The organism is Actinoallomurus sp. NPDC050550, from assembly GCF_040655075.1.
GTDB lineage: Bacteria > Actinomycetota > Actinomycetes > Streptosporangiales > Streptosporangiaceae > Actinoallomurus.
Genome location: NZ_JBFAJC010000061.1, coordinates 1 through 55,639, shown reverse-complemented (window position 1 = coordinate 55,639; position 55,639 = coordinate 1). Strand labels below are relative to the sequence as shown.

56 protein-coding genes and 1 pseudogene (1 of these 57 cut by a window edge) are annotated in these 55,639 nt (G+C 71.0%); 35 read left to right on the top strand and 22 right to left on the bottom strand.

Translation table 11 applies throughout. The features are described from left to right. On the top strand, positions 1-320 hold the end of the coding sequence (locus AB0I04_RS46285; protein ID WP_360900083.1) for an NUDIX hydrolase. The gene continues 541 nt to the left of window position 1, outside the view; 320 of the gene's 861 nt are visible here — the last part of the coding sequence; its start codon lies beyond the left edge, outside the window; its stop codon occupies positions 318-320. A gap of 73 nt (positions 321-393) precedes the next feature. Next, positions 394-1,173: an MBL fold metallo-hydrolase gene (locus AB0I04_RS46280; RefSeq protein ID WP_360900080.1), complete on the top strand. Its 780-nt coding sequence runs from the start codon at positions 394-396 to the stop codon at positions 1,171-1,173. 20 nt (positions 1,174-1,193) lie between these two features. Here the strand turns inward: AB0I04_RS46280 and AB0I04_RS46275 are convergent, their stop codons facing one another. After that, positions 1,194-1,880, bottom strand: coding sequence for a Crp/Fnr family transcriptional regulator (locus AB0I04_RS46275; protein WP_360900077.1), 687 nt, complete (start codon positions 1,878-1,880; stop codon positions 1,194-1,196). Positions 1,881-1,964: 84 nt separating this feature from the next. On the opposite strand from AB0I04_RS46275, the gene nth reads away from it, so the two are divergent. From nth to AB0I04_RS46260, 3 genes are all read left to right on the top strand, one after another. Next, positions 1,965-2,672, top strand: a complete 708-nt coding sequence (gene nth / locus AB0I04_RS46270; protein ID WP_360900074.1) for an endonuclease III — start codon at positions 1,965-1,967, stop codon at positions 2,670-2,672. A gap of 41 nt (positions 2,673-2,713) precedes the next feature. Beyond that, the gene (locus AB0I04_RS46265; protein ID WP_360900071.1) at positions 2,714-3,382 is read left to right on the top strand and encodes a CoA pyrophosphatase; all 669 of its coding nucleotides are present in this window, start codon (positions 2,714-2,716) and stop codon (positions 3,380-3,382) included. Between the two features lie 84 nt (positions 3,383-3,466). After that, on the top strand, positions 3,467-4,660 hold the full coding sequence (locus AB0I04_RS46260) for a MarP family serine protease (protein WP_360900111.1): 1,194 nt from the start codon (positions 3,467-3,469) through the stop codon (positions 4,658-4,660). A 155-nt stretch (positions 4,661-4,815) separates the two neighbouring features. Here AB0I04_RS46260 and AB0I04_RS46255 read toward each other — a convergent pair whose 3' ends face one another. The 4 genes from AB0I04_RS46255 to acs form a co-directional block, all read right to left on the bottom strand. Then, complete coding sequence (locus AB0I04_RS46255) at positions 4,816-5,295, bottom strand: DUF309 domain-containing protein (RefSeq protein WP_360900068.1); 480 nt, start codon at positions 5,293-5,295, stop codon at positions 4,816-4,818. A 110-nt stretch (positions 5,296-5,405) separates the two neighbouring features. After that, positions 5,406-6,353, bottom strand: a complete 948-nt coding sequence (locus AB0I04_RS46250; protein ID WP_360900065.1) for an alpha/beta hydrolase — start codon at positions 6,351-6,353, stop codon at positions 5,406-5,408. Between the two features lie 54 nt (positions 6,354-6,407). Further along, positions 6,408-6,857: a phage holin family protein gene (locus AB0I04_RS46245; protein WP_360900062.1), complete on the bottom strand. Its 450-nt coding sequence runs from the start codon at positions 6,855-6,857 to the stop codon at positions 6,408-6,410. 266 nt (positions 6,858-7,123) lie between these two features. Continuing rightward, positions 7,124-9,094 (bottom strand): acetate--CoA ligase, encoded by a 1,971-nt coding sequence (gene acs, locus AB0I04_RS46240; RefSeq protein ID WP_360900059.1) that lies wholly within the window; start codon positions 9,092-9,094, stop codon positions 7,124-7,126. Between the two features lie 241 nt (positions 9,095-9,335). Here acs and AB0I04_RS46235 point away from each other — a divergent pair, with 241 nt between their 5' ends. The 5 genes from AB0I04_RS46235 to AB0I04_RS46215 all read left to right on the top strand — a co-directional run bounded on the left by AB0I04_RS46235 (position 9,336) and on the right by AB0I04_RS46215 (position 15,981). Continuing rightward, complete coding sequence (locus AB0I04_RS46235; protein WP_360900056.1) at positions 9,336-10,121, top strand: oxidoreductase; 786 nt, start codon at positions 9,336-9,338, stop codon at positions 10,119-10,121. Between the two features lie 1,530 nt (positions 10,122-11,651). Further along, a complete protein-coding gene (gene ssd, locus AB0I04_RS46230; protein ID WP_360900053.1) occupies positions 11,652-12,722 on the top strand; it encodes a septum site-determining protein Ssd in 1,071 nt (356 codons plus the stop codon). Positions 12,723-13,065: 343 nt separating this feature from the next. Then, positions 13,066-14,220, top strand: a complete 1,155-nt coding sequence (locus AB0I04_RS46225; protein ID WP_360900050.1) for a TadA family conjugal transfer-associated ATPase — start codon at positions 13,066-13,068, stop codon at positions 14,218-14,220. Beyond that, complete coding sequence (locus tag AB0I04_RS46220; RefSeq protein WP_360900047.1) at positions 14,217-14,948, top strand: type II secretion system F family protein; 732 nt, start codon at positions 14,217-14,219, stop codon at positions 14,946-14,948. Before AB0I04_RS46225 ends, AB0I04_RS46220 begins: the two co-directional genes overlap by 4 nt. Before the next feature lie 445 nt (positions 14,949-15,393). Next, positions 15,394-15,981: a type II secretion system F family protein gene (locus AB0I04_RS46215; RefSeq protein WP_360900044.1), complete on the top strand. Its 588-nt coding sequence runs from the start codon at positions 15,394-15,396 to the stop codon at positions 15,979-15,981. Here AB0I04_RS46215 and AB0I04_RS46210 read toward each other — a convergent pair. The 4 genes and pseudogenes from AB0I04_RS46210 to AB0I04_RS46195 form a co-directional block, all read right to left on the bottom strand. After that, positions 15,980-16,129 (bottom strand): annotated as a pseudogene (locus AB0I04_RS46210) (pilus assembly protein CpaF); the annotation flags it as partial. The gene AB0I04_RS46215 and the pseudogene AB0I04_RS46210 overlap by 2 nt on opposite strands. Positions 16,130-16,203: 74 nt before the next feature. Beyond that, entirely contained in the window at positions 16,204-16,641 is a 438-nt protein-coding gene (locus tag AB0I04_RS46205) for an SDR family oxidoreductase (protein WP_360900108.1), read from the bottom strand. Positions 16,642-16,644: 3 nt separating this feature from the next. Beyond that, complete coding sequence (locus AB0I04_RS46200) at positions 16,645-17,109, bottom strand: cupin domain-containing protein (protein WP_360900041.1); 465 nt, start codon at positions 17,107-17,109, stop codon at positions 16,645-16,647. Next, on the bottom strand, positions 17,106-18,044 hold the full coding sequence (locus AB0I04_RS46195; RefSeq protein WP_360900038.1) for an NADP-dependent oxidoreductase: 939 nt from the start codon (positions 18,042-18,044) through the stop codon (positions 17,106-17,108). The genes AB0I04_RS46200 and AB0I04_RS46195 overlap by 4 nt, the downstream gene beginning before the upstream one ends. Before the next feature lie 457 nt (positions 18,045-18,501). Between AB0I04_RS46195 and AB0I04_RS46190 the strand changes: the two genes are divergently transcribed. The 4 genes from AB0I04_RS46190 (at position 18,502) to AB0I04_RS46175 (ending at position 21,549) form a co-directional block, all read left to right on the top strand. After that, a complete protein-coding gene (locus tag AB0I04_RS46190; RefSeq protein WP_360900035.1) occupies positions 18,502-18,696 on the top strand; it encodes a DUF4244 domain-containing protein in 195 nt (64 codons plus the stop codon). A gap of 350 nt (positions 18,697-19,046) precedes the next feature. Further along, positions 19,047-19,400, top strand: a complete 354-nt coding sequence (locus AB0I04_RS46185) for a TadE family type IV pilus minor pilin (RefSeq protein WP_360900032.1) — start codon at positions 19,047-19,049, stop codon at positions 19,398-19,400. Positions 19,401-19,522: 122 nt separating this feature from the next. Further along, complete coding sequence (locus tag AB0I04_RS46180) at positions 19,523-20,185, top strand: Rv3654c family TadE-like protein (RefSeq protein WP_360900029.1); 663 nt, start codon at positions 19,523-19,525, stop codon at positions 20,183-20,185. A gap of 248 nt (positions 20,186-20,433) precedes the next feature. Then, positions 20,434-21,549 carry a hypothetical protein gene (locus tag AB0I04_RS46175; RefSeq protein ID WP_360900026.1) on the top strand — a complete coding sequence of 372 codons (1,116 nt, stop codon included), beginning with the start codon at positions 20,434-20,436 and terminating at the stop codon, positions 21,547-21,549. Positions 21,550-21,810: 261 nt separating this feature from the next. On the opposite strand, the gene AB0I04_RS46170 is transcribed toward AB0I04_RS46175, so the two are convergent. From AB0I04_RS46170 to AB0I04_RS46160, 3 genes are all read right to left on the bottom strand, one after another. Continuing rightward, on the bottom strand, positions 21,811-23,004 hold the full coding sequence (locus AB0I04_RS46170; RefSeq protein WP_360900023.1) for an FAD-dependent monooxygenase: 1,194 nt from the start codon (positions 23,002-23,004) through the stop codon (positions 21,811-21,813). Positions 23,005-23,231: 227 nt separating this feature from the next. Continuing rightward, positions 23,232-23,654: a hypothetical protein gene (locus AB0I04_RS46165; RefSeq protein ID WP_360900020.1), complete on the bottom strand. Its 423-nt coding sequence runs from the start codon at positions 23,652-23,654 to the stop codon at positions 23,232-23,234. A gap of 214 nt (positions 23,655-23,868) precedes the next feature. Beyond that, positions 23,869-26,139 carry a DEAD/DEAH box helicase gene (locus AB0I04_RS46160; protein ID WP_360900017.1) on the bottom strand — a complete coding sequence of 757 codons (2,271 nt, stop codon included), beginning with the start codon at positions 26,137-26,139 and terminating at the stop codon, positions 23,869-23,871. Between the two features lie 310 nt (positions 26,140-26,449). Here AB0I04_RS46160 and AB0I04_RS46155 point away from each other — a divergent pair, with 310 nt between their 5' ends. The 6 genes from AB0I04_RS46155 to AB0I04_RS46130 all read left to right on the top strand — a co-directional run bounded on the left by AB0I04_RS46155 (position 26,450) and on the right by AB0I04_RS46130 (position 34,754). Beyond that, positions 26,450-26,803, top strand: a complete 354-nt coding sequence (locus AB0I04_RS46155) for an STAS domain-containing protein (protein WP_252843406.1) — start codon at positions 26,450-26,452, stop codon at positions 26,801-26,803. A gap of 7 nt (positions 26,804-26,810) precedes the next feature. Further along, positions 26,811-27,245: an ATP-binding protein gene (locus tag AB0I04_RS46150; protein ID WP_360900013.1), complete on the top strand. Its 435-nt coding sequence runs from the start codon at positions 26,811-26,813 to the stop codon at positions 27,243-27,245. A gap of 401 nt (positions 27,246-27,646) precedes the next feature. After that, positions 27,647-30,043 (top strand): sodium-translocating pyrophosphatase, encoded by a 2,397-nt coding sequence (locus AB0I04_RS46145; RefSeq protein ID WP_360900010.1) that lies wholly within the window; start codon positions 27,647-27,649, stop codon positions 30,041-30,043. A gap of 309 nt (positions 30,044-30,352) precedes the next feature. Further along, positions 30,353-30,823, top strand: coding sequence for a histidine phosphatase family protein (locus AB0I04_RS46140; RefSeq protein ID WP_360900007.1), 471 nt, complete (start codon positions 30,353-30,355; stop codon positions 30,821-30,823). 479 nt (positions 30,824-31,302) lie between these two features. Further along, complete coding sequence (locus AB0I04_RS46135) at positions 31,303-32,442, top strand: S8 family peptidase (RefSeq protein ID WP_360900004.1); 1,140 nt, start codon at positions 31,303-31,305, stop codon at positions 32,440-32,442. Between the two features lie 146 nt (positions 32,443-32,588). Next, positions 32,589-34,754, top strand: a complete 2,166-nt coding sequence (locus tag AB0I04_RS46130; RefSeq protein WP_360900000.1) for an FUSC family protein — start codon at positions 32,589-32,591, stop codon at positions 34,752-34,754. A gap of 264 nt (positions 34,755-35,018) precedes the next feature. On the opposite strand, the gene serB is transcribed toward AB0I04_RS46130, so the two are convergent. The 5 genes from serB to AB0I04_RS46105 form a co-directional block, all read right to left on the bottom strand. Next, positions 35,019-36,221, bottom strand: coding sequence for a phosphoserine phosphatase SerB (serB, locus tag AB0I04_RS46125; protein WP_360899997.1), 1,203 nt, complete (start codon positions 36,219-36,221; stop codon positions 35,019-35,021). A gap of 261 nt (positions 36,222-36,482) precedes the next feature. After that, a complete protein-coding gene (locus tag AB0I04_RS46120; RefSeq protein WP_360899994.1) occupies positions 36,483-37,082 on the bottom strand; it encodes a hypothetical protein in 600 nt (199 codons plus the stop codon). 100 nt (positions 37,083-37,182) lie between these two features. Continuing rightward, positions 37,183-38,190 carry an S-adenosylmethionine:tRNA ribosyltransferase-isomerase gene (locus AB0I04_RS46115; RefSeq protein WP_360899991.1) on the bottom strand — a complete coding sequence of 336 codons (1,008 nt, stop codon included), beginning with the start codon at positions 38,188-38,190 and terminating at the stop codon, positions 37,183-37,185. Then, a complete protein-coding gene (locus AB0I04_RS46110) occupies positions 38,183-39,514 on the bottom strand; it encodes an MFS transporter (protein ID WP_360899988.1) in 1,332 nt (443 codons plus the stop codon). Before AB0I04_RS46110 ends, AB0I04_RS46115 begins: the two co-directional genes overlap by 8 nt. 121 nt (positions 39,515-39,635) lie before the next feature. Continuing rightward, positions 39,636-40,289, bottom strand: coding sequence for an SDR family NAD(P)-dependent oxidoreductase (locus tag AB0I04_RS46105; RefSeq protein WP_360899985.1), 654 nt, complete (start codon positions 40,287-40,289; stop codon positions 39,636-39,638). Positions 40,290-40,387: 98 nt separating this feature from the next. On the opposite strand from AB0I04_RS46105, the gene AB0I04_RS46100 reads away from it, so the two are divergent. The 7 genes from AB0I04_RS46100 to AB0I04_RS46070 all read left to right on the top strand — a co-directional run bounded on the left by AB0I04_RS46100 (position 40,388) and on the right by AB0I04_RS46070 (position 45,328). Then, a complete protein-coding gene (locus AB0I04_RS46100; RefSeq protein WP_360899982.1) occupies positions 40,388-40,780 on the top strand; it encodes a DUF2752 domain-containing protein in 393 nt (130 codons plus the stop codon). A gap of 11 nt (positions 40,781-40,791) precedes the next feature. Continuing rightward, positions 40,792-41,121, top strand: coding sequence for a DUF4190 domain-containing protein (locus tag AB0I04_RS46095; RefSeq protein WP_360899979.1), 330 nt, complete (start codon positions 40,792-40,794; stop codon positions 41,119-41,121). Between the two features lie 61 nt (positions 41,122-41,182). Beyond that, positions 41,183-42,289: a GAF domain-containing sensor histidine kinase gene (locus AB0I04_RS46090; RefSeq protein ID WP_360899976.1), complete on the top strand. Its 1,107-nt coding sequence runs from the start codon at positions 41,183-41,185 to the stop codon at positions 42,287-42,289. Between the two features lie 124 nt (positions 42,290-42,413). Beyond that, positions 42,414-43,040, top strand: a complete 627-nt coding sequence (locus AB0I04_RS46085; RefSeq protein WP_360899973.1) for a response regulator transcription factor — start codon at positions 42,414-42,416, stop codon at positions 43,038-43,040. A 115-nt stretch (positions 43,041-43,155) separates the two neighbouring features. Next, positions 43,156-43,905 carry a protein phosphatase 2C domain-containing protein gene (locus AB0I04_RS46080; RefSeq protein WP_360899970.1) on the top strand — a complete coding sequence of 250 codons (750 nt, stop codon included), beginning with the start codon at positions 43,156-43,158 and terminating at the stop codon, positions 43,903-43,905. A 190-nt stretch (positions 43,906-44,095) separates the two neighbouring features. After that, a complete protein-coding gene (locus AB0I04_RS46075) occupies positions 44,096-44,488 on the top strand; it encodes a DUF2752 domain-containing protein (RefSeq protein WP_360900105.1) in 393 nt (130 codons plus the stop codon). Between the two features lie 72 nt (positions 44,489-44,560). Further along, a complete protein-coding gene (locus tag AB0I04_RS46070) occupies positions 44,561-45,328 on the top strand; it encodes an RDD family protein (protein ID WP_360899967.1) in 768 nt (255 codons plus the stop codon). A 238-nt stretch (positions 45,329-45,566) separates the two neighbouring features. On the opposite strand, the gene AB0I04_RS46065 is transcribed toward AB0I04_RS46070, so the two are convergent. Next, complete coding sequence (locus tag AB0I04_RS46065) at positions 45,567-46,340, bottom strand: hypothetical protein (RefSeq protein WP_360899963.1); 774 nt, start codon at positions 46,338-46,340, stop codon at positions 45,567-45,569. Positions 46,341-46,444: 104 nt separating this feature from the next. Here AB0I04_RS46065 and AB0I04_RS46060 point away from each other — a divergent pair, with 104 nt between their 5' ends. Together AB0I04_RS46060 and AB0I04_RS46055 are read left to right on the top strand one after the other, a co-directional pair. Then, complete coding sequence (locus tag AB0I04_RS46060) at positions 46,445-47,242, top strand: ABC transporter ATP-binding protein (RefSeq protein ID WP_360899960.1); 798 nt, start codon at positions 46,445-46,447, stop codon at positions 47,240-47,242. 371 nt (positions 47,243-47,613) lie between these two features. Next, on the top strand, positions 47,614-47,865 hold the full coding sequence (locus AB0I04_RS46055; protein WP_360899957.1) for a hypothetical protein: 252 nt from the start codon (positions 47,614-47,616) through the stop codon (positions 47,863-47,865). Between the two features lie 9 nt (positions 47,866-47,874). Here the strand turns inward: AB0I04_RS46055 and AB0I04_RS46050 are convergent, their stop codons facing one another. Continuing rightward, positions 47,875-48,783, bottom strand: coding sequence for a Rieske 2Fe-2S domain-containing protein (locus AB0I04_RS46050; protein WP_360899955.1), 909 nt, complete (start codon positions 48,781-48,783; stop codon positions 47,875-47,877). Positions 48,784-48,988: 205 nt separating this feature from the next. Here AB0I04_RS46050 and AB0I04_RS46045 point away from each other — a divergent pair, with 205 nt between their 5' ends. The 3 genes from AB0I04_RS46045 to AB0I04_RS46035 are packed head-to-tail and all read left to right on the top strand — an operon-like array spanning position 48,989 to position 51,123. Then, entirely contained in the window at positions 48,989-49,441 is a 453-nt protein-coding gene (locus AB0I04_RS46045; RefSeq protein ID WP_360899952.1) for an NfeD family protein, read from the top strand. After that, positions 49,423-50,490 carry an SPFH domain-containing protein gene (locus AB0I04_RS46040; protein ID WP_360899949.1) on the top strand — a complete coding sequence of 356 codons (1,068 nt, stop codon included), beginning with the start codon at positions 49,423-49,425 and terminating at the stop codon, positions 50,488-50,490. Before AB0I04_RS46045 ends, AB0I04_RS46040 begins: the two co-directional genes overlap by 19 nt. Before the next feature lie 60 nt (positions 50,491-50,550). Then, positions 50,551-51,123 (top strand): NAD(P)H-dependent oxidoreductase, encoded by a 573-nt coding sequence (locus AB0I04_RS46035; RefSeq protein ID WP_360899946.1) that lies wholly within the window; start codon positions 50,551-50,553, stop codon positions 51,121-51,123. 6 nt (positions 51,124-51,129) lie between these two features. Here the strand turns inward: AB0I04_RS46035 and AB0I04_RS46030 are convergent, their stop codons facing one another. Beyond that, positions 51,130-51,642 carry an O-acetyl-ADP-ribose deacetylase gene (locus AB0I04_RS46030; protein WP_360899943.1) on the bottom strand — a complete coding sequence of 171 codons (513 nt, stop codon included), beginning with the start codon at positions 51,640-51,642 and terminating at the stop codon, positions 51,130-51,132. Between the two features lie 335 nt (positions 51,643-51,977). Further along, the gene (locus AB0I04_RS46025) at positions 51,978-52,256 is read right to left on the bottom strand and encodes a hypothetical protein (RefSeq protein WP_360899940.1); all 279 of its coding nucleotides are present in this window, start codon (positions 52,254-52,256) and stop codon (positions 51,978-51,980) included. Between the two features lie 79 nt (positions 52,257-52,335). Between AB0I04_RS46025 and AB0I04_RS46020 the strand changes: the two genes are divergently transcribed. Then, positions 52,336-52,518, top strand: coding sequence for a hypothetical protein (locus AB0I04_RS46020; protein WP_360899937.1), 183 nt, complete (start codon positions 52,336-52,338; stop codon positions 52,516-52,518). Between the two features lie 303 nt (positions 52,519-52,821). Further along, positions 52,822-53,514: a hypothetical protein gene (locus AB0I04_RS46015; protein ID WP_360899934.1), complete on the top strand. Its 693-nt coding sequence runs from the start codon at positions 52,822-52,824 to the stop codon at positions 53,512-53,514. Positions 53,515-53,601: 87 nt separating this feature from the next. On the opposite strand, the gene AB0I04_RS46010 is transcribed toward AB0I04_RS46015, so the two are convergent. Next, complete coding sequence (locus tag AB0I04_RS46010) at positions 53,602-54,855, bottom strand: hypothetical protein (protein ID WP_360899931.1); 1,254 nt, start codon at positions 54,853-54,855, stop codon at positions 53,602-53,604. Positions 54,856-54,923: 68 nt separating this feature from the next. Between AB0I04_RS46010 and uppS the strand changes: the two genes are divergently transcribed. Further along, positions 54,924-55,639, top strand: a 716-nt coding sequence (gene uppS / locus AB0I04_RS46005; RefSeq protein WP_360899928.1) for a polyprenyl diphosphate synthase, incomplete at its 3' end; no start/stop codon positions are given.

Below are 55,639 nucleotides of genomic sequence, written 5' to 3'. Positions count from 1 at the left end.
AACGCCGCTACGACACGCGGTTCTTCGCCGCGGCCCTGCCGGCCGGGCAGCGCACCCGCGACGTGAGCACCGAGTCCGACCAGGTGGCGTGGGTACGCCCGCGTGAGGGGGTGGAGGCCGCCCGGCGCGGCGAGATGGCGCTGCTGCCGCCGACCTTCGTCACGCTCACCGAGCTGGCGATGTACGACTCGGTCGCCGGGGTGCTGGCCGCCGAACGGGCCGTACGCCCACGGCTGCCCGAGACCCGCGTGACCGATGACGGCGCCTATCTGATCCTGCCGCCGGAGCTCGACGGGCACGTCCCGGGGGCGCGGCCGTGACGGACGGGAACGCGATGACCGACATCGACGGGATGGGCACCGAGCGGGCGCGGCCGTGACGGATGGGGGCGCGATGACGGACATCGACGGAATGGGCACCGAGCGGGCGCGGTGCGTGCTGGCCCCGAACCCCTCGCCCATGACGCTGGACGGCACCAACACCTGGGTGCTGCGCGAACCGGGCGCCGAGCGGTCCATTGTCGTCGACCCGGGGCCGGAGCACGAGGAGCACCTGCGCCGGGTCGCCGCCGAGGCGGGACGCGTGGCCCTCGTGCTGCTCACGCACGGCCATCCGGACCACGCCGAGGGCGCGCGGCGGTTCGCCGAGCTGGCCGCCGACGGCTCCCGTCCCCTGCCCGTCCGGGCCCTCGACCCGGCACTGCGGCTGGGTGAGGAGGGACTGGCCGAGGGCGACGTCGTCGAGCTGGACGGGCTGGAGCTGCGGGTCATGGAGACTCCGGGCCACAGCCCGGACTCGCTGTGCTTCTGGCTGCCGGGCGACCAGGCCGTGCTCACCGGCGACACGGTGCTCGGCTACGGCACCACCGTGGTGCATCGGCTCGGGGACTACCTCGGCTCGCTCGACCGGCTACGGGCGATGGCCGAGGGGACCCGCGTCATCCTGCCCGGCCACGGACCGAAGCTCGACGACCCCGTCGCCGCGCTCGACCACTACATCGGCCACCGGCGTGAACGCCTCCAGCAGGTCGAGGCCGCGGTCACGGCCGGGGCGCGTACGGCCCGGGAGGTCGTCGAGCGGGTGTACGCCGACGTCGACCGATCGCTGTGGCCGGCCGCCGAATGGGCCGTCCAGGCGCAGCTCGACTACCTCGCCGAGCGGGGCGCGATCTAGGACAGGCCCTAGCCCTCGCTCTAGCGCGAGCGCTTGCGGAGGCGCTCGATGTCGAGGACCTGCACGGCGCGGGCCTCGATCCGCAGCCAGCCGCGCTGGGCGAAGTCGGCGAGTGCCTTGTTCACCGTCTCCCGGGACGCGCCGACGAGCTGGGCGAGCTCCTCCTGCGTCAGGTCGTGGTGGACGTGCAGTCCGCTCTCGCTGGGCTGACCGAACCGCTCGGCGAGGTCGAGCAGGGCCTTGGCGACCCGGCCGGGCACGTCGGTGAAGACGAGGTCCGCCATGTTCTCGTTGGTCCGGCGCAGCCGCTGGGCGAGGGCCCGCAGCAGGTGGATGCTGATCTCCGGGTGCCCCTTGAGGAACGGCCACAGGTCGCTGTGGCCCAGCGCGGCCAGGCGCCCCTCGGTCACGGCGATGGCGCTGGCCGTGCGCGGCCTCGGGTCGAACAGGGACAGCTCGCCGAACATCTCGCTGGGGCCGAGCACGCTCAGGAGGTTCTCCCGGCCGTCGGGCGCCGTCCGAGTCAGTTTGATCTTGCCCTCGAGGACGACGTAGAGTCGGTCGCCCTCCTGATCTTCGGAGAAGAGGGTCTGACCGCGGGACAGATGGACCTCTGACACGATGGCGCGTAGCGCCTTGGCCCCCTCCTCGTCGAGAGCTTCGAACAGCGGGGCCCGTCCCAGAACCTCCACGTCGCGGTCGTTCACGTTTCCTCCTCGCTAACGTACGTCCACAGTGTGACGTACATCGCAGGATGAGTTTTGGTCGACCCCCCCGTTACCCTTGCGTTCGTGCCACGCAAACCGGAGACGCGTCTCGCCCTGGTACGCCGGGCTCGCCGGATCAACCGAGAACTGGCGGAAGTGTACCCGGACGCACACTGTGAGTTGAATTTCGGCGACCCGTTCCAGCTACTGGTTGCGACGATCTTGTCTGCGCAGACGACGGACAAGCGGGTCAACATGGTCACCCCGACCCTCTTCGCGCGCTACCCGACCGCGGCGGATCTCGCGGCGGCCGACCGCGAGGACGTCGAGAAGATCATTCAGTCAACGGGTTTCTTCCGGGCGAAGACCAACAGCCTGCTCAAACTCGGTCACGAGCTGTGCGACCGCTTCGGCGGCGAGGTGCCGCACACCCTCGAGGAGCTCGTGACGCTGCCCGGCGTGGGCCGCAAGACCGCCAATGTCGTGCTCGGCAACGCCTTCGACGTCCCGGGCATCACGGTCGACACCCACTTCTCGCGGCTGACCAAGCGGTTCGGCTGGACCACCGAGACCGACCCGGTGAAGATCGAGTACGAGGTCGGGGAGCTGATCCCGCGCAAGGACTGGACGATCCTGTCCCATCGGCTGATCTGGCACGGCCGGCGCATCTGCCACGCCCGGCGCCCGGCCTGCGGGGCCTGCCCGCTCGCCCGGCTCTGCCCGTCGTACGGCGAGGGCCCGACCGACGAGGAGACCGCTCGCAAGCTGGTCAAGTCCGGCCCCTTCTCGTGACCGGGAAGGATCCGGAGGCCGACTCCGTTGAAGCCTCAATGATGTCGGTCGAACCCCCCGTAGCGACGGACTGCCCGGAGTGGCTGCGCGACTTCGCGGCCACGGCCCCCCGCATGCAGGTCCCCACCCTGTTCCGCCCCCCGGCGAACGGCGCCCGCGCCGCCGCGGTGCTCATCCTGTTCGGTGAGGGGCCCGACGGCCCCGACGTCCTGCTCCTCCAGCGTGCGGACACCCTCCGCAAGCACCCCGGGCAGCCGGCTTTCCCCGGCGGCGGCATCGACCCCGGCGACGGCGGGCCGGTCGGAGCCGCCGTGCGTGAGGCCGTCGAGGAGACCGGCCTCGACGCCACCGGCGTGACCGTCCTGGCGACCATGCCGGAGCTGTACATCCCGTACAGCAGGTATCGCGTCACCCCGGTCGTCGCCTGGTGGCGTGAGCCGTCCACCGTCGCCGCCGCCGACCCCCGTGAGGTCGCGTCGGTCGCCCGCGTCCCGCTGTCCGAGCTGACGGACCCCGCCAACCGGCTGCGCGTCCGCGCCCCCTCCGGCCATCTCGGCCCGGCGTTCCGCGTCCGGGGGATGCTGGTGTGGGGGTTCACCGCCAACCTTCTTCACACGGTGCTCGAGACGGCCGGCTGGGGTCGCCCCTGGGACACGACCCGGGTCGAGGACCTTCCCACCGAGGTCATCGACCTCGCGGGCGGCGAGTAGTCCTCTGTTCGTACATCGGCGAATCTGAACTGGTCCGGGGAGGGGACGTCCTCGGACCCCGATGCGCTATACGGTTGACCGGTGCTGGGCGATCACATCCTTGATCTCATCCTGCTGGTGCTCGTCGTGCTGTTCGCCATTTCGGGTTACCGGCAGGGCTTCATCGTGGGCGTGCTCAGCTTCGTCGGCTTCGTCGGGGGCGTCGTCCTCGGCATGCTGATCGCCCCACCGCTGGTCAAGGCGGTCGTCGACGGCGCCGCGCAACAGGCGCTGCTCGCCGTCGTCATCGCCTTCCTGGCCGCGACCTTGGGGCAGCTGATCGCCTCCTCCGTCGGCTCCGCGCTGCGCAGCCGCGTCACCTGGGAGTCCGCCCGCAGCGTCGACGCCGTCGGCGGGGCGTGCGTCAGCAGTGTGGCGTTGCTCGTCGTGGCGTGGTTCATCGGCACTGCCGTGGTCTCCTCCCCGGTCGTCTGGCTGAGCAAACAGGTGAAGAACTCCGAGGTGCTGCACGGCGTCGACGCGTTCATGCCGCAGCAGGCCACCACCTGGTTCTCCTCCTTCCGCGGGTTCGTCTCGAAGACGGAGTTCCCACAGGTGTTCGGCGGGCTCGGCGGCGAGCCCATCACCGAGGTGCCGCCGCCGGATACCAAGATCCTCAACACCCCCCAGCTGCAGGCGGCCGAGAAGAGCATCGTCAAGGTCATGGGGACGGCGCACAGTTGCCAGCGCCGGATCGAGGGCACCGGGTTCGTGTACGCCCCCGGCCGCGTGATGACCAACGCCCACGTCGTCGCGGGCGTCGACAGCGGCCCCACCGTCTACACCCTGGGCGAGGGCAACTACCGCGCCAAGGTCGTGCTGTACGACGACAAGCGCGACATCGCCATCCTCGACGTCCCGGGCCTGCGCCTCCCCGCCCTGAAGTTCGACGAGGGCGGGCAGAGCCGCGACAACGCCGTCGTCGCCGGCTTCCCGAAGAACCAGAAGTTCACCCCGCGTGCCGCCCGGATCCGCGCCAAGCAGAAGGCCAAGGGCCCGGACATCTACCACTCCGGCCAGGTCACCCGCGAGATCTTCGCCATCCGCGCGCTGGTCGAACAGGGCAACTCCGGCGGCCCGCTGCTCGCTCCGAACGGCAAGGTGTACGGCGTGGTCTTCGCCGCCGCTCTCGACAACAAGGACACCGGATACGCCCTGACGGCCCACGAGGTCGCCCCGGACGCCCAGGCGGGCGTCGACGCCAGCGGAAGCGTCTCAACGGAAGCCTGCTCGGACTGAGTCCCCGGCGGGGCCGCCCTGGACGGAGGATCCGGCCTCTCGGGACGGAGCGTCCAGCCGGAGGGTCTGGACGGGCTCCTGGGGACGGAGCGTCCAGACAGAGGGTCTGGACGGGCCTCTGGGGACGGGAGCGTCCAGACGGAGGCCTGCGGGGACTAGGGCGCGACGCGTAGCCGGGGAGCCAGGTCCGCGTCCGTGACCGCGCCCAGGCCGTCGCGTTCGATGCGGTCGGCCAGCGCGTAGGCGGCGCGGGCGAGCTCGGCGACCGCGATACCGTGCGGCGCGCTCCCGGCGTACGGGGCGATGCGGTCGGCGGCGCGGCGCAGCAGCGTGGAGGCTCCTCGCGCGTTGCCGCGCCGTACGTGCGTGAATCCGACGGCCAGCTGGGCCAGACCCTGCCACAGGGCGCGTTCGGCGCCCGGAGCGGCCTTCCAAGCGGCTTCCAGGACCTCGTGAGCGTGGAAGGGGCGGTCGGCGTCGAGCAGCCGCTGTGCCTCCGTCAGCGCCTCGGCCGGCTCCGCGGCATAGTCGTCGGGGACGCGGTCCTCTCCGACGGTGCCGTGCGGCAGCGGCCGGCCGTACGCGTCCCGGGGTCGTGCGTTGCGTGCTCGTCCCGCCTCATCGCGATCGCGCATGCCCCTAGTCCTGTCTCAGTCCTCATCCCGATCGTGCACGCCTCATTGTCGCGCGTACGCCCCCTTGCCGGTGTCCGTCCTCATCGTGATCGCTCGGCCGGCGTCGAGCCTCATCCGGGACGGTGGCCCTCGGAGGCCGTGTGGCGGCCCGGTTCGGCGTCGGCGAGCCAGGAGAGGAGCTCGGCGTCGAAGGCCTCTGGGCGTTCCTCGTGGGGGAAGTGCCCGACTCCCTCGATGAGCCTCCATCGGTAGGGCGCGTCGACGTACCGGCCCGACCCCTGGGCACTTCGGGGCAGCACGCAGCGGTCCAGCGAGCCGTGCAACTGCAGCGTGGGGACGCGGATGGGGGCGCGCATCCGGCGGGCGTACCGCAGGCCGTCCGGGCGCACGATCGAGCGCACCGCCCAGCGGTGGTACTCCAGCGCGCAGTGCGCGACTCCGGGGATCTGGAAGGCCGAGCGGTACAGCCGCTCGCCGGTGGAGTCGGGCCAGCCGGGGGCCGACCAGGCGTGCAGCAGGCGGCCCACCTGCGCGGCGTCGTCCCGGACGAGCAGCCGCTCCGGCCCCATCGGCAGCTGGAAGCCGAGCGTGTGCCGGGCCGCCCAGCCCTGACCGCGTGGATCCGTCGCGATCGCGGTACGCAGGCGCAGCGGGTGGGGCGCCGACACCACGGCGAGCCGCTGGACGACGCGGGGCTGGTAGACGCCCATCGTCCAGGCCAGCAGGCCGCCCCAGTCGTGCCCGACGACGGTGGCACTGGCCGCGCCGAGCGCGCGTACCAGCCCGGCGGCGTCCCGGGCCAGCGTGATCAGGTCGTACCCGCGCGGTGGTTTGTCGCTTCCGCCGTATCCGCGCAGGTCGACGGCTGCCGCGCGGAACCCCGCGCCGGCCAGCGACACCAGCTGACGGTGCCACGACCACCAGAACTGCGGGAACCCGTGCAGCAGCAGGACGAGCGGGCCCTCCCCGGCCTCGACGACGTGGAAGCGTGTCCCTCCCGCGCTCACCGACCGGTGTCGCCATGGACCATCGATCTGGACGACGGACTCGTCGGCCATGTCCGGCCCCCTCTTCATCGGCCGGCGGGCCTCACCCCGTCCCGCCGGCGGACGTCATTCGGTCAGCGCGGGCGTCTCGTCCGGGCCGCCGCCCCGCCGCAGCATCGCGAAGTCCTCCATCACGGACTGCCGGGACCGTTTGGCGCCGCTCATCTTCTTCATCCGCCACAGGCCGATGAGGATGAGCACGGCCGCCAGCAGGACGTAGAAGCCCGCCACGATGAGGAACGCCGCCCAGTGCCAGATACCGGCTGCGACCAGGCCGTACGCGGCAGCGATCGACAGCAGGATGACGACGACGCCGCCGATGACCCCGGCCACGGCGAAGAGGGTCCCGCCGAGGGCGGCCTTCTTGGCGTCGCCCTTCAGCTCCAGTTTGGCGAGCTCGATCTCCGACTTGACGAGGCGTGACACACTGCCCGTGGCGATGGCGACCAGCTCGCCGAGTGATTTGTCGTCATACTGCCCGTTCGGATACTGCCCGTCCGGCCGTACCTCGGTCATGTTTCTCCTCTCAGTGCCGGTCGCCACTCTCTCGGATGGCGCGTGATCCGAATAGGCCGAATCGCCGATGAGGAGTGAACCGCAGAGGTACCGGCGAAAGAACGGCTTCTCGGCACAGGACTGTCCGAGGTTACCGGTGGCGAGGCGGGCCGATTCGGGCGGCGGGCCCTTATCGCCGCCTGGCGCGCCGCCCGCCGCGGCCAGGAGCGGTACGGCGGAAATGAGAGAGCGCGGCCCCGCGTGGGCGGGGCCGCGCCCGGTCGTCGTTACTCGTCGCTCGACGCGGAGGGCATCTTCTCCTTGATGAGGTCCATCACCGTGCCGTCCGTCAGCGTGGTCACGTCCCCGAGCGAGCGGTTCTCGGCGACGTCACGGAGCAGCCGCCGCATGATCTTCCCGGACCGCGTCTTGGGCAGCTCGGGAACGATCATGATCTGGCGGGGCTTGGCGATCGCGCCCAGGTGCTTGGCGACGTGGTCGCGCAGCTCGGCGACGAGCGCCGCGCCGTTGTCGACGGTCTCGCCGCGCAGGATGACGAACGCGACGATGGCCTGCCCGGTGACCGGGTCGGTGGAGCCGACCACCGCCGCCTCGGCGACCTTGGGGTTCGACACCAGCGCCGACTCGACCTCGGTGGTCGAGATGTTGTGGCCGGAGACGAGCATGACGTCGTCCACCCGGCCGAGCAGCCAGAAGTCGCCGTCGTCGTCCTTCTTCGCGCCGTCGCCGGCGAAGTACAGCTTGTCGAAGCGCGACCAGTACGTCTTGATGTACCGCTCGTCGTCGCCCCAGATCGTGCGCAGCATCGACGGCCACGGCTCCTTGACGACGAGGAAGCCCCCGCCGCCGTTCGGCACCGGCTTGCCCTGGTCGTCGACGATGTCGGCCTCGATGCCGGGCAACGGCCGCATCGCCGCGCCGGGCTTGCCGTGCGTCACGCCCGGCAGCGGGCTGATCATGATGGCGCCGGTCTCGGTCTGCCACCAGGTATCCACCACCGGCGTACGGTCGCCGCCGATGTTCCGGCGGTACCAGACGTACGCCTCCGGGTTGATCGGCTCGCCGACCGAGCCGAGCAGCCGTAGCGACGACAGGTCGTGCTGGGCGGGGATGTCCTCGCCCCACTTCATGAACGTGCGGATCGCGGTCGGCGCGCAGTAGAGGATCGACACCTTGTACTTGGCGACGGTCTCCCACCAGCGGCCCTTGTGCGGGGTGTCGGGCGTCCCCTCGTACATGACGCTGGTCGCGCCGTTGGACAGCGGGCCGTAGACGATGTACGAGTGGCCGGTCACCCAGCCGATGTCGGCCGCGGTCCAGAAGACGTCGCTCTCCGGCTTCAGGTCGAACACCGCGTGGTGGGTCCAGGAGACCTGCGTGAGGTAGCCACCGGTGGTGTGCAGGATGCCCTTCGGCTTGGCGGTGGTGCCCGAGGTGTACATGACGTACAGCGGGTGCTCCGCGTCGTGCGGCTCCGCCTCGTGCTCCTCGCTCTGCCGGTCCACGAGGTCGTGCCACCAGACGTCGCGGCCTTCCGTCCAGGCCACGTCCTGGCCGGTGCGGCGTACGACGAGGACGTTCCGTACGTGGTCGATGCCCGCGATGGCCTCGTCGACGTTCGGCTTGAGCGCGCTCGGCGCGCCCCGCCGGTAGCCGCCGTCCGCGGTGATCACGACGTGCGCGTCGCAATCCTCGATGCGGCCGCGCAGCGCGTCGGCGGAGAACCCGCCGAAGACCACCGTGTGCGGCGCGCCGACGCGGGCACAGGCCAGCATCGCGAACACCGTCTCGGGGATCATCGGCATGTAGATCGCGACCCGGTCGCCCTTCTGGACACCGAGCTCGAGCAGGGCGTTCGCCGCCTTGGACACCTCGCGCTGCAGATCCGCGTACGTGATCGTGCGGGTGTCGCCGGGCTCGCCCTCCCAGTGGTAAGCGACCCGGTCGCCGAGACCCGCCTCGACATGCCGGTCGACGCAGTTGTACGCCGCGTTCAGCTTCCCGCCGACGAACCACTTGGCGAACGGCGGATTCGACCAGTCCAGCACGGTGTCCCACTCGGTGTTCCAGTGCAGGCGCTTCGCCTGCTTCTCCCAGAACGCCAGCCGGTCCGCCGTCGCCTCCTCGTACGCCGCCGAGGTGACGTTCGCCGCCTCGGCGAGATCTGCGGGGGGAGCGAACCGCCGGCTCTCCTGGAGAAGATTGGAGAGGGTCTCGTGTGGGGTTTCCTGCGTCACGGCGCTCCTCCATCGAGCAGAAGGTCAGGTAGGTCCATGCCAACTTCACCAGCTTCGTACGTGTCGTTACAAGGGGCGCGCGCCGCGTAGGGTCATGCGATGGTGCCGTCTCCGCCCGCCGCGGGATCGCGCCGCGTCCCGCCCCGCGCCGTACCGTGTTTCGGCCACTGATGGTTTCAAGGAGGAAGCGGCGTTCCCGCACCGGCCCGGCGCCGGGCGACCTTCGAACGCCGCGCGTCCGATGAGCGATGCGTTTGCCAACGTCGCGACCCTGCCCGACGTGCCCGAGGCCGTCGCGCGGACCCGGGAGGCCGTCGACCGGTTGCTCGGCCACCGGATCCTGCGGCGGCGCAGCGCCGAGGTCTCCGCGGAGTCGGCGCTGCGCGGCGCCCGGGCCTCGGCCGCCCTCGAAGGCGTCTCGGCGCCTCTGGAGGAGATTCGCGGCGGCCTGTCGAACGATCCGGTCGTGCAGGGCGCGCTGCGGGTGTCGGCCGAGCTCGGATCGCTCGCGGACACCTGGCGGAAGGCCCCGCGCCAGGCGCTCGCGCGGCTGCACGCCCTGGCTGCCGCGGACGCCGTCGCCCCCGAGGCGCTGGGCCGGCCACGCCCGGACGACGACGCCGCCGACCCCCTCGAACTCGGCCCGCCGCCGTCGGCCAAGGAGGTCGCCGCGCGCCTTGACGTGCTCAGCGACCTGCTGACCGCCCCGACGGACGCGCCGGCCGTCGTCGTCGCCGCGATCGTGCACGGCGAGCTGCTGGCGCTGCGGCCGTTCGGCTGGGGCGACGGCATCGTGGCCCGGGCGGCGGCGCGGCTGACCCTGGTCGACCGGGGCCTCGATCCCAAGTCGCTGACCGCCCCGGAGGTCGGGCATCTTGAGCTCCGGGACACGTACGGGGTTGCCCTGCGCGGCTATACGGCGGGCACTCCGGACGGCGTCGCAGGCTGGGTGCGCCACTGCGCCGAGGCCATCGAACTGGGCGCACGCGACGCGCTCGCGGTCTGCGAGGCGTTCCAGCGCGGCTGAGGCGTTCCGCGCGGTACGAGACGGCACCTCGCGGCCGGAGACGGCGTCGCCTGGTTGAGAAGCGCTTCGGGTCGGAGACGGTGCCTCGCGGTCCGAGATGGTGGCGCGTGGTTGAGCCAGTGCCTCGCGGTCGAAGACGACTCGGGGCCGGAGACGGCGCCTGGCCGTACGAGATGGTGCCTTGCGGTCCGAGATGGTGGCGCGTGGTTGAGCCAGTGCCTCGCGGTCGAAGACGACTCGGGGCCGGAGACGGCGCCTGGCTGTACGAGACGGTGCCTCGCGGTTGAGATGGTGCTCTGCGGTCGGCGGGGCACGGGTGACGTCTTGCGGTCGACGGGCACGGGACGGTGCTCCGGCCGGCGGGAGGCCGAGGACTGGGCCGACCGGCACACATGTCGTGGCCGGCCATGGACGGCACGACGCACACCGAGGCGAAGACCACGGCGCGCGGCCGTCCGCTTTTGGGGGCTCGGTGCCCTTTTCTTCTCGTCGGAGAAGGTATGAGGAGGCTCGGAGCCGACCCTCTGTCAAGGCCGTGTCAGGACGCAAGAGGTGGTCTCCGAGCCGTTGCCGGGTGAGAGTGTTCAGGCGCTCGGGTAACCCATGTGCGGGCGCCGACGGGTCGGTGGACGGCCCGTAATCGGTATCGGCGAGGCGGCACGGGGATGAACGGGGTGACGCAGAGCGAACGGATCGGCGCAAAGCGAACGGCGCTCCCGGAGGAACGCCGTCGCCGACACGTCACACCGGGTTACCAAGCGTGCACCTCTGATCGTCGGATCGGGTCAAGCCCGTCTCGACGCGCCTCCCGCGGCTGGTCGCGCGTGGGTGCCCGGCTGCCGTGCTCGGACACTTAGTCCGTGCAACCTGTCTACGCCGAATTAGCCCAGTTGGCAAGCCCTCGATTCGCCGAGCCGAGGTGGGCGGGAAGATCTCCGAGGGCAGAACGGTGAACCCGCGCAAGAGATCGACTTCGTAAATGCGACATTGGCCGCGGTGTTGGGCATCGCGTCGGCGACAGGAAAAAGATCACGCAGTGTGATCTACCTCTGTATCAATCAAGCGTGCCCGAGCGCAGAACGATCTCGCCTGCTTCCGCTACGCTGCAGCCACTCGCGGAAGGCGTTCTCGACGTACCCCCCACGTAGGAAACGCCCGAATACTCCCGTTATGGGCGGTCGGCCAATGATCACGAATTGGTCGCCACTTCGACGGAACACCGAGTGATCGGGCGACATTATGTTGAATCTGCATACACTGGGGGCTGCCGGGTTTAACGTCCGCTGACGAGTGCCTGGCCGCGACTTGACCTTCGAGACCTCCCGGGAAACGGGACCGGCTCTACCCCCCCGGAGCCGGACCGTCCGGCGACCCCCGCTCTCCCCCCCGGCGGGGGTCGTCTCGTATCCCCAGCCATTTCGTCTCCTGCCGGAGCCCTCGGCGACGGAGTTATCCACAGGTCGGGGAGGGGTCCTTTCGGCGTCGACAGTCACGGGCGCATCGTTGACCTCGCGAAAGCGAGGAGATGCCATGTCCGCCATCGTGCTGATCGCCTCTGCCGATTCCGTGCTCGTCGACGACCTGCTGCGCCTGGCCGCGGCGGCGGACGTCGAGACGCGGCTCGCCGCCGACCCGGCAGGCGCCCGGGCCGCCTGGCGCGACGCCGCGCTCATCGTGGTCGGCGCCGACTTAGCCGCGCACCTGGCCCGGTCGTCGCCAGAGCGGCGGCCGGGCGTGATCCTCACCATGGTCGAGACCGACGGCGACGACGTCTACCGGTTCGCCGTGGACATCGGGGCGCAGCAGGTGGTGGCCCTGCCCGAGGCCGAGACCTGGCTGGTCGACCAGATGGCGGCGGCCTCGGAGCCGGCCGGCGGGCGGGCGGCCGTGGTCGGCGTCCTGGGCGGGCGCGGCGGGGCGGGTGCGAGCGTCCTGGCCGCGGCACTGGCCGGCGTCGCCGCGCGGTGCCGCCTTCGCACGCTGCTCCTCGACGGTGATCCGCTCGGCGGCGGCATCGACCTGGTCCTGGGCGCGGAGGGGACGCCCGGGGCCAGGTGGTCCGACTACGCCGACCGGCAGGGGCGATTGAGCACCGCCGCGCTCCACGACTCCCTGCCGGCGCGCGACGGGCTGGCCGTGCTCTCGTGGCATCGCGGGGCGGCCGAGCCGGTCTCGGCCGAGACGATGCGATCGGTGCTCGACGCGGCGGTCCGCGGCTACGACCTGGTGGTCGCGGATCTGCCCCGGCAGGTCACCGACGCGAGTGCGGAGGTCCTGGCCTCCGCCGACACCACGCTGCTCGTCGTCCCCGCGGAGGTGCGCGCCACCGTCGCGGCCGACCGGGTCGCCGGGCTGGTCCGCGCCTACTCACGCGACCTTCGGGTCGTCGTCCGCGGTCCCGCGCCCGGCGGTCTGAAGCCTGCCGTCATCGCCGAGTCGCTGCGCCTGTCCCTGGCCGGCGTGGTGTCCACGGACCGGCGACTGGCGAGCGCGATCGAGCGGGGCGACCGTCTGGGGAGGGGCGGAGCGCTCGATGACTTCTGCCGCCGGTTCCTCACCGACCTGGCGCACGACCGGCCGCTGCGCGGAGAGGTCCGCTGATGGGCGCCGCCGACCCCGGGGCGGCACCTCGGCGCCTTGCCCGCCTGCGGCGGCGACGTGCAGACGGCCTGCTTCGGCGGCGACGTGCAGACGGCCTGCATCGGCGGCGACCGGGTGACCGCTGCGCGGCGCTTCACCGACGGCCGGCCGACGCGGCCGGCTGGGACCCGCCCGCCGCGGACACGGGCGGTGGCCGCCGGCGACGCCCAGTCCCGGCCGCGTCTCATCGGCCGCTCCCGCTGTCTCGGAGCGGGCCGGCCCTAGGTCTTCCCGGCCGGGACCCGCGCCTTCGGGCCGCCCGGCCTCGACCGGCCCGCACAGCGATCACGAAAGGAAGGGCGTCATGAGCGATCTGACCGAGGCCGTCCGCGGTCGGCTCGTCGGGACAGGCGTGGCTCCGACCGCCGCGCACGTGGCGGCGGCGCTGAGAGCGGAGGAGCGGATGCTCGGCGACACGGAGGTGCTGTCCCTCGCCGACGAGGTCCGGGCCGACCTGGTGGGCGCGGGCCCTCTCGAGCCCCTGCTCCGCGCCCCCGAGGTGACCGACGTCCTGGTCAACGGCCCGGGCGAGGTCTGGGTCGACACCGGTGCGGGTCTGCGCCTTACCCGCGTGCGATTCCCCGATGACGCCGCGGTGCGCCGACTGGCCCAGCGGCTCGCCGCCGCGGCCGGCCGACGGCTCGACGACACCGCCCCGTACGCCGACGCCCGGCTGCCCGGCGGGATCCGGCTGCACGCGGTGCTGCCGCCGATCGCCTCCGGGGGCACCACACTGTCACTGCGCCTGCCGAGGCGCCGGGCCTTCACGCTCGCCGAGCTCGTCTCCGCCGGGGCCGTCCCTCCGGAAGGAGCCCACCTGCTGGACGCCCTGGTCACCGCTCGACTGGCCTTCCTCGTCACCGGCGGCACGGGCACTGGGAAGACGACGATCCTGTCGGCGCTGCTGTCGCTGGCCGATCCGGGCGAGCGCCTGGTCCTGGTGGAGGACTCCGCGGAGCTGCGGCCCGCGCATCCGCACGTCGTGGGCCTGGAGACCCGCCCGCCGAACATCGAGGGAGCCGGCGGCGTCACCCTCCACGACCTCGTTCGCCAGGCCTTGCGGATGCGACCGGACCGCCTCGTGGTGGGCGAAGTGCGCGGCGCCGAGGTCGTCGACCTGCTGGCCGCGCTCAACACGGGGCATGAGGGGGGCTGCGCCACCCTGCACGCCAACGCCCCAGCCGACGTACCCGCCCGGCTCGAGGCCCTCGCGTGCGCGGCCGGGCTGAGCCGGGAGGCCGTGCACAGCCAGCTCGCCGCGGCCCTCGACGTCGTCGTCCACCTCGTCCGCGAGGCGCCCGGCGGGCGGCGCCGGGTGGCCGAGATCTGCGTGCTCCACCGGCGCCCGGACGGCCTCGTGGAGGTGGTCCCGGCCGTCTCCTACGGGGCCGACAGCGCGATCCACGAGGGCCCTGGCGCCCCGGCCCTGGCCGCCCGGCTCGGCGGTCCACCGCCGTGATCGTCCTCCTGGCCGTGGCGTGCGTGTCCGCCGGCGTCTGGATCCTGTCGCTGCCCCCGCCGGCCGCGCTCCGGCTGACCTCGATCATGCCGACGCGGTCCGGGGCGGCGTCCGAGCGGGCCTCCGGTCCCCGCCTGATCGACCGGATGCTCCGCCTACGCGGGGTGCTCTCCGGCGGGCGACGCGACCTCGCGGCACGGCGGGCCGCGATCGTCGAGCTGTGCGACGGGATCGCGGCCGAACTCGCGGCCGGACGCCCACCCGGCGCCGCGCTGTCCGGTGCCGCCGAGGGCCTGTCCCTTCCCCGGCTCGGATCCGTCGTGGACGCCGCCCGGTCGGGTGACGACGTCGCCGCGCGCCTCGAACGAGCGGCCGAGACGCCTGGCTGCGAGGGACTCCGCCTGCTCGCCGGCTGCTGGCGCATCGGGGTCGACCGCGGCGGGATGCTCGCCCGTGTGATCGACGGTCTCGCCGCGGCGCTCCGCGACGAGCAGGAACACCGGGAGGAGGTCGCCCTCCAGCTCGCCGGCCCGCGTGCGACGGCCCGGCTGCTCGCCGGGCTGCCCCTCCTCGGCCTGCTCATGGCCGTCGCTCTGGGCGCCCGACCGTTCGCCTTCCTGTTCGGCACGATCCCCGGAGCGCTGTGCCTCGGGCTCGGCGTCGCGCTGGACATGCTCGGCCTCTGGTGGACCAGGCGCCTGGCCGCCGCCGCCGAGGACATCCGGTGACGCGATGGAGTTCGCCCCGCAGACGGAGCCCGCGTGCGGCTCTGCCCGGCTCGCTCACCCGAACTGTGAGAAGGGATCATTGATGTTCCTCGAGCTGACCGTCATCGGCTGCGCCGGCCTCGCGGGTTTCATCGCCGTCTCGGGCGATCCGGCGGGTAAGCGACTCGGCAGGCTGTTCGCGGATGAGCGTCGGCCCGTCGCGACAGCGGCCGAGGCGACGCGGACCGAGAGCCGCTCATGGCCGCTTGTGAGCCCCGCGGGCGCGACCATGAGCCGTTCTCGTGGACCCAGCACACGTCGCTCTCATCGGTCGCCCCGGGCCCGTTCCGGGACGGTCGCGGGCCGCACAGGGAGCCTGGAGGAGGGCTCGGCGGCCGTCGGCGGCCGTGGGAGATCGGCCGAGGGCCGGTCGGACACGAGCGAAGGGCGGAGAAATGATCGCCTCATGCCCGGGGTGAGCGTGTTGGCGGGCATCGCCTGCGCGCTGCTGCTGGGAGGTCCGGTGGGCTGGGTGGCGGGCGTCCTGGTCGCGGTGGGACTCATGCGCTTCCTCGCGCGGCTGGAGCCGAAGGCGGCTCGCGAACGCCGAGGTCGCGTCGTCGCCGAACTGCCCATCGCGATCGATCTACTGGCGGCGTGCCTTCGCGGCGGCGGCGCGTGGCACGAGTCGGTCGAGGCCGTGGCCGATGCGGTCGGCGGACCGCTCGGCGCCGAACTGGCCCGCGTGGCCGCCCGTATCCGACTCGGCGCGGACCCCGCCGCGGAGTGGCTGGCGCTCGCCCAGGACCCCGTGCTGGCGTCTCTGGGCCGCGCGGCGGCCCGCGCCGCGTCCGGGGGCGCACCCCTCGCTGCCACTCTCGCCCGTCTGGCGCGTGACCAGCGGCGCGTCGCACGGGTGGCCGCCGCGAAACGAGCGAGGGCCGCAGGGGTCCGGGCGGTCGCCCCGCTCGGTCTGTGCTTCTTGCCGGCATTCATCCTGCTGGGCATCGTCCCCGCCGTCGCCGGTATCGCGGCCACGTTGCTCGTCCCCTGAGCCGGCCGGGTACGTCGGCGGGGGCGGCGTCCAAGGTGGCGCAGCCGCCCTCACGTCCGTTGCTGAGCGCGGCCAGCAGGCCGACGACCTCGGCGCCGCGCACCTCGCCCACCACGAGGCGGTCCGCTCGCCTGCCGGACTGACGTACACAGCCCGGTACAGGGGAACGCGCAGCGGCGATCAGCGTGTCGGCTGACGTGCCATCTCGCTTGGTGATCGCGCCTACGGCACCGGGGTGATTCCGCCGTCGACGCGCAGGTCGATGCCGTTGATGTAACCGGCCAGCGGACTGGCCAAAAAGGCCACCGCGGCTGCGACATCGTCCGCGGTGCCGAGCCGTCCGCTGGGGTTCGGCGCGTACTCGGCCAGCACCTGCGGCTCCAACTCGTTCCACGGCGCGGGTCGGCCCTGCGCCGCCGCGCGGTCCTCGAACATCCGCCGCATGCCCGCGGTGACGATCACACCGGGGCTCACGGTGTTCGCCGTGATCCCCGAGCCGGCAAGGTGACGGGCCAGCCCGGTGGTCATGTTGACCACGGCGGCCTTCGCGGCCGAGTAGTCCACCATGTTCGGGAGCGGGCTCGTCGCCGCACGACTGCCCAAATTGATGATCCGAACACTCTCGTCTCTGGGCTGGGCACAAGCCCTGGTGCAGCCGATGTCCTACCGTGGCGGATCATTGACCTTGAGCTTGTCTCCGGTGTTGGAGATGAAGATGACCAGCAGCTTCGCCGGCTTCGTCGGGCTGGTGTTCTCCGTGAGCAGGTGGTGGGCGCCGGGCTGCTCGACCCAGTTCTGTCCTTGGTGGTACGTACGTACTGGCTTGCCGGCGAGTCGGCTGCGCACAGTGCCCTGGAGCACGTAGGCGTAAACGAACGCTGCGCCGTGCCGATGCGGCACCGCGCGCGCGTTGGGCGGGAAGTCCACGATCGCTGAGGTGAACGTCTTGCCCTTGACATTCGGAAGCCTCTGTTCGAACAGAGGCGACAGCGTCTCGGACGGTTGGTTCGAAATCGTGGCAACAGCGGCCACCCTGCCGGTCGCACGCTGTGCTGCGGGGGCGCATGCGGTGGCCGTAGCCACCATGCCGGCAGCCAGGAAGCCGCAGGCAAGCCGTATTCCGATCATGATTGTTCCCCTCCTCGGTCTTCGATGACCCGGATGATCGTTTTGCCGGGGGTGCGCTGGTCGGGGGCGAACGCGTAGGGCGCTTCGGGGAGCGTCAGCACGGCCCCGACGATCGGCTTGAGCCGTCCGTCCCGTACCCGCTGGGCGAGGTCCGCGAGCCGGGCGCGATCGGGTTCGACGACGAAGAAGATCGCCTGCCCGACCTTGGGTTGGACCGTGGGTGGAGTGGCGACGGTGACGAGCGTGCCGCCGGCGCGCACCAGCGCGGCCGAGCGGTCGAGGATCTCGCCGCCGATCACGTCGAACACCACGTCGACCTCACCGGCATCTTCCAGTTGATCGGCCTGCAGGTCGAGGAAGAGATCCACGCCGAGACCGAGTGCGGTTTCCCTGTCGGCGGCCCGGCCTGTGCCGATCACCACGGCTCCCACCTCGCGTGCGAGCTGCACCGCGATCGAACCCACACCCCCCGCGGCACCGTGGATCAGGACGGTCTGGCCTGTCGCGAGGCGGCCGTGGTCGAACAGGCCCTGCCACGCGGTCAGCCCCGAGATCGGCAGTGCGGCGGCCACGGTGTGGTCGACGTCCGCCGGAAGCGGGGCAAGATTGCGGGCCTCCACCGCGGCGTACTCGGCCAGTGAGCCGTTGCGGGTCCAGTCGGCCAGTCCGAACACCCGCTGGCCGACGCTAAGACCGGTGGTTCCATAACCCAGCGCGGCGACGACACCCGACAGCTCATGTCCGGGAACGCTCGGCGTCCGGTCACGGCCGGCGCGATCGGTCCACGTACCCGGCCAGTCGAGCTCTCCGGGGGTGAACCCCGCGGTATGCACCCGCACGATGACGTCGTTCTCGGCGGCATGCGGGTACGGCATTTCCGCCAGGGAGAGTCCGCCGACACCGGCGGCGCGGTCTCGGACAGTGACGGCTTGCATGGCGTTCCTCTCATGGCGGCGTCTTCGAGTTCGAGCGCACAGGTCATCCGGACGTGGAACTCACATCGACCCGTCATCGTGGGGCCGGCAGGTTGATTCCACCGCCACGACCGCCGGGGCGTCGTCGCCCGGCCGGGCCATGGTGATGTCCCTTTCAGTGGTCTCGTTCCAGGTTGTCATCAGGGAGACGAGCCAGGCCACACGGGTGTGACGGCTCAGAAGTGCGTGATTTTTTCCGGGTTGAGGACCCTGCGAAATGCGGTGATCAGGCCGTGCGTGATCTGCACCGTGTCGACGGAGTAGACGCGGTCCTCCCGGCGGAACAGAAGTGCGGGCTCGCCGCCGACACTGGTGCAAGTTCTCCACAGAACGTTGTTCGGGGATGGTCGGTCTCTGGGCGTTCCGTAAGGCTGATGCCGGGACGTTCTCGCGTCCGTCACCTGAACAGGAGGATCACATGCGCACGATCTCTACGCTGAGTCGCCGTTGGCGTAGCCGTGGGAGCGACGACGGCATGTCCACCGCCGAATACGCCGTTGGCACGGTGGCGGCCGCCGCTTTCGCCGGCCTGTTGTTCAAGATCGTGACCAGCCCAGAAGTCCGGCGAATGCTCTTAACGATCATCCATCGGGCACTCACTCTCGTGGGTTGACCGACTGCCATGCGGAGCGATGATCGGCGGGACGGGTCGCACGCGTGCCTTCGGGCCTCACGCTCATCGGAGTGGGGGCGGTGATCGGATCCGGGAGTGCCGCGATGGGGCGCGGGCGTGTCGCCGAGTCCGGTCCGGCCGTTGCCGTACGAGAGGGCGTAGGGAACGATGCGCCGACAGGTGCCCGGATTTCGGCTGCGGCGGTCGCTGGAGGCTCTGGTGGTCCAGGCGGGCCACCGATCCGACACCGAGCGGGCACGGTGGATGCGGGCCGCACGGCCCGCACCGCACCGCCCGGTGGTCCGGTAGGGCGATGCGGCCTCGTCGCGCCCGATCGTGACCGAGGATCGGTGACCGCCGAGACGGCGGTCGCCTTCCCGGCGCTCGTCCTCATCCTCGCGACCGCGATGTGGGGGGTGAGTGCCGCGGCGGCCCAGGTCGCATGCGTGGACGCCGCGAGAGCCGGTGCCCGTGCCGCCGCCCGAGGAGAGCCGATGAGCGAGGTCCGGGCCGCCGCTCGGAGCGCGGCTCCTTCAGGCGCGAGCGTCTGGATCCATCGGGACTCCCGCATCACCCGTGTGGTCGTACGGGCCACGGTGAGCCCTCCGGTGCGGAGCCTCTTCCCACCCCTGAAGCTGCGAGCCCAAGCCGCCGCCGCCACCGAGCCGGAAGGAGGCACCCAGACGACGGCCGCCCACGGCTGAGGCATCGGAAGTCTGGAGGAAACGCCCGTCCCGGTCGCCGACGCCGCGCGTGCCGCCCGCGAGGTCGGCTACCGGATCGTTGCGATCGAGCTGACCGGTGACCCGCGGAAGGTCGGAGAGGGATGGGAGGTCGGCGAGCGATGGGGAGGCGGAAGGGACGGGGAGGCGGAGAGGCACGGGGCGGAGAGGCACGGGGCGGAGAGGCACGGGGCGGAGAGGCACGGGGCGGAGAGAGACGGGGCGGAGGAGGGACTCGGCGGAGAGGGACGGGGTGGAGGGGGCCGGGGGGAGCGGAGGTGCTACGGGAAATGGCGTCGGCATTGGCGGGGGTGACGTGGAGGACGATCGAGAGCGCATGCCGGTCCGTGGAAACGGAACCCGGAGACCGAGGTTCGGGCACGGTGTGGACGGTCGCGCTGATCGGGGCCGTCTGGACGGTGGCCGCGATGGCGATGGTCGTGGGCGGAGCGCGCGCCGCTCGGCATCGTGCGCATGCCGCCGCAGATCTCGCGGCTCTCGCCGCGGCCGCACACGTGGCCGAAGGATCCGAGCGTGCCTGCCTGCTCGCGGCACGAGTGGCGCGCGATTCTCAGGCGCGGCTCCACCAGTGTGAGGTCCGCGGCTCGGTCGCGGACGTCGTCGTCACTTCCCAGGTCCGGTCGCTGCCGCGATTGGGCCGGCTGACCGCCACCGCCCGGGCCCGCGCCGGCCCGGTGGACGGCGGTGGCGTGCCGAAACCTGATCCGACGGGGGAGGGCGTGACCGGAGGCGGCTTGGCTCGTTGATCCGTCACATGGGATGCATACCAATGCCCCACGCAAGGTGGGGCATTGGTATGGATCTGTGACTCTATTGGAGATAGTGTCCGATAAGCTGCTGCGAACAATTACCACCATCGGCTTCAGAAACCCCTAGAGTCACTCGGAACGACCGTGACGTTCTTCCCGTCAGGGCGTTTCGATCAAGGGATGAGCGTTGCCGCCGGTGTTCCGAGCCGGTGCGACGGAAGAGTTGTCGAGGAAGGGACGACGTCGTGAGGAAGGTCGCCAAGGCCGCCGCAGTCGCCCTGATGACTCCGCTGACCGCAGCCGCCATCGCGGTCGGCGAGAGCGGCCCCGTGCACGCTGAGGACTCGTGTTGGTACGGGTTGGCGAGTGCTTCGATCACTCCTCCCGCCGGCACGATCACCGCCGGGTCGAGCGTCCACGTCAGCGCCAAGGTCAGCGGCATGCTCGCCGGTGCCCACCTTCAGATTTCCGGGCCCGGTCTCGACCAGCAGGTAGGCCCGACCACTCACGACGGCACCATCTCGGGAGACGTGACTGTTCAGGAGGACGGATACTTCGTCCTGAAGGTGATCGGTAACCTCACCACCTGTACGTACGACACGAGCGGGTTCTCGGTGAACGCCCGGTCGGCGTCGCCGAAGCCCAAGTCGAAGCATCACAAGACGACGCCGGGCAAGACGCCGAAGTCCGGCGGGGACACGACGGTTCCGGCGGGGGCGGGCCCGACCCTGCCCAGCGGCACGGGCACCGGCGGCGTCCCGACACCGTCGCTGAACAGCAACTCGCCGTTCAACCTTCCGTCGTTGGGTCCAAATGGCTCGGGGGCGGGATTCCAGTACCCGACGCCGGATCCGCAGATCGCCGCTCCGAACACCAAGCAGGTGCGGGCGGACAACGTCGCCGCGACCACTCCGATCAAGTGGGGTCAGAGCATCGCGGCCGCGTTGGTGCTCCTGCTGCTGTCCGCGCACTTCGGCATGTGGTCCCGCCGTCAGCGACTGGCAGCGGATGCTCGCGTCGCGCAGACCGGTCCCGCCGGTCGTGCCGGTGGGAAGTCGCCGCGTGGCGAGGGGCCGGCCGTCCGGAAGCGGCGAAGGGCGCCGGTCACCGAGCTCGTCACGGGTGCCGACATGCCCGGAGCGGCCGGTGACGCCCGAGACGCCGGGACGGGTGATTCCACTACCGCTGCTCCGGCTCCGGACGCCGCCGCGGACTCGCGCCAGAACGCCGGTGGCGCGGCGGTGGCGCCGGATCGCGCCTCCGACCGCGGGGACGCCCGGCAGGAATCCTCCGGAGCCGCCGGCCACCGAGAGGCTGCTCCTGCCCGTCGCGGCTACCGCGGGCGGCGGCGCCGGAGCTGACCCGACGGACGGACCCCGTCCGCCGCCGCGCGTGATGCTGCGCCCGGCGCGATCCGTGCCCTGCGTTCTCTGTGCGCCCGCGCGATTCCGGTGCCCAGCGATTCCTGTGTGCCTGCGCGATCCGTGTGGGCGTGATCTACGTACCTCGCGCGATGCCCGATGCGTGTGCCCGATGCGTGTGCTCGGCGCGATGCCTGTGCCGTGGCGCGGTCGCCGTGCCAACTCGCCGTGCCAACTCGTGGCGGGCGTGGTACCGGCTCTTCACGAGGGACGGTTCGCGGGTTCCAGAGTCGGGGGTTGCCAGGTAAGTGCGGGAGCCAGCGCCGTTAGTAGGGAAGAGGACGGGCTCAGCCGCAGGACCCGGTCCCGCAGGATGGCGGCGGGCTGCCAACTCCATTGCGCGACCGTTCCGATGAGACGGGACCGGCGGGCGATCATCTGCGTGCGGGCGCGACGCTGCCGGTCATAGGCGGTGAGAGCGGGTTCCACGTCCCGATGCGCGGCGAGCATCGCGGCCAGCGTGACGGCGTCCTCCAGAGCCTGGTTGGCGCCCTGCCCGAGGTCCGGGGTCATGGCGTGCGCGGCGTCGCCGAGCAGTGCGGCGCGGCCATGGACGAAGGTGCGCAACGGCGGCAGTTCGTAGATGTCATGACGCATCACCGCGTCCTCGGAGGCGGCGGCGAGGAGTGCGGGGATCGGCGCGTGCCAGCCGTTGAAACGCCGCCGCATCTCCGCCAGCTCGCCGTCAGGGCTGCGCTGCCCCTCGGGAGCGTTCGCGGCGCCGAAGAAGTAGGTGCTGCCGTCGGCGAGTGGCACGATTCCCGCTCGCTGGCCGCGTCCCCAGGTCTCGCCGGCCGCCGACGGATGACCCCCCGTATCGACGATCAGGCGCCAGGCCGTGTATCCGGCGTAGCGGGGTGCGCGATGGCCGGGCCAGAGGGACCGCCGGACGACGCTCCGGAGCCCGTCGGCGCCCACCAGCAGGTCGGCTCGCGACACCCCTGCCGTGTGCCGGACCTCGACCGAGGAATTTGCGGCTTCGACGCCGGTGACCTCGGCGTTCATGCGGAGCGCGGCGGTGGGCACGGCTTGGCGTAGGACCTCGGTCAGATCGGCGCGGTGCACGGCGACGACCGGGCCGTATCGGCGTCCCAGTTCGCGTACGTCGGTTCGGGCCAGCCAGCGGCCGGAGGCGTTCCGGATGCCTCCTTCGGTCTCCGTCATGGCCCGTCGGCGAACGTTCTCGCCCAGGCCCAGCGCATCCAGGGCACGTACCCCATTGGGCCACAGGGACAGCCCGGCGCCGACCTCCTCGAAGGCGGGAGCGCGCTCGAGGACCTCCACCTGCCATCCGCAGCGGATCAGCGCGACGGCGGCTGCCAGCCCGCCGATTCCACCACCGACCACGACCGCGTTGCGCCTGTTCGCTCCGTCGGGGTGCGCTCTGGGGTCCATGCGCCCGTTGTACACCTGTGGGCAGACCCGCGATGTCGTGTCCTCCCCAGGCGAGCGCACGGCGCGCAAAACGCTCGCCGCTCGCCGAGAGACCGACCGAGCCGGGGGGACAAGCCGGGAGGACAAGCCGGGAGGACAAGCCGGGACGAGCCGTCCGTCGAAGAACGGAGCTCCCCGTACGCCCGATGGCCGAGGGGATCACCCCGGCGTCGTACGGGGCGGGGCGGTCACTCGGTGCGGTCGAAGAAGGAGGAGACCGGGTCGCGGTTGGACCGCTGGCCGCCGGCGACAGGGATGTCGTTGGCCGTCGTCGCGGGGCCGCCGGTGGTGTTGCGGGCGCGGGCCAGTTCGCGCTGCAGCTGCTGCTTCTCCATCTCCAGCGTGCTGAGCGACTCGCGGTGCTGGTCGCGCAGGTCGCGGATCTCGCGGCGTGCTCGCAGGGCGCGGCCCATCGTCAGGAAGGCCAGCGCCATGCCGATCAGGAACACGAACGCGACGAGCACGCCCGCGGCGAAGACCTGTCCGTCGGTCTGCACGCCTGGCACGTGCTTGCCGAAGATCTCGATCGAGGCGGATGACGAGTTCCCGGCGATGACGCCGATGCCTACGGCAACCGCCGCGGCGGCGAGCACGATTCCCAGGATGACCATCGATACGTCTCCTCTCCCATGGCCCCGGAGCGCGAACCACGATCCGCGGCGGCATACCGGCGCCATCGGCGATTTGTCGGATTGGCCAAGTTAGCGGGAAGTGGACGGCTTCAACAGGGGCCACCACTGCCACAGCGGTCACAGAGCGTCCACCCGACAGCGCATGAGCGTACGACGCCGCCGGGCTCGCCGGAACGTGGGACAGGCCGCGTGATCAGCGGGAGGGCGCCTGTTTCAGGAGGGCGTCGAGCAGGTCGAGCGCGCCCTGCTTGTCCAGCGGATCGTTGCCGTTACCGCACTTGGGCGACTGGATGCAGGATGGGCAGCCGTGGTCGCACTCACAGTCGGCGATGGCCTCGCGGGTCGAGCGCAGCCAGCGTCCGGCCTGTTCGTAGCCGCGTTCGGCGAAGCCGGCGCCGCCGTCGTGGCCGTCGTAGACGAACACCGTCATCCGGCCGGTGTCCGGGTGGAGCGCCGTGGAGACGCCGCCGATGTCCCAGCGGTCGCAGGTCGCGAACAGCGGCAGCAGGCCGATGGAGGCGTGCTCGGCGGCGTGCGCGGAGCCGCCGACGTCGGCGTCGCCCAGGACCCGCAGCGCCTCGTCGGGCAGTGTCCACCAGACCGCGCGGGTGCGGAGCGTACGGGGCGGCAGGTCGAGCGGGCGTTCGCCGAGGACCTCGCCGCTCGCGAGGCGGCGCATCTGGTACGAGACGACCTGCTGGGTCACCTCGACGGTGCCGAAGCACAGGGTCGCCTCGCCCCAGGACATCGACCGGAGGGTCTCCAAGATGGAGATGTCGGTGACGTCGCGGGCGGTGGTCGTGTAGTCGGGGTCGGCCGCCTCGACCAACGCCACCGAGTCCTCCAGGTCGAGGGTCTGGACGACGTACGACTCCCCTTGGTGGAGGTAGACGGCGCCCTGGTGGACGGTGGTGTGCGCGGACGGCTCGTCGACGGTGCCGAGGAGGCGTCCGGTGGCGGCCTCGACGACCTGGACGGGCGGGCCGCCGGCGCCGCGGATGTCGGCCAGGTCGGTGGCGCGCTCGCGCTTGGTCCAGTACCACCCGGTGGGGCGGTGCCGCAGGAGCCCGCGGCGTACGAGGTCGGGCAGGAGGTCCTTGACCGACGGGCCGAACAGCGGCAGGTCCTTCTCGGTGAGCGGGAGTTCGGCGGCGGCGGCGCACAGGTGCGGGGCCAGGACGTACGGGTTGTCGGGGTCGAGGACGGTCGCCTCGACGGGTGTGCCGAAGATCGCCGAGGGGTGGTGCACGAGGTAGGTGTCGAGGGGGTCGTCGCGGGCGATCAGGACGGCGAGGGCGTCCTGGCCGGAGCGGCCCGCGCGGCCGGCCTGCTGCCACAGCGACGCGCGGGTGCCGGGCCAGCCGCAGATGATCACCGAGTCGAGTCCGGAGACGTCGACGCCGAGTTCGAGGGCGTTGGTGGAGGCGAGCCCGACGAGCTCCCGGGATCGCAGGGCCTTCTCCAGCGCCCGTCGCTCCTCGGGCAGGTAGCCGGCCCGGTACGCGGCGACGCGGGAGGGAAGGTCCGGAGCGATCTCGGCGAGGGCTCGTTTCGCGCCGAGCGCGACCGCCTCCGCGCCGCGCCGCGAGCGTACGAAGGCCAGGGTCTGCACGTCCTCGATGACGAGATCGGCGAGCAGGTCGGCGGCCTCGGCCGTGGCCGTGCGGCGTACGGGGGCGCCGTGCTCGCCGCGCAGCTCGGTCAGCGGCGGCTCCCACAGCGCGAACGACGTCGCGCCGCGCGGCGAGGTGTCCTCGGCCACCTCCGCGACGTCGACCCCGGTGAGCCGGGAGGCCGACGCGCCCGGGTCCGAGGCGGTCGCCGACGCGAGGATGAACACCGGCTCGGTGCCGTACCGGGCGCAGACGCGCCGCAGCCGCCGGAGGATCTGGGCGACGTGGGAGCCGAACACGCCGCGGTAGCCGTGCGCCTCGTCGACGATGACGTAGCGGAGCCGCCGCAGGTACGGGGCCCAGCGCGCGTGGCCGGGCAGGATCGTGCGGTGCAGCATGTCGGGGTTGGTGAGGACGTAGTCGGCGAACTGGCGGACCCAGGTGCGCTCGTCGGCCGGGGTGTCGCCGTCGAACGTCGCGGCGCGCAGCTGCGCGAGCTTGAGGCCGCGCAGCGAGCGGAGCTGGTCGGCGGCCAGGGCCTTGGTCGGCGCGAGGTACAGCACGGAGCCGCCGCCGAACACGGCCTCCAGCGCGGGCATGAGATAGGCCAGGGACTTGCCCGAGGCGGTGCCCGTGGCAATGATCACAGACCGGCCGTCGTGCGCGAGCTCGGCGGCCCGCGCCTGGTGCTCCCAGGGCCGCTCGACGCCGGCCAGGCGCAGGCGCTCGATCAGAAGCCGCGGCACCCAGGCGGGCCAGTCGGCGGTGCGGCCCTCGCCTGCGGGAACGTTCTGGACGTGGGTGATACGGCCGTGGCGGCGCGGGTCGTCGCGCAGGCGGCGCAGGATCAAGGGAGCCCGCCCTCGCGAGCCGTTGGCCGCCGAGGTGCCGTCATCAGAGGGGAGTGCGGAGTCCGTTTCTATGGCCTGCGTCACCCCTTCGGTTGAAAGTGGTTCGCCATGCGGAGGTTTCCAGTCTGGCATCCTGGGCACAACGCATGGACCGTCATCCGTGCTACCCCCTGCTCGCACGAGGGCGCGTCACGCTGGGCAGGGTCGCCCTGTGTGGTGATTTCGTGTAGACACGATGGCGGAGCGTGGTTGAATCACGGCGGGGTTCCATGGCCCCGACTTCCATACGCGGCACGGCGCAGGAGGATCTGTGGACCTGAAGGTGAACGACTACACCACCGACGATGACCTCACCGTCATCAACGTGGAGGGAGAGATCGACGTCTACACCGCGCCGAAACTCCGCGAAAAGCTCATCGACCTGGTGAACAAGGGTAAGTACCACCTGCTCGTCGACATGGAGAAGGTCGAGTTCCTCGACTCCACGGGCCTCGGGGTGCTGGTCGGCGGGCTCAAGCGGGTACGGGCGCACGACGGCTCGCTGGAGCTCGTCTGCACGCAGGAGCGCATCCTGAAGATTTTCCGGATCACCGGCCTGACCAAGGTCTTCGGCATCTTCGACTCGGTCGACGACGCGCGAGAGCACCGCAAGAAGCAGAAGTAGGGCCGGGATGGCGCCCGAGACAGCCACCGTCGAGCTCACGTTCAGCCCCTTGCCGGCCCATGTCCGCACCGCCCGGTTGATCGCGACCGCCGTCGCCCGGCGGGGCGGGGTCGAAGAGACGTTGCTCGACGAGGTGAGATTGGCGGTCGGTGAGGCCTGCTCCCGTGCGGTGGAGGCTCATCGCCAGCAGTGTCCGGAGGAGCCCGTACGGGTGGAGCTGCGGGACGGCGCGGACCGGTTCGAGGTGGTCGTGACCGACCGTGTGCCCGACGACGATCCGGCGGGCAGCGGCGTCCCGGGGTCGTCGGTGGACCTCGTGGAGCTGAACGGCGATCTCAATCTGGGATTCGCCGTCATCGCGGGGCTGGCCGACGACGTGGACATCACGTCGACGCCCTCCGGTGTCGAGATCACGATGAGCTGGCCGGTCAAGAAGGACTGAGCCGGCCGCCGGTCGGCGACGACCGACCGGCATGGACGTCCCCGCCCCCGGGGCCGCGTGAGATGCGGCCCCGGGGGTCTCTGCTTTATACGGGAGTTACACTTTTCCCAGTTTTCGCAGTCCTAATCATGATCGCCCCTTATGGACTGCTTTTTGATCAAGAAGTGGATCGCCCTATAAGTCGCGATTGACCAGCGGAGATGCTCCTCGCTAGCGGCGTAGGATTAATTTCTGGTGCAGCGAGTGTCACATCTCGGTCGCATTACTGTTAAGCAACCGAGCAGGCTTCTAATTCCGGCTACGCCTGCGTAGACTCCCGGCACCATTGCCCCGCCCGACGCGTGGCGGTGGCCGGTCACCCCCGGGGCGACCGGATCGAACGCGGCTGTCGAGGAGGATGCATGTCTGGGCTTTCCCTGCCCGCCCAGGCCAGTGCAGAGGTGAATCTCGGCGGCAGCGACCTGAGTCTGGTGGTCGTTGTCGGTGTGATCGCCTTGTTGGCGCTGGCCGTAGCAGGTGTACTGGTCCGCGAGGTACTCGCGGCGGGCCAGGGCACCGAGAAGATGCAGGAAATCGCGCGGGCGGTGCAAGAGGGCGCGTTGGCGTACCTCAAGCGCCAGTTCCGTACGGTGCTCATCTTCGTGATCCTCATCCCGTTCCTGTTGCTCCTGCTTCCGGCGGAGTCGACCGGGGTGAAGATCGGCCGATCGGTGTTCTTCGTCGTCGGCGCGGCGTTCTCCGGCATCACGGGATTCACCGGCATGTGGCTCGCCGTACGCGGCAACGTCCGGGTCGCCGCGGCGGCACGGGAGAGCGGCGAGAAGATCGCGATGCGGATCGCCTTCCGCACTGGCGGCGTCGCCGGAATGTTCACCGTCGGCCTCGGCCTGTTCGGCGCCGCCGTCGTCGTGTTCGCCTACAAGGGCCATGCCCCGGGCGTACTCGAGGGCTTCGGATTCGGCGCGGCCCTGCTGGCGATGTTCATGCGGGTCGGCGGCGGCATCTTCACGAAGGCCGCCGACGTCGGCGCGGACCTGGTCGGCAAGGTCGAGCAGGGCATCCCCGAGGACGACCCGCGCAACGCCGCCACGATCGCCGACAACGTGGGCGACAACGTCGGCGACTGCGCCGGCATGGCGGCCGACCTGTTCGAGTCGTACGCCGTCACGCTCGTCGCGGCCCTCATCCTCGGCCGGGTCGCGTTCGGCACCGAGGGCCTGGTCTTCCCGCTGATCGTGCCGATGATCGGCGTGGTCACCGCGGTGATCGGCATCTTCGCGGTCGCACCGCGCGCCAAGGACCGGTCGGGCATGAGCGCCATCAACCGGGGCTTCTTCATCTCCGCGATCGTCTCCGCGATCGCGGTCGCGGTGGCCACCTTCCTGTACCTCCCCGACTCGTTCGCCAAGCTGCACGGCGCCAACGCCTCGATCAGCGGCGACTCGAACCTCGCGGACGTCGACCCGCGCTGGGTCGCCCTCGGCGCCGTGCTGGTCGGCATCGTGCTGGCCAGCGCCATCCAGCTGCTCACCGGCTACTTCACCGAGACCAACCGCCGCCCGGTCAAGGACGTCACCGACAGCGCCCGTACGGGTCCGGCGACCGTCATCCTGTCCGGCATCTCGCTCGGCCTGGAGTCGGCCGTCTACACCGCGCTGGTGATCGGCGCGGCCGTGTACGGCGCGTTCCTCCTCGGCTTCAACAACACGACCGTCGCGCTGTTCGCGGTCGCGCTGGCCGGTACGGGTCTGCTGACGACGGTCGGCGTGATCGTGTCCATGGACACGTTCGGCCCGGTCTCCGACAACGCCCAGGGCATCGCGGAGATGTCCGGCGACGTCGAGGGCGAGGCCGCAAGCGTCCTGGAGAGCCTCGACGCGGTCGGCAACACCACGAAGGCGATCACCAAAGGCATCGCCATCGCCACCGCCGTGCTCGCCGCGACCGCGCTGTTCGGCTCGTTCCGTACGACGGTTGTCAACGAGCTCGCCGGGGCGAACGACAGCGTGAAGAAGGCCCTCGGGCCGACCTTCCAGCACTTCAACCTCGGCGTCGACAACCCGAACGTGCTGATCGGGTTGCTCATCGGCGCCTCGGTGGTGTTCCTGTTCTCCGGCCTGGCGATCATGGCGGTCGGCCGCGCGGCCGGCCGGGTGGTGGTCGAAGTGCGCAATCAGTTCCGCACCAAGCCCGGGATCATGGACTTCACCGAGAAGCCCGACTACGACCGGGTGGTCAGCATCTGCACCGCCGACGCCCAGCGTGAGCTCGCCACGCCGGGCCTGCTGGCGATCATGACGCCGATCGCGGTCGGCTTCGCGCTCGGGTACGCGCCGCTCGGCGCGTACCTCGCGGGAGCGATCGCCTGCGGCGCGCTGATGGCGGTGTTCCTGTCCAACTCCGGCGGCGCCTGGGACAACGCCAAGAAGCTCGTCGAAGAGGGCAACCTCGGCGGCAAGGGCTCTCAGGCCCACGAGGCGACGATCATCGGCGACACGGTCGGCGACCCGTTCAAGGACACCGCCGGCCCCGCGATCAACCCGCTGATCAAGGTGATGAACCTGGTCTCGCTACTGATCGCCCAGGCCGTCGTCACGTACGCCGCGAACGCCGCGCTGCGGATCATCGTCACCGTCGTCTCGGTCGGCATCATCGTCGCCGCCATCGTCGTATCGAAGCGGCGGGCCTCCTCCATCGGCGGGGAGACCGAGCCGGCCGTCGAGAGCGGCGACGAGAAGACGCCGGGCGGCGCCGACACCACCGACGAGGAGGAGGCTGCGGCCGCCAAGGCGTCGTGACCTGAGCCAACCCTGGAAAGAAGGGCAGAGGGGGCCGGACGGATCACCGTCCGGCCCTCTCCGCGTCTCCAGCTCAAATTTCACGGGCCGCGATTCACCGCACACCTCCGGGTATGGCCGCCGACCAGCGCGTCTCCTCCCAGGGGCGGGGTGTGGTCGTGGCACGGCGAGGGCACGGCAGACTGGAGGCATGCAGAAGTCCCAGCCGTCCGGCGCCAAGGGGTTCGCCGTCCTCGTCGGCATCATGGTCGCGATCGTCCTTGTGCTCATTCTGATCGCCGTGATCTTCTCGCCGCACCACCGCATCTGATGCCCACGCTGATCGTGCTCCGGCACGCCAAAGCCGACTCCCCTCTGGGCACGCCGGACTTCGAGCGCCCGCTGGCCACCCGTGGCCGGCGCGACGCGCGTGCGGCCGGCGACGAGCTGCGCGCCGCCGGCCGCGTCCCCGACCGGGTGATCTGCTCGCCCGCCCTGCGCACCCGGCAGACCCTCGAGGAGCTCCGGATCGACGCTCCCGTCGATTTCGAGGAGCGGGTGTACGACAACGACCCGGCGGCCATCCTCGACCTCCTGCGCGCCCAGCACGAGGAGCCCGGCACGCTGCTCCTCGTCGGCCACAACCCGTCGATGCACCGGCTCGTGCTCGACCTCGGCAGTGCGGCCGCCGAGCGTTTCCCGACGGCGGCCACGGCGGTCATCGAGTTCGACGGGGACTGGTCCGACCTTTGGCCGGGCATCGGCCGCCTTACCGCGTACTGGACGCCGCGCGCCCACTGACGCGGGCGAAAGCGCGGTGAACGGACCAGCCCCCGGGTGACCCGTCCCGATTCAACGGTTGTCGCCGTCTGATCCCCGGGTCTTTCTCGTTCCTCGGGGCCGGCGTGGACGGCATTTACGGCGTCGTCCGCGCAGGTCCGTCCGGTACGGAGCCGAGTCGCGCGAGGACACAGCGTGGCGACACTCACAGTTACTTATCAGTTTACAAAGTGGCCGGATCCGGCCACGACTCGCGTCGGTGGCGCTCTTGTCCGTACTGATCACAGCGGCCGCGACTGGCCGTCAGAAATCCAGTCACGCCAGTTACGGAACGTCATAGGGGTGCCATTAGCCCCGACCGGATCTCTAACCTGCGGACGGACGCCAGGCAGGGGACCGTGCCGGAAGCGGCGGGGAGCCGGCGTCGTTCGGTCGGGCCAGCCGTTGGCCCGTGCCTGCCGCATCCGAGATCCGGATGGGGCCGAACGAACGGAGAGGTCGTGAAGAGGCTCGCATTCCTCCCCCTCCTCGCACTGCCGATGGCCGCGGTCACCCCTGCCGCGTCGGCAACGACTCTGGCACCCTTGGTCGCCGCACAGAGCAGCGCGGCGTCCGGTCAGTACATCGTCACCGTCAAATCCGGCGACGCGCGGCGCAGCGACGCGATGGACCGGGTGCCACAGCGCGCAATCACCCACGTGTTCAAGGCCGTCACGAACGGCTTCTCGGCCCGGCTCGACGCCGCACAACTGGACCGCCTGCGCCGGGACCCGAACGTCGAAAAGGTCACGCAGGCGACGACCGTGCACACGATGGAGACCCAGTCGAACGCGGACTGGGGGCTGGACCGCCTCGACGCGGCCAAGGGCCTCGACCAGAAGTACACCTACCAGCACACCGGCAAGGGCGTCACCGCGTACGTCATCGACACCGGCATCGACACGTCCGATTCCGACTTCGGCGGCCGCGCCGCGGTCGGCTATGACGCGACCGGCGGTGACGGAAAGGACTGCAACGGCCACGGCACCCACGTCGCGGGCACGATCGGCGGCAAGACGTACGGCGTCGCGAAGGACGTGACGCTGAAGGCCGTTCGCGTGCTGGACTGCCAGGGCTCCGGCACCGACGCGGACGTGGTCGCGGGCATGGACTGGGTGGCTCAGCACGCCGCCAAGCCGGCCGTGGCGAACATGTCCCTCGGCGGCGCCAAGTCCTCCTCCATCGACAACGCGGCGAAGAAGCTCACCGGCGCCGGGGTGTTCCTCGCGGTGGCCGCCGGCAACGAGAGCGCCGACGCCTGCAACGGTTCGCCGTCCGGGGCCCAGGGGGTCCTGGCCGTCGCCGCCTCCGACAAGAGCGACGCCTCGGCGAGCTTCACCAACTTCGGCAAGTGCGTCCAGGTGTACGCCCCGGGCGTGGACATCACCTCCGACTGGCTGAACGGCGGCACCAAGACGATCAGCGGGACGTCCATGGCGACCCCGCACGTCGTCGGTGTGGCCGCCCTCTACAAGGAGGCGAACGGAGACGGCTCCGAGTCGGCCGTCACCTCCTGGATCACCTCGCACGCGGTCAAGGACGCGATCAGCGGCGTCCCGGCCGGAACTCCCAACCTGCTGCTGAACTCGGGCGGTCTGTAAGCCGTGCAGGGGGCTGTCCCCGATCCAGCCTCCTGATGACCGTCTGACGATGCCGGGGCCGCGCGGGCCCCGGCATCGTGCTGTAGTGCGGCCCCCCGCATCGTGCTGTAGTAGAGCAGGAGATTCCGGACAGGGGGGAGCGAGGATTGCGGTCATCGCTGACCTGGTTGCGGGAGACGTACGCCGAGTCCGAGGGGCGCCCGTCGTGGATGTACGGCGCGGTCGCGTCCATCGCCATCGCCACGCCCCTCGTGATCGGCACGGTGACCGGCCACCCCGCCCGGGGCGGGCTGGCCGCTCTCGGGGCGTTCTTCGTCGTCAACACGACACCGCAGGGCCCGTACGGCGCCCGGGCCCGCGCCCTGCTGACGGCGGTGATCGTCGTGACGGCCTTCACCCTGTTCGGCGGCCTGCTGTCCGGCCACGGCTGGCTCGCCGTCGTGGTCGTGCCCGTCGTCGCGGCGCTCGCGGCGGCCGTCCCCTGGTTGGGCGTCACGGCGACGCTGTGCACGGTCGTCGCCACGGTGCGGCCGCCGGGCAGCCCGGCCGTATTCAACGCCTTCATGGAGATGATCGGCGGGCTGTTCGTGGCTCTGCTGATGGTCGTCCCCCTCCTCACCCACCGCCTGCAGCCGCTGCGGACGGCGCTGGCGGACGCGGGCACGGCGGTGGCCGCCGCCCTCGACGTCCTGGCCGATCCTGAGTCGCCGAACGGCGAGTGGACTCGGCGCCGCCGCCGGGCGTACGAGGCGATCCGGAAGGCCCGGGCCACCTACGGGCTGTACCTGGCGGGCGGCCGGGACGACCACCAGCGCCCGAAGCGGCTGATCGATGCGTTCGTCCGGGTGATGGACGAGGCCGTGGCGCTGCGGATGCTCGTCGACGTCGCCCTGGAAGTGCCCCCGCCGGAGGAGTGGGAGCGGGAGCGCCGGGTGGCCGTCGCGGCGATCGCCGCCCGGCTGCGGCTGGTCGCCGGGGCGATCGAGACGCGTGGTGGCCCGTCTCTCGTCGCCGACGAGCCGGTCGCGCTGCACCGGTTCACCCGGGTGAGCGAGGATCTCCGCCTGGCGTGGCTGGCGGAGCCGGATTACCTGATCGAGACGGCGCTGGTCGTCCAGGTCCGCCGGTTGGTCTCCCGGATGACCGAGAGGGTGGACGGCGCCCGGAAGATCATCGCCCCGGGCCTGAAGATCGGGTTCGACGCGCCGCACCTCCCAGAGCGGCCGACGGGCGGCTGGACCCGGTTCTGGGAGGCCGTCCGCAGACGCTCGCCGGGCTTCCGGTACTCCGCGCGCATGGGCGTGGCGATCGCCTTGGCCATGGCCGTGACCACCGCGCTGCGGCTGCCGCACGGGCACTGGCTGACGATCACGGTCTTCGTCAGCCTGCGCGACTCGTACGGCGACACGGTCTCGCGGGTCGTCAAGCGGATCGGCGGCACGGCGATCGGCGCGATCGTCGCCGCGCTGGCCCTCGCGCTCGTGCCGCAGCAGGGCACCCTGATCGCGCTCGTTTTCATCGGTGCGGCGCTGGGCTTCACGGTGCGGCCGGTCAACCACGGGCACTGGATGGCGTTCGCCACCCCGATGATCATGCTGCTGGTCGACTATTCCAAGCCGATGAGCTGGTCCGCCGCCACCTGGCGGATCGGGCTCACCATCGCCGGCGGGCTCTTCGCGCTCGTCGCGGCGCGGGTACTGTGGCCGGCCGGCACGGTCGGCCTCCTGCCGGGCCGGCTGGCCCGGCTGATGCGGACGCACGCCCGGCTGGCGCGGACCGTCGCGGCCCGCTTCGACGGCGACCGGGAGGTGTCGATCCGCCGCCGCACGGAGGACGCAGCGGCGGCGGCGACCGGCGTGGAGGAGTCGGTGACCGGGCTCGGCCGCGAACCGGCGCCGCCGGACGACCTCATCCGGCGGCTCCGCCAGGTCGGTGTGGAGGCGCGGCGGTTCCGTGACGACCTGAGGGCCCTCGTCGCGCTGCAGGAAGAGGACCGCTCGGACCCCGGTCCGCTGCCCGCGATCCTCGAACGCGTCGCCGACCACCTTGAGGACGGTGCCGACGCCGTGCTGTCGGACGAGCGGACGGACGCCGAACTACGGCTCGACGATCTGCTGGACGAGTTCGACCAGCACTTGGCGGAGCTGACGCGTCGCCGCCGCGACGAGCTGGACAGCGGGGTCGGCACGGACGCGGTCACGACGCTGCGCCGCTCACTGGTCGAGGTCGCGGCCGCCCGGCACGCGCTGCGCGGGCTCGTCTCCGATGCCGAACGCCTGCGGAACGCCGTCCAGGTCGACGCCGCCTCGTGACTCTTGACGTCAGGACCTGGCGGCGGGTCGCTCCCGACAGGCGCAACATGGGGAACTCACGGCCCCGTCCGGCGACGGACGTCAGGAAGGTGTTGGCGATCGCGAGGGCGCAGTGGGCGATGGCGATGCCGAGGACCACCACCAGGCCGAGTTCGGTCTGGCGGCCTTGGCGGTCGCTCGTCGCGGCAGTCCACTGGCCGGTCGGCACGGCCTGGGGCCGCGCCGTCCTGGCCTTCCTGGGGGCCTGAGAGGCCGCCCACCGGCTCAGGGGAGGTCGGGGTCCTCGGCGTCCGCGGCGTCGATCTCCTCGCGGGAGATGCCGAGCAGGAAGGCGATGGTGTCCATGTAGGGCACGTTGACGGCCGTGTCGGCGGCCTCGCGTACGACGGGCTTGGCGTTGTAGGCGATGCCGAGCCCGGCGGCGGCGAGCATGTCGAGGTCGTTGGCGCCGTCGCCGATCGCGACGGTCTGGCTGACCGGCACGCCCGCGGCGGCCGCGAACCGGCGCAGCGCCGCGGCCTTGCCGGCCCGGTCGATGATGGGGCCGACGAGGCGGCCGGTGAGCTTGCCGTCCTCGACCTCGAGGACGTTGGCCGCCGTGTAGTCGATGCCGAGGTCCGCGGCGAGCGCGTCGGTGATCTGCGTGAACCCGCCGCTGACGATCGCGAACTTGTAGTCGAGCCGCTTGAGTGTACGGACGAGGGTGCGCACGCCCGGGGAGAACTCGATGCGGTCGCGGACCTTCTCCAGCACGCTCTCGTCGAGGCCGGCGAGCATCGCTACCCGCTCGCGCAGCGCTCCTTCGAAGTCGAGCTCGCCGCGCATCGCCGCCTCGGTGATCTCGGCGACCTGGCCGGCCAGCCCGGCGTGCTCGGCGATGAACTCGATGACCTCGCCCTGGATGAGGGTCGAGTCGACGTCCATGACGATGAGGCGTTTGGCCCGGCGGGCGAGGCCACCGCGCTGTACGGCGACGTCGACGTGCTGCTCGGCGGCCTCTGCGGCGAGCGCGGTGCGCAGACCGTCCGGGTCGGCACCGGAGACGTCCATCTCGATGCACGTGACCGGGTGGTGGGCGAGCCGCTCGATGCGGTCGATGTTGGCGCCGTGCGCGGCGACGCGGCCCGCGATCCCGGCCATCGCGGCGGGTGTGAGCGGGTTGCCGAGGATGGTGACGTGCAGCCGCCCGCGGCGCCGGGGGCTGCCGTTGCCGGTGCCGGTGGCCAGCTCGATCTCCATCCCGAGATCGGCGGCGATCTTCTCGGCGGCGGCCCAGACCCGCCCGACGTCGGTGTCGGGGCCGTACGAGACGAGGACGCCGAGGACCAGGCGGCCGCGGATCACGACCTGCTCGACGTCGGCGACGGCCACGGGAAAGCCGGCGAGGATGCTGAACAGGCGAGACGTGACTCCGGGACGGTCACGGCCGGTGAGCGTGATGAGCAGTGTGCGCGTCTTGGCATTCATGCTGTTCACCACGGTACTTGGCTCTGATCGTGACTCGCGCGGCGGTCCACCATGCGGACACCAGGGCTTCCGCGCCTGTTCGCGACCCGGCCCGCCGGCGCCCACCGAAGGTTCATCAGGCGTTCGAGAGCCGAGAGATTCGGATCATGTGCCGGAATGATGATCGTCCGTCGCGGAAGCCGCAGGCTGAGGTCGCCGAACCGGATGATTTCCCGCGCGCTGACCGGACAGCGGAACAGCTGGGCCAGGGCCGCTCGCTGATCAACTCCCGCGTTCGTGGGAGACGAGGGTTGCGCGACGGTAGGCGATGGCGGCGAGAGTGAACGTCAGGCCGCCGACGGTGAAGAGCACATCGGTGGCGCCGCTCGCGAACAGCGCCCAGAACGAGGGGTGTGAGGTTCCGATGACCTGTGCCGTCGTCAGCCCGGTGAATCCTTTCGGCAGGATCCCGGTGACCCGGACCAGATCGTCTCCGACACCCGAGACCCCGCGTGCTGAGAGGAGCACGGATCCCGTCCACGCGGCGGAGAGAAGCATCCATCGAGGAACCCGCCGGCCCCACGGCTGAGCCAGGGCCAACGGCAGTAGGACTCCGGCGATGACCAGGAGATCGACGATCACCGTGAACACCTGAACGACGACCTGCCCGGCCCCATGCTGGTCCGAAGCGGAGGGGAAGTCGAGGCCGGTGATGTACCAGATGACGTGCCAGGCCACGAAGACCATCACCCAGGCGAACGCCGCATACGCGGTCCTTCGATTGGTGCGTAGGGCATCGTCCCGTGCGCGGCGATCCGGCAATGTCCGGTCGGCTCGCTGCGATCGGGCATCCGAGATGAGCGAGTCTCCAGAAGGCTTCATACCGTCGATGCTCACTGGAGCCGCCGCACTGGCACCTCCCCCTCCCGGGTGATGATGCTCCCCTGAAAGGCGTGCCGACCCAGGGTGGCCGTGTGTGCTCTCAGCGGGGAAGAAGAAGGTTCGCGTCGCCGAACTCGTGCCAGCGGTAGCCGCCCGCCAGGGCCTCGGTGTAGACGCGTTCGAGCAGGTCCTCGCCGGCGATCGCGGTCAGCATCCGCAGGTGGGATGAGCGCGGCTCGTGCAGGCCGGTGAGCAGGCCGTCCACCACCCGTACGCCTTCTTCGGGGGTGACCACATGCGAGGTCCAGCCCTGTGACGCGCGGACGAACCCGTCATCGGCGACGGCGGTCTCCAGCGCCCGTACGACGGTCGTGCCCACGGCGATCACCCGACCGCCCTCCCACCTCACATGGTTCACCAGCGCCGCCGTCGTGGCCGGGACGTCGTAGCGTTCCGGGTACGGCGGCTCGTCCTTCTCCGGCGATGCGACGCCGGTGTGCAGGGTCAGCGGCGCGACCAGCACGCCCCGGGACACCAGGCGGGTCACCAGTTCCGGGGTGAAGGGACGCGCCGCGCTCGGCATCTCGGCGCTGCCCAGGCCGTCCGCGGCGAGCGCGTCGGCGAAGACGGTCTGGTAGGCGGCGGTCGGCTGGTCGTGGTCGACGTAGCCGTAGCGGATCGGCACGCCGTACTGCCGAAGGTACGGCTCGACGTCGGTGTCGAGCCGCGCCCGCCACAGCCGGGGCGTGTAGCGGTTCAGGAGGGTCAGCGTCGCGCCGCCGGGCAGGGGGAACCACTCACCCGGGCATCCGCCGGCGTACGGCTCGGTCGCCCGGCCGGTCCGCAGCCGTAGCTCCACGAGCCAGGAGTCCGGATCGGCGGGCATCGGCCCGGAGAAGTGCACGGCGATGCGGTCGAGCCGTACGGCGGCGGGCAGGGTGGCCGAGGTGTTCACGACGAGCAGGTCCCCGGGCCGGAGCAGGTCGGGCAGGTCGGTGAAGGCGTGGTGGGTCACGCCGTCCCGGGTGGCCGCGAGGAGGCGGACGGCGTCGCGGCGAGGCGGGGGTTCGTGCGCCTCGAGGGCCGGGGGAAGGGCGAAGTCAAGCACGGGAGACCTCCACACGATGGGCGGCCGTGGCCGCCACGAGGCCGATGACGAGGGTCCAGGCGAGCCCGGCTCCCAGGCCCGCGGCGTTGACGAGGGCCCCGGCCACGCCGATGGCGAGCGACGAGCCGAGGGTGTCGCTGATCTGCAGGGCCGAGGAGTTGACGCCCTGCTCGGCCGGTGCCGAGAGATTGAGCACCTGGACGCTGAGGGCGGGGAAGGCCATGCCCATCCCGACCCCGCCGACGATCCAGGCGGGGACGGCCGCCCAGCCGGAGGTGTACAGGGCCAGCGTGATTCCGGCGACGCCGATGGCGAGCAGGACGGCGCCGAGCACCGCGAACCGCCCCCGCGACGCGTCCGTGAACCTGCCCTGCCACCAGGAGCCGGCGCTCCAGCCGAGGGCCCCGGAGGTGAGCACGATCCCGGCGGCCGTGGGGGTGAAGCCGTGCCGCGTGACCAGGGCGAGCGGGATGAACGTCTCCGTCCCGGCCATCGTGCCCATGAGCAGCCCGCGCATGGCGATCGCGGTCGGCAGGCCCCGGCCGAGGCGCAGCGTGCCGCGCGGCAGCAGGACCCGCAGCCCGTACGCGAGCCCGGCCAGGCCGAGCAGCGCGGCCGGTGAGCGATGGTCGATGCCCCAGGGCAGGAGGGTGGCGCCGGCGGCCAGCGCGACGGCGGCGAGCGTACGGCCCCGGGGGAGCGCGCCGTGCGTCCGTGAGCCGCGCAGGACCGGCGCGAGCATGACGGCCGCCGGGAGTACGAGGGGGACCAACCCGAGGAAGACCCAGCGCCAGCCCACATGTTCGGCGACGAGCCCGCCGACGGACGGGCCGACCAGCGACGGCACGACCCACGCGGCCGACATCGCCGCGAACACCTTCGGCCGGGACTCCTCCGGGTAGACGTGCGCCACGATGACGTACAGCGGGACGATCGCCAGGCCGGAGCCGAAGCCCTGGACGGCGCGTCCCGCGACGAGCCAGGCCATCCCGGGGGCGGTGCCCGCGACGACGAGCCCGGCGACGAACACCGCCAGCCCGGCGAACAGCGGGAGGGCGGGCCCCCGGGCGTCCGCCCAGCCGCCGGAGAGGACGTTGGCGACCAGGCCGCTGATGGACACCGCGCTGAAAATCCACGCGTACATCGACAGCCCGTGCAGCTCGCGCGCCGCGACCGGCATCGCCGTGCCGACCGCCATCTGCTCGAACGCCAGCAGCGTGACGACGAGCAGGATCCCGACCGTGGCCGTGCGGTACGGGCCGGCCAGCAGGCGGGGGCGCCGGACCGCCTCCGCCACACCGACCGTCTCCGCGGGGGCGCTCACGGTGCCTCCTTCGTCGGCATCGCGAGCGAAGCTGCTCTGCTGATCGGCTCACTCGCTTCGCTCGCTCGCAGTGCCTCCTTCGTCGGCGCCGTGAGCGAAGCTGTCGTGCTCATCGGCTCGCTCACAGCTCGCCCACCGCGAACCGGCCGCTTGCGGGCCGCCGGGTGATCAGGCGGCGCAGCGCGGGGACGGCCACGTCCTCCGGAAGGGGAGCGGCGTCCGCGTCCTCTCCGGCGTCGGCCAGCATCCGCGTGCGCATCTCGCCCGGGTCGACCGACCAGACGGCGACGTCGGGCTCCTCGGCGGCGAGCACGTTGGAGAGCTGGTCGAGGGCGGCCTTGGTCGCGCCGTACCCGCCCCACCCCTCGTACGGCTCGCGGGCGGCGTCCGAGGAGATGTTGACGATCGCGCCGCGGCGTTCGCGGAGGGCCGGCAGCAGCCCCTGGAGGAGGCTCAGCGGCCCGAGCACGTTGACGGCGAACGCCCGTTCCAGCTCGGGCAGCGGGTACGCGGCCAGCCGGGGTAGCGGCGTGGCGCCGAGGGTGCTCGCGTTGTTGACGAGGAGGTCGAGCCCGTCCGACGCGTGGACGAGCGCCTCCCGGTGGGCCGGGTCGGCGATGTCGCCGGCGACGGCGGTGGCGTCCAGGTCGGCGGCGATCTTCTCCAGGTCGGGTGCTCCCCGCGCGTCGAGGACCAGGGTCCAGCCGTCCTGGGCGAGCGAGCGGGCCAGGGCCAGGCCGAGCCCGCGGGACGCTCCGGTGATCAGTGCCTTCATGCCTCCGACGTTAGGCAGGGGGACCCGCGGTCGACATCGGTCGCGGGACCGGGTCCCTCCGGGCGGATGGTCGTAGGTCTCTCGGGCACACTCGACATATGAAGTACGCGATCCGGCGGCCGTGGGGCGTGCCCACACGGGTGATTCTGCTGCTCATGGGGGTCGTCGGTCTCGCCGCGCTGCGGATTCCGCGCCCGCCGACGCTGTGCCTGCTGCGCCAGGCGACGGGCGTCCCGTGCCCGCTGTGCGGGTTCACCACGGCGGCGGTCCACCTCGGTCACGCCGACGTCGTGGGCGCCCTCGGCGCGTCGCCGCTGGCGGTCGCCACGTGTGTGGCGTTCGTTCTCGTGCCGGTCACCCGGCGTTCCCGATTGATGACTCGCTGGCGTGAGATGTCGCACAGAACGCGACAAATAGCACCTGTTGTCACTATCGTCGCGGTCCTGATCGTTTCGGAAGTTTGGCAACTCGCCCGCTTCGGCGTCATCTGACAGGAGGAATCGTGGGATACCCGCCTCAGGACCAGCCCCCCGGTTACGGCGGCTACCCGCCCCAGGGGCCGCCCCAAGGACCGCCCCCCGGCTACGGCGGCGGATACGGACAACCCGCCCCGCAGCCGCAGTCCAGCACTCCTCAGGTGCTGTCGATCATCGGCATCATCTGCTGGTTCTGCTGCTCGCCCGCCGCGATCGTGCTCGGGATCGTCGCCCAGAACCAGTTCCGCGCCCAGGGGCGGCCGGACACCATCGCCAGAGTGGCCTGGATCGGCGGCATCGTCGCGCTGATCCTGGGAGTCATCGGCACCGCCGTCCGGCTGCAGAACGGCGGCTGACCGCCGCCGCCGGGTTTTCCGACCGGATGGGCGGGGCCCCGGCGGCGGTACGGTCGGAGCCGTGGAAACGGATCGGGACGCCACACTGCACGCCGTCAGCACGGCGGTGCTCGCGGTCACGCGGCACCTGTCCGTGCACGAGGTCCTGCAGGTGATCGTCCGGGCCGCCGCACAGCTCCTCGACGCCCGCTACGCCGCCCTCGGAGTGCCGGACGACGAGGGGTCGTTCGCCGAGTTCGTCGTGGAAGGCGTCTCGGACGAGCAGTGGAAGCGGATCGGCCCGCTGCCCCGGCAGCACGGGCTGCTCGCTCTGATGCTCCGCGACGACCGGGTACAGCGGCTGGCCGACGTGCGCCGGGATCCGGCGTTCGAGGGCTGGCCGACGGCGCATCCGGTCCTCAAGGACTTCCTCGGTGTCCCGATCAAGGACGGCACCGAGACCCTCGGCATCATCTTCCTCGCCAACCGCCGCACGCCGGGTGGCTTCACGGTCGCCGACGAGGAGGTCCTCACGCTGTTCGCGGCGCACGCGGCGATCGCGATGACGAACGCCCGGCTGTACGAGCGCAACCGCGAGCTGACGGTCATCGAGGAACGCGCCCGGCTGGCGCGGGAGCTGCACGACGCGGTGGCGCAGAAGCTCTTCTCGCTCCGCCTGACGGCCGCCGCCGCGCTGTCCGCACCGGACCCCCGGGCCGAGCTCGAACGCGTCCAGGCCCTCGCCAAAGAGGCCCTGGCCGAGCTGCGCGAGGTCATCTTCGAGCTCCGCCCGGCCGAGCTGGCGGGCGACGGGCTCGCCGAGTCGCTGCGCAAGCACGTCCGCGTCCTCGACCGCGCCTGGGGCGCCGGGCGCGGACGGCGGCCTCGCGTACGGTTCGAGGGCGAGGACGTCGCACTGCCCCCCGACATCGAGGCGGTCGTCTACCGCGTCGCCCAGGAGGCGGTGTACAACGCCCTCCGCCACGGAGATCCCTCGGAGGTGACGGTGCGGCTCACACCCGGCGTGCTGGAGGTCCACGACGACGGCGCCGGATTCGACGTCGGGGCCGACTCCCGCGACGGTCTCGGACTCGCCTCCATGCGCGACCGCGCCGAGTCGGTGGGCGGGACCCTGACCATCGAATCCTCCGCCGCCGGCACCGTCGTACGCCTCGAAGTGCCGGCGTGACCGGGGTTCGCCGTGACCGGGGTGTTGATCGCCGGTGGCTGTCCGGTCGTACGCCTGGGGGTGCCCGCGTGATCGGGGTGTTGATCGCCGGTGGCCGTCCGGCCGTACTCCTGGAGGTGCGCGCGTGATCCGAGTGCTGATCGCCGACGACCATCCGGTCGTTCGTCAGGGCCTGCGGACGTACCTCGGCGTGCAGGAGGACGTCGAGGTCGTGGGCGAGGCGGCCGACGGCGCGGAGGCCGTCTCACGCGCCGAGGCGCTGCGGCCCGACGTGATCCTCCTCGACCTCAAGATGCCGGGCGTCGACGGCCTGACCGCGCTGCGGGAGCTTCGTGGGCGGGGCGTCGACGCCCGCGTCATCGTCCTGACGAGCGTGGGAGAGCGGGAACAGGTCCTGCCGGTCGTTCGCGCCGGCGCGTCCGGATATCTCTACAAGGACGTCGACCCGCAGGCCCTCGTGCAGGCGATCCGCGCCGTGCATGATGGGCACATGCTGTTCGCGCCGGAGGCGACGGAGGCGATGCTCGCGCCCGCGCCGGTCGACCCGGGTTCCGGGGTGCTGACCGAACGCGAACGCGAGGTCCTCGTCCAGATCGCCCAGGGCCGGTCGAACCGCGAGATCGCCCGTGCGCTCGTCGTCTCCGAGAAGACCGTCAAGACGCATGTGTCCAACATCCTGCTGAAGCTGGGGCTGCAGGATCGCACCCAAGCGGCCCTGTACGCCGTGCGTCACGGCCTCGCCGATCAGTGACTCGCGAGTATTCGCGTGAGATCGAGGAGGCGTAAGACGCGCCGGTCGAATATCTTGATGAACCTCAGTAGTCGGCTGAGTGAACCGCATCGCCGAGGACGTCATCGGAATTCACATGAGAGTCGCCATTCGCTACGTCGCGGGATCGAATGTCGGTCGTGTCCGCGAGAACAACGAAGATTCGGCGTATGCGGGCCCATGGCTGCTCGCAGTCGCCGACGGTATGGGGGGCCACGTCGGCGGGGAGATCGCAAGCTCCCTCACCGTCCAGACCCTCGCGCCGATCGATGCCGAGGTCCCCCAGGACACCCTGGTGGAGACCCTCGAACGAGCCGTCCTGGCCGCCAACCAGGCGATCGCCCAGCGCGTCGAACAGGAACCGGCCCTGCTGTCGATGGGCACGACCTGCACGGCCATGCTCTGGGCGGGCACGCACCTGGCCCTCGCGCACATCGGGGACTCCCGCGCGTACATGCTGCGCGAGAGCATCCTCTACCAGATCACCGAGGACCACACGCTGGAGAAGATGCTCACCGGCGAGGACGGGGCAGCGCCGCACCTGGCGAACCGTCTCGTCCGGGTCCTCGACGGCAAACCGGACCGCAAGCCGGACCTGTCGCTGCGTGAGGCCCTGCCGGGTGACCGCTACCTGTTGTGCTCCGACGGGTTGAGCGGTCCGGTGGACGCCGAGACGATCCATCAGGTCCTGACCACCCAGCAGGATCCGGAGGGCGCCGTTCAAACGCTCATCGATCTGGCCAATCAGGGTGGCGGACCGGACAACATCACTGTCATCGTGGTGGACGTCATCACGGAGGGCGTCGAGGCACGGCCCCCGGTCGTCGTGGGCGCCGCCCAGCGCTGACGCCGACCTGGTCGCCAATGTCTCTGTGCGGTCACGTTCTGAGCTCTGAGGGCTCTTTGACTTGACCGTTGCCCGCCTTACTGCGATATAGGGTCCACAGGGCGTATAACGGCACCGGGTTGGAGGGGCGACTTTGGATGTCGCACGGGGGACGAGGGTCACCCCTGGTGCGCCGACCGTGCCGGCGCGGATGGTCGGCCGTCTCACCTCCGCCGCAGGCGACGGTGTACGGGGCGTGGCGATTCGCGTGGGCGGCATGGCCGTCGCCGCGGTTCTGGCGGCGTTTGTGCATCGTGCCCACGATCCCGGCATACTGTGTCCGCTTCGGGCTCTTACCGGAGTCCCCTGTCCTCTGTGTGGCGGAACGACCGTCTTCATGGAGCTGGGGGCCGCCCATCCGGCCAGGGCCGCCCTCGCGAACCCCTTCGCCCTCGCGGGGGCGATCGGTGTGGCAACGGCGCCGCTGGGGTTCGGGCGCCGATGGTGGGCGATCTCACCACGTACCCGCGCATGGGTGCTCGGCGTCGTGGTGGCCCTGTCCTGGCTATGGCAGCTTGCCCGGTTCGGGCTCCTGCAGTGGTGAACTTCATATCTCGTCACGGCGATCGCGGGCCCGGCTTGGCAGACGGGCGTCATTCGATGAAGGAGTAACAGCGTGAGCACCCCCTACGACCCGTACGGCCAGGGTCAGCAGCAGCCCGGGTACGGCCAGCAGCAGCCGGGTTACGGCCAGCAGCAGCCGGGCTATGGCCAGCAGCAGCCGGGCTATGGTCAGCAGCAGCCGGGTTACGGCCAGCAGCAGCAGCCCGGGTACGGGCAGCAGCAGCCCGGATATGGTCAGCAGCAGCCGGGCTATGGCCAGCAGCAGCAGCCCGGGTACGGGCAGCAGCAGCCCGGATATGGTCAGCAGCAGCCGGGTTACGGCCAGCAGGACTACGGGCAGCAGCAGGGGTACGGCCAGCAGCCCGCCGCGTACGGCCAGCAGTACCCGCAGCAGGGCTACGGCACCGGCTACAACCAGGGCCAGTACGCCAGTTGGTTCTCGCGGGTCGGCGGGTACATCGTCGACGGTCTGATCATCGGCGTGCCCTACGGCCTCTTCTACGGCATCGGCGGGGCGATCGGCGGAGGCGGCGGCGCCGCGCTCATCTTCCTGGGGCTGCTGATCGGCTTCGGCCTCAGCCTGTGGCTGTGCTACCAGGAGGGCACGACCGGTCAGACGCCCGGCAAGAAGGTCGTCGGCATCAAGCTCATCAGCGAGAGCACGGGTCAGCCCATCGGCTTCGGCATGGCGTTCGTGCGCAAGCTGGCGCACTTCCTCGACGGCCTCGCCTGCTACATCGGCTTCCTCTGGCCGCTGTGGGACGACAAGGGCCAGACGTTCGCCGACAAGGTCTGCACCACCATCGTCGTCCAGGCCTGATACCAGAGGCCACACGACAGACGCCTCGGCGACCGCGAAAGCGATCGCCGGGGCGTTTCGCGTACGGGCGGCGCCGTGGGATCAGCGGACGGAGCTCAGGCCGCCGTCGCAGGCCTTGTATGCCGTACCGCTCGGCGTCGGCCGACTCGGCGGGCGCGGAGTCCGGGTTCGGGGCGTCGCAGGCGCCCGTGCGTGCCGCCGCACTGTTCGGAGTCGGCCGAGCCGGGCGGGCCTGGAGTCAGCCGACGGGGTCCAGGACGCTGTTGCAGGCGGCGACCCGGGCCCGCCGCACCGCGCGGTCGAGCGTGCGCAGCGCCTCGGCGCGGCGCTGAACGTGCGCGGCGGACAGCCCAGCGCTCTCGGTGGAACGTGCCAGGTCCACCACCACCGCCAGTCGGCTCGCGAGCGCCGCGACCCGGTGCGCGCGTGCGGCGTACCCCGGCGCCAGGCCGCCGACCTGCTCGTGGCGGTGCGACTCGCGCAGGGCGCTGAGCGCCTCGGCGATCTCCGGTCGCCACTCCTGGCCGCCGTCCACGGACAGCAGCGCCTCGGTGGCATCCCGGACGGCCATCGTCAGCTGATGATCGGCCTCCGGCAGCGACGGCGTGTCCGGGGTGCCGTGGCGCGTCTCGTGTACCTCCCAGCGCGTGCCGACGTACGACGAACCCCGGCGGTCCTCCGCCGGGATCAACCCGAGCGACCGCTCGCCGACCGCGGCGAGCACGGCCTCTCCCGTGTCGATGGCCGCCGCGTTGAAGTCCGGCGGACCGGTCAGCCCGAGCGGGTCGCCCGGGGCGGGCAGCGCGAGGCGCAGCGCGGCGAGCCCCGCCACGCGGAACGCACCGAGGCCCCGCCGCAACGGAAGCTCGCCGTTCTCCCCGGGAACGCCGACGACCACGTGCGGACCGCCCTGGCGCTCAACGGCGTCGGCGGCCTCGTCGAGCCCCACGTGGCCGGTCAGCCAGGCGTTGCCCCAGGCGACAAGCCCGGTGGAAGGGTGAGTGAGGCGCATGCCGACCACCATAAGCCGTCCATAATGCCGTAGGTTCGTTCCGAGACCCGGAGAGCGCCTGGCGGCATCCCGCCGGACGCTCCGCGCGCTAGGGGAAGGATGCGATGGCCGGCGAGGTACTCCGTCTCAAGGGCGTCGAGGTCCGGCGCGAAGGCGCGTCGCTGCTGCGCGACGTCGACTGGACGGTCGCAGAAGACGAGCGATGGGTCATCGTCGGCCCGAACGGTGCCGGCAAGACGACGCTGCTGCAGGTCGCGGCCGCCATGCTGTTCCCCACCGAGGGCAGTGTCGAACTCCTGGGCGAGACCCTCGGCAAGACCGACGTCTTCGAGCTCCGGCCTCGCATCGGCCTGTCCAGCGCGGCTGTCGCCGACAAGATCCCCGCCGACGAGAAGGTCATCGACATCGTCCTGACGGCGTCGTACGCCATCATCGGCCGGTGGAAAGAGGAGTACGACTCGACGGACGTCACGCGCGCCGTCGAGCTCCTCGACGCGCTCGGCTGCGCGCACCTGATCCGCCGCCGGTTCTCCACCCTGTCGGAAGGTGAGCGCAAGCGGGTGTCGATCGCCCGCGCCCTGATGCCCGACCCGGAGCTGCTCCTTCTGGACGAACCGGCCGCCGGCCTGGATCTCGGCGGTCGCGAGGATCTCGTCGCCCGCCTCACGGCCCTGGCCACCGACCGTCTCGCGCCGACGATGGGCCTTGTCACCCACCACGTCGAGGAGGTGCCCGAAGGGTTCACCCACGCGATGCTGCTGCGTCGTGGCTCGGTGGTCGCCACGGGCAAGGTCGACGAAGTGTTCACCGACGAGCTGCTGTCCGAGTGCTTCGGCCTGCCCCTGACCGTGGAGCGTCAGGACGGCCGCTGGCACGCCCGCGCCGTCGCCCCCCGCGCCTGAACGGCGGAGCCCCCCGATCGGCGTGACCGGATGATTACTGTCGGCGTCTGATACGCAATGGTCTTAGCCTCGAGCACTGGCCCGGGGAAGTGAGCCCGACTCCTGTCCGGACGGTCAGCGGTCGGGTTTCGTGTTTCAGGACGCCTGGCCGACATTCTTCGTCGGCTCGATGATCGGCTGCACTCGGCGTCGCCGATCACCGCCTGCGCCGCGGGCCCCGGCGAGCGCGTCCGCCAGCCACAATTCGGGCTCTTGGCGGGGCTTCCGGCGAGCCGACCGTGCTCGGATATTTGGTGACAGCTTGGTGTCGGTTCGGTTGGGAGGCCGGGGCGGCGGGTATCAATCGAATATGCGTTCGAAAGAGGTGTGGTGTGAAGGGTGACCGGGTTGAGATCGTGATCGATGCCGGAGGGGCGACCCGCACCTACGAGGTCGTGGCGACGCGTGCGGGTCGCCGGGTCGAGGTCGTCACGCGCCGGGGTGTCGTCGAGGTCGTCGAGGTCACCCGCACCGGCACGCCCGTACGGACCGCTCGATTCATGGCGAGTCGCATTCTCGCGCTGGTCGAGCACCCGGTGAACGATCGAGGAGACTCGCGGGCCGAAGCCGAGGACGAAGAGTAACCACCATTCCTAGCGGGCGGGGCGTACCTGGATCATGCCGTTGTCGCCGACCCGCGTCTCGAAGGCGGGCTGACGGCCGGTGGCGGGGCCGTGGACGACGGTGCCGTCGCTGACCCGGAACGTGCTGCCGTGCCAGGGGCAGACGACGCAGGTCTCCTCGTCGATCTCGACCATGCGCCCCTGGTGCAGCGGCCCGTCGAGGTGGGAGCAGCGGTCGGCGAGGACGTAGACCTCATCGTTCTCGCGCAGGACGAACAGGCTGATGTAGCCGAGGTTCCGGTGGACGGGCCAGCCGTCGGGCAGCTCCTCCACCGGGCACAGGTCGTGCCAGCCCAGTGGACCGAGGTGCGTGATCGACTCGGCGTGGCTCGGCCCGGCCGACTGCCGGAACGCCAGGTGCCCGCCGAGGTACGCGCCGGCGACCAGCGCGGTCAGGCCGGCGAAGGACAGGGCCTTGCCGGTGCCGAAATAGCCGCGCCTGCGGGCGATGAGCGAGGCGGTGTAGAACGTTCCCGCGGTGATGTTGCCGACCGCGTGGACGAGGCCGACGCGCTGCTGCTCACTGTGCAGGGCCGACCAGTCCGCGATCCCCGTGAGCGCGGTCGGCACCGAGGCCGCCAACCCGGTCGCCACGAGCACCTCGGCCGCCCGATCGGTCCCCGGGAGCAGGTCGAGTACGGCGACCGACATGAAACAGCCGATCGGAATGTCGGTCAACGGTGGATGGGCGGGATGGCCCACCGGGACTCCGTGCAGCAGGTCCTTGACGGGGCCTGGGGGCAGCAACCGCCGTACGACCTTGGTGATGAACCGGGCGGACCCGTCGAGGGCGTTGGCGTGTTCGAGGTCCTCGGCGACCTTCAAGGGACGGGGCCGCACCAGCGACCGGGAGATCCTGCTCACCCGTTGATGGTTCACCGCACCTCCTCGGCTGGCTTCGCTTTTCGGACACTAGTCTGCCGTGCTTACGTCCCCAGCACTCGGGGTCCTACCCGTAACGATTTTTCCCAGCACGTCGGCGGGCACGGCGCGATTCCTCGAAGTATCGCGCGTTCGGGCGGCGGCAATCGGCGCGTGCGGAGTTACCGTGGATTCAGGGCCGTGCGTCCTTGAAGGAGTCCCGATGCCGGCGTGGGTGGTCTGGCTGGTCGTGGCCGCAGTTCTCGGAATCGCCGAGGTGACCACGCTGACGTTCGCGCTCGGCCTGATGGCGATCGGCGCGCTCGTCGCCGCGGTGACCGCGTCGGCCGGGCTTCCCGTGGTGGTCCAGGTGCTCGCGTTCGGCGCGACCTCGGCCGCCGGGCTGGCCGCCGTACGCCCGATCGCCGTGCGGCACATCCGGCAGCCACCGCTGCTCCGCAGCGGCACCGCGGCGCTCGTCGGCCGTGAGGCGCTGGCCCTCACCGAGGTCTCCCGCTACAAGGGCCGGGTGCGCATCGGCGGTGAGGAGTGGAGCGCGCGCCCGTACGACCCCGGAGTCGTCATTCCTGAGGGGGCGGCCGTCGACGTCCTCGCCATCGAAGGCGTCACCGCCCTCGTTCATCCCCGGGAGGACCCATGGCCGACCTCGCCCTAGCGGTAATCATCGCGCTGGTCATCGGACTGCTCTTGGTGGCGACCGTGGTGGTGCGGACCGTCTGGATCGTGCCCCAGGCCCGCGCGCGGAATGTCGAGCGCTTCGGGCGCTACCGCAAGACCCTGCAACCGGGCCTGAACGTCATCGTGCCGTTCGTCGACCGGGTCAAGCCGCTGATCGACCTGCGCGAGCAGGTGGTGGCGTTCCAGGGGCAGCCGGTCATCACCGAGGACAACGTCGTCGTGCACATCGACACGGTGCTGTTCTTCCAGGTCACCGATCCGCGGGCGGCCGACTACGAGATCGTCGACTACATCAAGGCGATCGAGCAGCTGACCGCGACGCAGCTGCGGAACGTCATCGGCACGCTGGACCTGGAGGCGACGCTGTCGTCCCGCGACCGGATCAACACGGCGTTGCGCGGCGTGCTGGACGACGCCTCCGGCAAGTGGGGCATCCGCGTGACGCGCGTGGAGATCAAGGCGATCGAGCCGCCGCAGTCCATCAAGGACGCGATGGAGAAGCAGATGCGGGCGGAGCGGGAGAAGCGCGCCACCATCCTGCAGGCCGAAGGCGTACGCCAGTCTCGGATCCTGACGGCCGAAGGGGAGAAGCAGGGCGCGATCCTGCAGGCGGAAGGCGCGCGGCAGGCCGCGATCCTCAAGGCCGAGGGCGAGGCCAAGGCCATCGAGCAGGTCTTCACCTCGATCCACGAGAACGATCCAGACCCGAAGCTGCTCGCCTACCAGTATCTGCAGACACTGCCGAAACTCGCCGCCGGCGAGGGCAACACCTTCTGGGTCATTCCCGGCGAGATGACGTCCGCGCTGCGGGCGGTGAGCGCGGCGTTCGGAGGCCAGACCGAGGAAGCCGACCGAGGGCACGGCCGGCCGACTGCGAAGAAGGAGCCCACTCCGGTGCCGGAGCCTCGTCCGGGCGCCGTCGAAGGCCCGGATGAGCAGGCCGCGCTGCGGGAGCACACGCCGCCGTTCGAACTCGCCCCCGGCCGCGTGAACGCCGCCACGGACGATCCTCTCCGCGCACCGTAAAGAAGCCGTAAACGCCCTCCCGCATGGTGAGACCACACCGAGAACGACGGGAGGGCCGACATGATGCGACTGGCCGTCATCATCGCGAGCACCCGCAACGGCCGGTTCGGGCCCACGGTGGCCGAGTGGTTCACCGCCCGTGCCCGCCGCCGCGGAGATCTCGAGGTGGATCTCGTCGACCTGGCCGAGATCCGCCTGCCCTCGACTCTTCGCGACCACGACGAGGCGGCACCGCCGCGGGTGGTGGAGTTCGGCGTGCGCATGGCCGCGGCCGACGCGTTCGTCGTCGTCACGCCGGAGTACAACCAGAGCTTCCCCGCCCCGCTCAAGACCGCCATCGACTGGCTGTACGAGGAGTGGCACGCCAAGCCGGTGGCGTTCGTCGCGTACGGCCGGGAGTCCGGCGGTCTGCACGCCGTGGCCCGGCTGCGGCAGATCTTCACCGAGCTGCACGCGGTGCCGATCGCGACGGCGATCAGCCTCCCGTGCTACTGGGACCTGTTCGCCGCGGACGGCACCTGGCCGAAGACCACCGCCTCCTGCAACACCGCCGTCAGGCCCCTGCTCGACCAGATCGTCTGGTGGGCCCGTGCCCTGCGCGACGCCCGCACCGCCCGGCCCTACACGGTCTGACATCCCTTACTCGGCCAGCGCCCGCGCGAATGCCTCGTGGACGTCAGCGGTGAACAGCACGAACCGCGCCTCCTCCACCCGGCTCGGTGTCGCCCGTACGGTGCCGATCGCGACGCGGGCAGCATCGTCCAGCGGCCAGCCATAGATCCCGGCGGACACGGCAGGGAAGGCGACCGTCGCGGCGCCGAACTCGTCGGCGACCCGCAGCGACTCTCGATAGCACGAGGCGAGCAGCTCGGACCGGTCCTCGGATCGGGAGTACACCGGGCCGACCGTGTGGATCACCCAGCGCGCGGGCAGCCGCCCCGCCGTCGTGGCCACCGCCTGCCCCGTCGGCAGGCCCTTGCCGTACTGGGACGCCCGAAGCTCGCGGCAGGCCGCGAGGATCTCCGGCCCGCCGCGGCGGTGGATCGCGCCGTCCACGCCGCCCCCGCCGAGAAGCGAGGAGTTCGCGGCGTTGACGATCGCGTCGACCTGCTGCTCGGTGATGTCCCCCTGAACCAGCGTGATGGACGTCATCCGACCATCCAATCGCCTGCCGGTCCCGCCGTCGACCGCTCGGGCGAGGCGCGCGCGGGCATCGAAATTCCGCTCGATACCAATATCGATGTTGGCGGCCATATTACGATCTTCTGGGGTTTTAGGCCGATTGGCGGGTGATACTGGCTACGTGACGCCCTGAAATGTGATCTTAAAAGGGCGTAAGGGGCAATAATTGCGCATCTCAAGGTAAGAAGGTGACTTAACGTGCTGAGAAAGGCGATTGCCGTGTGTGGGCTGGTAGCCGCAGCCGCCGCGGGTTCTCTGGGCATGGCGTCGTCCGCGTCAGCCCAGCAGTATCCGCCGGTCGGCTACTATCCGACGTCGTTGACTCCTGGCGGCGTCTCGTTCGTGCCCGGCATCACGACGTACACGCCCGTCGTGGCGACGGCACCGGCGTACCCGCCGACCGTGACGACGGGGTATCCGCTGTACCCGCCGACCGTGACGACGGGATACCCGCTGTACCCGCCGACCGTGACGACGGGGTATCCGCTGTACCCGCCGACCGTGACGACGGGATACCCGCTGTACCCGCCGACCGTGACGACGGGATACCCACTGTACCCGCAGTTGTCGGGTACGACGATCATCCTCCAGGCGCCGTACGAACGGTCGGCATCGCGGTCAGAGGCGCAATCCCAGGCTCGCTCAGAGGCGCAGTCACAGCCGATGTCGCAGTCGTCATCGCCGTCCTCGGCGCAGTCCTCGGGGCAGGTCTTGCCGGCCGGCTCGCGGGAGGAGACCAGCCAGCAGCAGGCCGGTTCGGAGGAAGGTTCTTCGGCGACCGGTTCGGAGGAGAACGCGCCCGCGTACTCCTCGGAGAGCGGTACGACGGGCCAGGGCGGCTACTGATCGCGGTACCCGCGCGATCTCCGACGCCGCGAAGGGCTCGGCCGGGTCACCGATTCGATCGGTGGCCCGGCACCGTAATACGACGCGGATCTCGGGGTGGTAATTTCCGTGCCGTCCGCTACGGCTCGAAATCACACTCGATAGCGCTGTCGCAATGAAGGTCGGATTTGCGCTGTTATTACACTTTTATGGTCGATGGTGCCGCTTATCGGGACATACTGAACTTGTGGCCACCCTGAAGTCGGATGGTAAAGGGTGGAAGTAGTAATAGTTACCTAGGTTCAGGTAAGAGGGTGATCTAACATGTTGAGAAGGGCAATCGCTGCTTGTGGCCTGGTGACCGCCGCGTCGGCTGCTTCGCTGATCGCCGCATCACCGGTGTTCGCCCAGCAGTACCCGCCTCCTTATACGCCGACGACCTATACGCCTACGACCGTCTACACGCCAACGACGGTGTACACACCGACCACGGTGCCCTTGTATCCGCCTTACATTTCGCCGATGATCAATCCAAATATCTCACCGGCGATCAACCCTAATATTTCACCAGTGATCAACCCAAACATTTCGCCGGTGATCAACCCTAATATCTCGCCACTGATCAACCCGAACATTTCGCCGACGATAAATCCCAATATCTCGCCGGCGATTAACCCTAATATCTCGCCGGCGCTACAGCCGAGGGTCTACCCGCAACAGCCGCCAACAACAGTGGTGGTCGTGCCGCAGTATGCCGCAGGCGCCGGGCAGAGTTCACCCACGCGGGAGCGGGGTATGGAACAGGGTTCACTCCAGCGCCAGAGCTCGGGTACGGAGCAGAGCTCATCCGAGCAGGCGCCCGGCACGGAGCAGGGTTCGGCCGAGGGTTCGGCTGGCATGGAGCAGGGTTCGGCCGAGGGTTCGGCTGGCATGGAGCAGGGTTCGGCTCAGGGGACGGCCGGCATGGAGCAGAGCACCGGCACGAGCCAGAGCTCTGGCGAAGAGAGCCGGGGTTGACGCCTACGCTGAGTGAGAATTCTCAAGAGAGAGCCGGGCCACCGATTCGACCGGTGGCCCGGCACTGATTTGTTCGTAGGTGAATCGTCAATTCTTGCAGTGGACGGCGCGCATCCGTGAATACGGTGTCGACGCTCCGCTGAGAAGAGGTTCGGGTCGCGACCGTACGGCGTGGTCGAGGAACGCGGCCAGGTATACGCCGGTGACCCGCAACCCCAGGCCGCCGTCGATGGAACCCAGCGCGAGAAGGTGGCGCAGGGGCGCGGCCAGGTAGTAGGACGCGTAGTCGCTGAAGTTGAAATGGTGGCTTTCCGCCAGTTCGTAGCACCAGGTCGTTCCGGTGCTCGCGGCCAGCATCGTACGTGCGGTGGCGACGTCGGCGCGGCTCACGGCGTCGGCGGCCCGGCACGCGCCGGTCACGCAGGACCCCGCACTGGCCACGATCATCATCGGCCGGTCGAGGCCCGCGCGTACGACCGGGCCGAACTGGGTGCCGTCCAGGTCCACGGCGCCCGCGCAGTGCGCGTCGAGACGACAGGCCTCCAGCGATGCCACACCGCCGAAGGAGTGACCGATGTACGCCGGGTGCGCCGCGTCGACGTGCCCCGCGAACCGCTGCCCCAGCGCGGCGACCCGTCCCGCGGCGAAGCGCGCGTCGGCGGCCCAGATCGCGACGAGCCGGTCACCGGCCTGAGCGGCGGCGCCGATGTGGAGGTTCGCGGCCTTGAGCGTCGGTGGGTTCCCTGCCGTCGTGCTGTGCACGGCACGGCCGTGCAGCACGGTGAGGTCCGCGGTGTACGTCGGGGTGACGCCGGCGACGAGGTAGCCGTGGCTCGCCAGGTCCTCGGCCAGCGCGGTGTACTGCGGCGCGGCCAATCCCAGCCCGGGCAGCAGGACGACGACCGGGAACCGGCCGGCCGCCACCGGCGCGTCGTCGTACGCGTGCACCCGGACGGCGCCGAACCTCGTCTCGCCCAGCCCGGGCAGGCTCCCGAAGTGCAGGCCGTTCCACGCGCCGGGCAGGTACGCCGCGCGTCGCCCACCCGATGGCGCGGCCGGGTACCAGAGCCAAACTGACAGCTCGCGCGGGGTGCCGGCACGCGGGGCCAGCGGGTCGGTGCGCGTCGGGTCGGTCCAGTCGAACGTCGTGCGGCCCACCGGGTACGGGCCGGTCGGAGCGGGCAGCGTGATCGGCCGCGTGTGCCGGATCGCGGCATAGCCGACGTACCCCCCGGCGGCGAGCACCACAGCGGACAGGGTCGCCAGTGTCACCGTCACGACTCGCCGTACGAGCCTCCGCCATCTCGGGCGTTCGCGCGTTGCAGGATGCCGTTCGCTCATGCCGGGCATAGTACACGCCGCGTAGTACGCAATGCGTAGTACGGTGGGATCTCGCAACGGAGGTGACGATGTCCACCCTTCTTCACACGCTCTACGCCCGCCGCCTGCGGCGGCAGGTCACGAACGGCCCGCTCCCCGAGCACGTCGGGCTGATCATGGACGGCAACCGCCGCTGGGCTCGGCAGATGGGCCTGGAGAACCCGAGCCTCGGGCACAAGTACGGCGCCGAGCACGCCGAGAACGTCCTGTCCTGGTGCGAGGCCGTGGGGATCAAGCACGCCACCGTGTTCCTGTGCTCCACGGAGAACCTGCAGAACCGCGGTGACGCCGAGGTCGCCTTCCTCATGCAGGTCATCGAACAGATGGTGGCCGACCGGCTCGCCCGCCCGGACGCCCGCTGGCGGGTCCACGTCGCGGGAATGCTCGACACGTTGCCCGATACGACGGCCCGTGCCCTGAAGGACGCCGTGGAGGCCACCCGTGACTGCGCGACCGGCGCACACGTCACGCTGGCCGTCGGTTACGGCGGTCGGCAGGAGGTGATCGACGCCCTGCGTGATCATCTGCACGAGCGAGGCGAGGCCGGAGAATCCCTGGCCGACGTGGCACAGGCCCTGACGGTGGACGACATCGCCCGGCACCTCTACACGGCGGGCCAGCCGGACCCGGACCTCATCATCCGCACCAGTGGCGAACAGCGGATGTCGAACTTCCTGCTCTGGCAGAGTGCCTACTCGGAGCTGTACTTCTGCGAGGCCAACTGGCCCGCGTTCCGTGAGATCGA

Coding starts and splice junctions, on each gene's coding strand:
- AB0I04_RS46280 (WP_360900080.1), top strand. CDS start 394: ATGACGGACATCGACGGAATGGGCACCGAGCGGGCGCGGTGCGTGCTG.
- AB0I04_RS46265 (WP_360900071.1), top strand. CDS start 2,714: ATGTCGGTCGAACCCCCCGTAGCGACGGACTGCCCGGAGTGGCTGCGC.
- AB0I04_RS46255 (WP_360900068.1), bottom strand. CDS start 5,295: ATGCGCGATCGCGATGAGGCGGGACGAGCACGCAACGCACGACCCCGG.
- AB0I04_RS46250 (WP_360900065.1), bottom strand. CDS start 6,353: ATGGCCGACGAGTCCGTCGTCCAGATCGATGGTCCATGGCGACACCGG.
- AB0I04_RS46245 (WP_360900062.1), bottom strand. CDS start 6,857: ATGACCGAGGTACGGCCGGACGGGCAGTATCCGAACGGGCAGTATGAC.
- AB0I04_RS46235 (WP_360900056.1), top strand. CDS start 9,336: ATGAGCGATGCGTTTGCCAACGTCGCGACCCTGCCCGACGTGCCCGAG.
- ssd (WP_360900053.1), top strand. CDS start 11,652: ATGTCCGCCATCGTGCTGATCGCCTCTGCCGATTCCGTGCTCGTCGAC.
- AB0I04_RS46225 (WP_360900050.1), top strand. CDS start 13,066: ATGAGCGATCTGACCGAGGCCGTCCGCGGTCGGCTCGTCGGGACAGGC.
- AB0I04_RS46215 (WP_360900044.1), top strand. CDS start 15,394: ATGCCCGGGGTGAGCGTGTTGGCGGGCATCGCCTGCGCGCTGCTGCTG.
- AB0I04_RS46200 (WP_360900041.1), bottom strand. CDS start 17,109: ATGATCGGAATACGGCTTGCCTGCGGCTTCCTGGCTGCCGGCATGGTG.
- AB0I04_RS46195 (WP_360900038.1), bottom strand. CDS start 18,044: ATGCAAGCCGTCACTGTCCGAGACCGCGCCGCCGGTGTCGGCGGACTC.
- AB0I04_RS46190 (WP_360900035.1), top strand. CDS start 18,502: ATGCGCACGATCTCTACGCTGAGTCGCCGTTGGCGTAGCCGTGGGAGC.
- AB0I04_RS46180 (WP_360900029.1), top strand. CDS start 19,523: ATGGGAGGTCGGCGAGCGATGGGGAGGCGGAAGGGACGGGGAGGCGGA.
- AB0I04_RS46170 (WP_360900023.1), bottom strand. CDS start 23,004: ATGGACCCCAGAGCGCACCCCGACGGAGCGAACAGGCGCAACGCGGTC.
- AB0I04_RS46165 (WP_360900020.1), bottom strand. CDS start 23,654: ATGGTCATCCTGGGAATCGTGCTCGCCGCCGCGGCGGTTGCCGTAGGC.
- AB0I04_RS46150 (WP_360900013.1), top strand. CDS start 26,811: ATGGCGCCCGAGACAGCCACCGTCGAGCTCACGTTCAGCCCCTTGCCG.
- AB0I04_RS46145 (WP_360900010.1), top strand. CDS start 27,647: ATGTCTGGGCTTTCCCTGCCCGCCCAGGCCAGTGCAGAGGTGAATCTC.
- AB0I04_RS46140 (WP_360900007.1), top strand. CDS start 30,353: ATGCCCACGCTGATCGTGCTCCGGCACGCCAAAGCCGACTCCCCTCTG.
- serB (WP_360899997.1), bottom strand. CDS start 36,221: ATGAATGCCAAGACGCGCACACTGCTCATCACGCTCACCGGCCGTGAC.
- AB0I04_RS46120 (WP_360899994.1), bottom strand. CDS start 37,082: ATGAAGCCTTCTGGAGACTCGCTCATCTCGGATGCCCGATCGCAGCGA.
- AB0I04_RS46105 (WP_360899985.1), bottom strand. CDS start 40,289: ATGAAGGCACTGATCACCGGAGCGTCCCGCGGGCTCGGCCTGGCCCTG.
- AB0I04_RS46100 (WP_360899982.1), top strand. CDS start 40,388: ATGAAGTACGCGATCCGGCGGCCGTGGGGCGTGCCCACACGGGTGATT.
- AB0I04_RS46080 (WP_360899970.1), top strand. CDS start 43,156: ATGAGAGTCGCCATTCGCTACGTCGCGGGATCGAATGTCGGTCGTGTC.
- AB0I04_RS46075 (WP_360900105.1), top strand. CDS start 44,096: ATGGTCGGCCGTCTCACCTCCGCCGCAGGCGACGGTGTACGGGGCGTG.
- AB0I04_RS46065 (WP_360899963.1), bottom strand. CDS start 46,340: ATGCGCCTCACTCACCCTTCCACCGGGCTTGTCGCCTGGGGCAACGCC.
- AB0I04_RS46060 (WP_360899960.1), top strand. CDS start 46,445: ATGGCCGGCGAGGTACTCCGTCTCAAGGGCGTCGAGGTCCGGCGCGAA.
- AB0I04_RS46045 (WP_360899952.1), top strand. CDS start 48,989: ATGCCGGCGTGGGTGGTCTGGCTGGTCGTGGCCGCAGTTCTCGGAATC.
- AB0I04_RS46040 (WP_360899949.1), top strand. CDS start 49,423: ATGGCCGACCTCGCCCTAGCGGTAATCATCGCGCTGGTCATCGGACTG.
- AB0I04_RS46035 (WP_360899946.1), top strand. CDS start 50,551: ATGATGCGACTGGCCGTCATCATCGCGAGCACCCGCAACGGCCGGTTC.
- AB0I04_RS46030 (WP_360899943.1), bottom strand. CDS start 51,642: ATGACGTCCATCACGCTGGTTCAGGGGGACATCACCGAGCAGCAGGTC.
- AB0I04_RS46025 (WP_360899940.1), bottom strand. CDS start 52,256: ATGATCGTCGTACCCGACAACTGCGGGTACAGTGGGTATCCCGTCGTC.
- AB0I04_RS46020 (WP_360899937.1), top strand. CDS start 52,336: ATGTCGCAGTCGTCATCGCCGTCCTCGGCGCAGTCCTCGGGGCAGGTC.
- AB0I04_RS46015 (WP_360899934.1), top strand. CDS start 52,822: ATGTTGAGAAGGGCAATCGCTGCTTGTGGCCTGGTGACCGCCGCGTCG.
- AB0I04_RS46010 (WP_360899931.1), bottom strand. CDS start 54,855: ATGAGCGAACGGCATCCTGCAACGCGCGAACGCCCGAGATGGCGGAGG.